This window comes from Roseomonas gilardii subsp. gilardii (assembly GCF_023078375.1).
Lineage (GTDB): Bacteria > Pseudomonadota > Alphaproteobacteria > Acetobacterales > Acetobacteraceae > Roseomonas > Roseomonas gilardii.
Map to the genome: position 1 here is coordinate 1719859 of NZ_CP095554.1, position 54812 is coordinate 1774670.

General features: G+C 69.4%; 49 protein-coding genes and 3 pseudogenes (2 of these 52 only partly in view). 26 read left to right on the forward strand and 26 right to left on the reverse strand.

Annotated features, from left to right (window positions below; translation table 11 throughout):
• A protein-coding gene (locus tag MVG78_RS07710) for a MurR/RpiR family transcriptional regulator (RefSeq protein WP_247559663.1) crosses the window boundary here: on the reverse strand, positions 1-400 show its beginning. The gene continues 485 nt to the left of window position 1, outside the view; 400 of the gene's 885 nt are visible here — the first part of the coding sequence; its start codon is at positions 398-400; the stop codon falls past the left edge of the window.
• Positions 401-540: 140 nt separating this feature from the next.
• On the opposite strand from MVG78_RS07710, the gene MVG78_RS07715 reads away from it, so the two are divergent.
• The gene (locus MVG78_RS07715; RefSeq protein WP_247559665.1) at positions 541-1134 is read left to right on the forward strand and encodes an aspartate/glutamate racemase family protein; all 594 of its coding nucleotides are present in this window, start codon (positions 541-543) and stop codon (positions 1132-1134) included.
• 113 nt (positions 1135-1247) lie between these two features.
• On the opposite strand, the gene MVG78_RS07720 is transcribed toward MVG78_RS07715, so the two are convergent.
• From MVG78_RS07720 to cydD, 4 genes are all read right to left on the reverse strand, one after another.
• Positions 1248-3410: a TonB-dependent siderophore receptor gene (locus MVG78_RS07720; protein WP_247559667.1), complete on the reverse strand. Its 2163-nt coding sequence runs from the start codon at positions 3408-3410 to the stop codon at positions 1248-1250.
• 351 nt (positions 3411-3761) lie between these two features.
• Positions 3762-4646, reverse strand: coding sequence for an ATP-binding cassette domain-containing protein (locus MVG78_RS07725; RefSeq protein WP_247559669.1), 885 nt, complete (start codon positions 4644-4646; stop codon positions 3762-3764).
• Between the two features lie 149 nt (positions 4647-4795).
• The gene (locus MVG78_RS07730; RefSeq protein ID WP_247559671.1) at positions 4796-5494 is read right to left on the reverse strand and encodes a 6TM ABC transporter family protein; all 699 of its coding nucleotides are present in this window, start codon (positions 5492-5494) and stop codon (positions 4796-4798) included.
• Positions 5495-5501: 7 nt separating this feature from the next.
• Positions 5502-7196 (reverse strand): thiol reductant ABC exporter subunit CydD, encoded by a 1695-nt coding sequence (cydD, locus tag MVG78_RS07735; protein WP_247559673.1) that lies wholly within the window; start codon positions 7194-7196, stop codon positions 5502-5504.
• 162 nt (positions 7197-7358) lie between these two features.
• On the opposite strand from cydD, the gene MVG78_RS07740 reads away from it, so the two are divergent.
• From MVG78_RS07740 to MVG78_RS07755, 4 genes are all read left to right on the forward strand, one after another.
• Entirely contained in the window at positions 7359-8927 is a 1569-nt protein-coding gene (locus MVG78_RS07740) for a cytochrome ubiquinol oxidase subunit I (protein ID WP_247559675.1), read from the forward strand.
• 13 nt (positions 8928-8940) lie between these two features.
• Positions 8941-10089, forward strand: a complete 1149-nt coding sequence (gene cydB, locus MVG78_RS07745) for a cytochrome d ubiquinol oxidase subunit II (RefSeq protein WP_247559677.1) — start codon at positions 8941-8943, stop codon at positions 10087-10089.
• Positions 10090-10101: 12 nt separating this feature from the next.
• On the forward strand, positions 10102-10221 hold the full coding sequence (gene cydX, locus MVG78_RS07750) for a cytochrome bd-I oxidase subunit CydX (RefSeq protein ID WP_247559679.1): 120 nt from the start codon (positions 10102-10104) through the stop codon (positions 10219-10221).
• A 337-nt stretch (positions 10222-10558) separates the two neighbouring features.
• Positions 10559-11122 carry a Crp/Fnr family transcriptional regulator gene (locus MVG78_RS07755; RefSeq protein WP_247559681.1) on the forward strand — a complete coding sequence of 188 codons (564 nt, stop codon included), beginning with the start codon at positions 10559-10561 and terminating at the stop codon, positions 11120-11122.
• A gap of 91 nt (positions 11123-11213) precedes the next feature.
• Here the strand turns inward: MVG78_RS07755 and MVG78_RS07760 are convergent, their stop codons facing one another.
• Positions 11214-11684 carry a hypothetical protein gene (locus tag MVG78_RS07760; RefSeq protein WP_247559683.1) on the reverse strand — a complete coding sequence of 157 codons (471 nt, stop codon included), beginning with the start codon at positions 11682-11684 and terminating at the stop codon, positions 11214-11216.
• Positions 11685-11856: 172 nt separating this feature from the next.
• On the opposite strand from MVG78_RS07760, the gene hemN reads away from it, so the two are divergent.
• The 4 genes and pseudogenes from hemN to MVG78_RS21510 all read left to right on the forward strand — a co-directional run bounded on the left by hemN (position 11857) and on the right by MVG78_RS21510 (position 15913).
• Entirely contained in the window at positions 11857-13233 is a 1377-nt protein-coding gene (hemN, locus tag MVG78_RS07765) for an oxygen-independent coproporphyrinogen III oxidase (RefSeq protein WP_247559685.1), read from the forward strand.
• An 81-nt stretch (positions 13234-13314) separates the two neighbouring features.
• Positions 13315-13971 (forward strand): OmpW/AlkL family protein, encoded by a 657-nt coding sequence (locus MVG78_RS07770; protein WP_247559687.1) that lies wholly within the window; start codon positions 13315-13317, stop codon positions 13969-13971.
• A gap of 519 nt (positions 13972-14490) precedes the next feature.
• Positions 14491-15246: pseudogene (locus tag MVG78_RS21505) on the forward strand (ABC transporter substrate-binding protein); the annotation flags it as partial.
• A 73-nt stretch (positions 15247-15319) separates the two neighbouring features.
• Positions 15320-15913 (forward strand): ABC transporter substrate-binding protein, encoded by a 594-nt coding sequence (locus MVG78_RS21510; RefSeq protein ID WP_282615068.1) that lies wholly within the window; start codon positions 15320-15322, stop codon positions 15911-15913.
• Between the two features lie 84 nt (positions 15914-15997).
• Here MVG78_RS21510 and MVG78_RS07780 read toward each other — a convergent pair whose 3' ends face one another.
• Together MVG78_RS07780 and MVG78_RS07785 are read right to left on the reverse strand one after the other, a co-directional pair.
• A complete protein-coding gene (locus tag MVG78_RS07780) occupies positions 15998-16939 on the reverse strand; it encodes a lactate/malate family dehydrogenase (protein WP_247559689.1) in 942 nt (313 codons plus the stop codon).
• A gap of 1 nt (position 16940) precedes the next feature.
• On the reverse strand, positions 16941-18422 hold the full coding sequence (locus MVG78_RS07785; protein WP_247559691.1) for an SLC13 family permease: 1482 nt from the start codon (positions 18420-18422) through the stop codon (positions 16941-16943).
• Between the two features lie 353 nt (positions 18423-18775).
• Here MVG78_RS07785 and MVG78_RS07790 point away from each other — a divergent pair, with 353 nt between their 5' ends.
• Together MVG78_RS07790 and MVG78_RS07795 are read left to right on the forward strand one after the other, a co-directional pair.
• Positions 18776-20200: a M20 family metallopeptidase gene (locus MVG78_RS07790; RefSeq protein ID WP_247560346.1), complete on the forward strand. Its 1425-nt coding sequence runs from the start codon at positions 18776-18778 to the stop codon at positions 20198-20200.
• 116 nt (positions 20201-20316) lie between these two features.
• Positions 20317-21045, forward strand: a complete 729-nt coding sequence (locus MVG78_RS07795; RefSeq protein WP_247559693.1) for a 3-keto-5-aminohexanoate cleavage protein — start codon at positions 20317-20319, stop codon at positions 21043-21045.
• Between the two features lie 34 nt (positions 21046-21079).
• Here MVG78_RS07795 and MVG78_RS07800 read toward each other — a convergent pair whose 3' ends face one another.
• Positions 21080-21499, reverse strand: coding sequence for a secondary thiamine-phosphate synthase enzyme YjbQ (locus MVG78_RS07800; protein WP_247559695.1), 420 nt, complete (start codon positions 21497-21499; stop codon positions 21080-21082).
• Between the two features lie 19 nt (positions 21500-21518).
• Positions 21519-21968 (reverse strand): PACE efflux transporter, encoded by a 450-nt coding sequence (locus MVG78_RS07805; RefSeq protein ID WP_247559697.1) that lies wholly within the window; start codon positions 21966-21968, stop codon positions 21519-21521.
• Positions 21969-22068: 100 nt separating this feature from the next.
• Between MVG78_RS07805 and MVG78_RS07810 the strand changes: the two genes are divergently transcribed.
• Entirely contained in the window at positions 22069-22977 is a 909-nt protein-coding gene (locus tag MVG78_RS07810) for a LysR family transcriptional regulator (RefSeq protein ID WP_247559699.1), read from the forward strand.
• Between the two features lie 14 nt (positions 22978-22991).
• Here the strand turns inward: MVG78_RS07810 and MVG78_RS07815 are convergent, their stop codons facing one another.
• Complete coding sequence (locus MVG78_RS07815; RefSeq protein ID WP_247559701.1) at positions 22992-25028, reverse strand: FUSC family protein; 2037 nt, start codon at positions 25026-25028, stop codon at positions 22992-22994.
• Between the two features lie 126 nt (positions 25029-25154).
• Here MVG78_RS07815 and MVG78_RS07820 point away from each other — a divergent pair, with 126 nt between their 5' ends.
• Positions 25155-26084 (forward strand): LysR family transcriptional regulator, encoded by a 930-nt coding sequence (locus MVG78_RS07820; RefSeq protein WP_247559703.1) that lies wholly within the window; start codon positions 25155-25157, stop codon positions 26082-26084.
• 42 nt (positions 26085-26126) lie between these two features.
• Here MVG78_RS07820 and MVG78_RS07825 read toward each other — a convergent pair whose 3' ends face one another.
• A complete protein-coding gene (locus MVG78_RS07825; RefSeq protein ID WP_247559706.1) occupies positions 26127-27758 on the reverse strand; it encodes an ABC transporter substrate-binding protein in 1632 nt (543 codons plus the stop codon).
• A gap of 257 nt (positions 27759-28015) precedes the next feature.
• Here MVG78_RS07825 and MVG78_RS07830 point away from each other — a divergent pair, with 257 nt between their 5' ends.
• On the forward strand, positions 28016-28342 hold the full coding sequence (locus MVG78_RS07830; RefSeq protein WP_247559708.1) for a plasmid stabilization protein: 327 nt from the start codon (positions 28016-28018) through the stop codon (positions 28340-28342).
• A 46-nt stretch (positions 28343-28388) separates the two neighbouring features.
• Here MVG78_RS07830 and MVG78_RS07835 read toward each other — a convergent pair whose 3' ends face one another.
• Positions 28389-30092: an ATP-binding protein gene (locus MVG78_RS07835; protein WP_247559710.1), complete on the reverse strand. Its 1704-nt coding sequence runs from the start codon at positions 30090-30092 to the stop codon at positions 28389-28391.
• A gap of 80 nt (positions 30093-30172) precedes the next feature.
• On the reverse strand, positions 30173-31090 hold the full coding sequence (locus MVG78_RS07840) for a LysR family transcriptional regulator (RefSeq protein ID WP_247559712.1): 918 nt from the start codon (positions 31088-31090) through the stop codon (positions 30173-30175).
• Positions 31091-31253: 163 nt separating this feature from the next.
• Here MVG78_RS07840 and pcaH point away from each other — a divergent pair, with 163 nt between their 5' ends.
• Both pcaH and pcaG read left to right on the forward strand, forming a co-directional pair.
• Positions 31254-32024: a protocatechuate 3,4-dioxygenase subunit beta gene (gene pcaH / locus MVG78_RS07845; RefSeq protein WP_247559714.1), complete on the forward strand. Its 771-nt coding sequence runs from the start codon at positions 31254-31256 to the stop codon at positions 32022-32024.
• 5 nt (positions 32025-32029) lie between these two features.
• The gene (pcaG, locus tag MVG78_RS07850; protein ID WP_247559716.1) at positions 32030-32671 is read left to right on the forward strand and encodes a protocatechuate 3,4-dioxygenase subunit alpha; all 642 of its coding nucleotides are present in this window, start codon (positions 32030-32032) and stop codon (positions 32669-32671) included.
• Positions 32672-32709: 38 nt separating this feature from the next.
• Here the strand turns inward: pcaG and MVG78_RS07855 are convergent, their stop codons facing one another.
• The 3 genes from MVG78_RS07855 to MVG78_RS07865 form a co-directional block, all read right to left on the reverse strand.
• Entirely contained in the window at positions 32710-32922 is a 213-nt protein-coding gene (locus tag MVG78_RS07855; protein WP_247559718.1) for a hypothetical protein, read from the reverse strand.
• Between the two features lie 158 nt (positions 32923-33080).
• Positions 33081-34031 carry an aldo/keto reductase gene (locus tag MVG78_RS07860; protein ID WP_247559720.1) on the reverse strand — a complete coding sequence of 317 codons (951 nt, stop codon included), beginning with the start codon at positions 34029-34031 and terminating at the stop codon, positions 33081-33083.
• A gap of 260 nt (positions 34032-34291) precedes the next feature.
• Positions 34292-35281 (reverse strand): Bug family tripartite tricarboxylate transporter substrate binding protein, encoded by a 990-nt coding sequence (locus MVG78_RS07865; protein ID WP_247559723.1) that lies wholly within the window; start codon positions 35279-35281, stop codon positions 34292-34294.
• Positions 35282-35483: 202 nt separating this feature from the next.
• Between MVG78_RS07865 and panS the strand changes: the two genes are divergently transcribed.
• Positions 35484-36437, forward strand: coding sequence for a ketopantoate/pantoate/pantothenate transporter PanS (gene panS / locus MVG78_RS07870; RefSeq protein WP_247559725.1), 954 nt, complete (start codon positions 35484-35486; stop codon positions 36435-36437).
• Positions 36438-36493: 56 nt separating this feature from the next.
• Here panS and MVG78_RS07875 read toward each other — a convergent pair whose 3' ends face one another.
• Entirely contained in the window at positions 36494-36847 is a 354-nt protein-coding gene (locus tag MVG78_RS07875) for a hypothetical protein (protein WP_247559727.1), read from the reverse strand.
• A gap of 148 nt (positions 36848-36995) precedes the next feature.
• Here MVG78_RS07875 and MVG78_RS07880 point away from each other — a divergent pair, with 148 nt between their 5' ends.
• Positions 36996-37469, forward strand: coding sequence for an MmcB family DNA repair protein (locus tag MVG78_RS07880; RefSeq protein ID WP_247559730.1), 474 nt, complete (start codon positions 36996-36998; stop codon positions 37467-37469).
• Between the two features lie 85 nt (positions 37470-37554).
• Here MVG78_RS07880 and MVG78_RS07885 read toward each other — a convergent pair whose 3' ends face one another.
• The 3 genes and pseudogenes from MVG78_RS07885 to MVG78_RS07890 all read right to left on the reverse strand — a co-directional run bounded on the left by MVG78_RS07885 (position 37555) and on the right by MVG78_RS07890 (position 40777).
• Complete coding sequence (locus MVG78_RS07885) at positions 37555-39297, reverse strand: DUF2264 domain-containing protein (RefSeq protein WP_247559733.1); 1743 nt, start codon at positions 39295-39297, stop codon at positions 37555-37557.
• Positions 39294-39488, reverse strand: a pseudogene (locus MVG78_RS22000) (hypothetical protein); the annotation flags it as partial. The gene MVG78_RS07885 and the pseudogene MVG78_RS22000, both read right to left, overlap by 4 nt.
• Positions 39488-40777 carry an ABC transporter substrate-binding protein gene (locus tag MVG78_RS07890; RefSeq protein WP_247559736.1) on the reverse strand — a complete coding sequence of 430 codons (1290 nt, stop codon included), beginning with the start codon at positions 40775-40777 and terminating at the stop codon, positions 39488-39490. The pseudogene MVG78_RS22000 and the gene MVG78_RS07890, both read right to left, overlap by 1 nt.
• 275 nt (positions 40778-41052) lie before the next feature.
• On the opposite strand from MVG78_RS07890, the gene MVG78_RS07895 reads away from it, so the two are divergent.
• Entirely contained in the window at positions 41053-42063 is a 1011-nt protein-coding gene (locus MVG78_RS07895) for a hydroxyacid dehydrogenase (protein WP_247559739.1), read from the forward strand.
• A gap of 18 nt (positions 42064-42081) precedes the next feature.
• Here the strand turns inward: MVG78_RS07895 and MVG78_RS07900 are convergent.
• From MVG78_RS07900 to MVG78_RS07920, 5 genes and pseudogenes are all read right to left on the reverse strand, one after another.
• Positions 42082-43079: pseudogene (locus MVG78_RS07900) on the reverse strand (Bug family tripartite tricarboxylate transporter substrate binding protein).
• Between the two features lie 129 nt (positions 43080-43208).
• Positions 43209-44039: a sugar phosphate isomerase/epimerase family protein gene (locus tag MVG78_RS07905; RefSeq protein WP_247559741.1), complete on the reverse strand. Its 831-nt coding sequence runs from the start codon at positions 44037-44039 to the stop codon at positions 43209-43211.
• Positions 44036-45208, reverse strand: a complete 1173-nt coding sequence (locus tag MVG78_RS07910; RefSeq protein ID WP_247559743.1) for a dihydrodipicolinate synthase family protein — start codon at positions 45206-45208, stop codon at positions 44036-44038. The genes MVG78_RS07905 and MVG78_RS07910 overlap by 4 nt, the downstream gene beginning before the upstream one ends.
• Positions 45209-45213: 5 nt before the next feature.
• On the reverse strand, positions 45214-46368 hold the full coding sequence (locus tag MVG78_RS07915; protein ID WP_247559746.1) for a Gfo/Idh/MocA family protein: 1155 nt from the start codon (positions 46366-46368) through the stop codon (positions 45214-45216).
• A 62-nt stretch (positions 46369-46430) separates the two neighbouring features.
• Positions 46431-47069, reverse strand: a complete 639-nt coding sequence (locus MVG78_RS07920; RefSeq protein ID WP_247559748.1) for a TetR/AcrR family transcriptional regulator — start codon at positions 47067-47069, stop codon at positions 46431-46433.
• A gap of 218 nt (positions 47070-47287) precedes the next feature.
• On the opposite strand from MVG78_RS07920, the gene MVG78_RS07925 reads away from it, so the two are divergent.
• The 7 genes in view from MVG78_RS07925 to MVG78_RS07955 are tightly spaced (at most 52 nt apart) and all read left to right on the forward strand, a layout consistent with a single transcriptional unit that may run on beyond the window.
• Positions 47288-48223 (forward strand): carbohydrate ABC transporter permease, encoded by a 936-nt coding sequence (locus tag MVG78_RS07925; protein ID WP_247559751.1) that lies wholly within the window; start codon positions 47288-47290, stop codon positions 48221-48223.
• Positions 48216-49082, forward strand: a complete 867-nt coding sequence (locus MVG78_RS07930) for a carbohydrate ABC transporter permease (RefSeq protein WP_247559753.1) — start codon at positions 48216-48218, stop codon at positions 49080-49082. The genes MVG78_RS07925 and MVG78_RS07930 overlap by 8 nt, the downstream gene beginning before the upstream one ends.
• Complete coding sequence (locus MVG78_RS07935; protein WP_247559754.1) at positions 49079-50185, forward strand: ABC transporter ATP-binding protein; 1107 nt, start codon at positions 49079-49081, stop codon at positions 50183-50185. The genes MVG78_RS07930 and MVG78_RS07935 overlap by 4 nt, the downstream gene beginning before the upstream one ends.
• 52 nt (positions 50186-50237) lie before the next feature.
• Positions 50238-51407 (forward strand): Gfo/Idh/MocA family oxidoreductase, encoded by a 1170-nt coding sequence (locus MVG78_RS07940; protein ID WP_247559755.1) that lies wholly within the window; start codon positions 50238-50240, stop codon positions 51405-51407.
• A gap of 32 nt (positions 51408-51439) precedes the next feature.
• Positions 51440-52723: an ABC transporter substrate-binding protein gene (locus tag MVG78_RS07945; RefSeq protein ID WP_247559757.1), complete on the forward strand. Its 1284-nt coding sequence runs from the start codon at positions 51440-51442 to the stop codon at positions 52721-52723.
• Between the two features lie 3 nt (positions 52724-52726).
• Complete coding sequence (locus MVG78_RS07950) at positions 52727-53755, forward strand: Gfo/Idh/MocA family protein (RefSeq protein WP_247559760.1); 1029 nt, start codon at positions 52727-52729, stop codon at positions 53753-53755.
• Between the two features lie 11 nt (positions 53756-53766).
• Positions 53767-54812, forward strand: the 5' portion of a protein-coding gene (locus MVG78_RS07955) for a Gfo/Idh/MocA family protein (RefSeq protein ID WP_247559763.1). It continues 43 nt past the right edge of the window; the window shows 1046 of its 1089 coding nt (coding positions 1-1046); the start codon lies at positions 53767-53769; the stop codon falls past the right edge of the window.

Genomic DNA, 54812 nt, shown 5'->3' on the forward strand with positions numbered 1-54812 from the left:
GCAGGGCGCGGGCGGCGGCGGCGATGGGCGCGGGGTCGAGCAGGCGCAGCCCGGCGGCATCGGCGGCCAGCATCTCGGCCGGCAGGGCGAAGGCGTCGGGGCCGTCCGGCCGCTCGCGGCGCATGGAAGGGCGCACGCGCTTCGAGAAGGGGCTTTCCGCCTCGCCTCGCCGTGCCTCCACCATGGCTTCGCGCAACTGCTCCCAGCCGGGATAGCCGAGGGCGCGCGCCAGACGGGTGAAGGTGGCCGGGTTGGTGCCGGCGGCGGCGGCGAGGTCGCGCATCGAGCGGGTGACGGCATCGAAGTCATGCCGGGCGACGAAGCGCGCCGCATCCTGCAGCCGGGGCGGCAGGCCGGGCAGGGCACGTCGCAGGACGTCGATGGGGCCGGGCTTGGTCACGCAATGAATGTTGCATCCGGCCGAGGCCAATGCAACAATTGTTTTTAACCCACTGCCGGGCGCCGCCTGGCTGCAACAGATGTTTCAGCCGCGCCGACGGCGCCGGGCCGACAGGAAAATGGCCGGAGGAAGACAGGTCCATGCGCATCGCCCTGATCCACGCCCTGCGGCATTCGCCGCCACCGATCGAGGCCGCCTTCGCCCGGCTCTGGCCCGAGGCGCGGCTGATGAACCTGTTGGATGACAGCCTTTCCGCCGATCTCGCCGCCGAGGGCAGCCTGACGCCACGGATGACGGAACGCTTCCTGACCCTGGCACGCTATGCCGCCGGGACGGGGGCGGATGGCATCCTCTTTACCTGCTCGGCCTTCGGTCCCTGCATCGAGGCCTGTCAGGCCGCGCTGGCGCCGATGCCGGTGCTGAAGCCGAACGAGGCGATGATCGAGGAGGCCGTCGCCCATGGCGGGCGGATCGGGCTGCTGGCCAGCTTCGCTCCGACCCTGGATTCCATGCCGGCCGAATTCCCGCCGGGGACGGAACTCCGTACGGCACTGGCCCGGGGGGCACTGGCGGCGCTCGATGCCGGCGACCGGGACAGGCATGACGGCATCGTGGCCGAGGCGGCGCGCGAACTGGCGGATTGCGACGTGATCGCCCTGGCCCAGTTCAGCCTGGCCGGGGCGGCCCCCGCGTGGCTGCCGCGACCGGCAGGCCCGTGGGGCAGAGGTTGCTGACCACGCCGGACAGCGCGGTGCGGAAGCTGCGCCGGCTGCTGGAGGGATAGAGGACGCGGCGGCCATCTTCCCGTGCCAGGGAAGCGCGGCCGCCGCGGGAATGGCCGGCCGCCTTACCAGCGATAGGCGAGGGAGCCCAGGATCGTCCGGCTGTTGCCGTAGAAGCACGACGCCTCGCTGGTGCAACGGGCGACGTAACGCTTATCGGCCACATTGTTGACGTTCAGCATCGCCTGGAACCCCTTCAGGTTCTGGCTGAGAAAGCCGAGGTCATAGCGCGCCGCGAGGTCGAACAGCGTCACGGAGGGCACCACCGCCGAATTGGCGTTGTCCACGGCGGTGTTGCCGACAAAGCGCACACCGGCGCCCAGGCCCACGCCGCTCATCGCGCCCCGGCCCTCGCCGAAGCTGTAGTCGGCATAGAGGCCGGCCGTGAACTTCGAGACGCCGAGTGGCCGGTTGCCGACATTGCTCGCCACCGTGTCGCGGGTGATCTCCGGGTCCAGATAGGTGATCGAGCCGATCAGGTTCAGCCCGTTGCCCAGGCTGGCCACGCCCTCCGCCTCCACGCCGCGCACGCGGATGCGGCCGGTCTGCACCTGGTACAGCACGTTGTCCGGATCGGTGGTCAGGACCTTGCTCTGGGTGATGTGGAAGGCCGAGACCTGGATGAAGCTGTTCACCCCGTTCGGCTGGTACTTGATGCCCACCTCATACTGCTCGCCGGTCGTGGGGTCGAAGGTGCCGTTGCCACGTGCCGGGGAGAAGCTGCCCGCCTGCGGCAGGAAGGAAGTGCTGTAGGAGAAATAGGGCGCGAGGCCGTTCTCGGCGAGGTAGGTGATACCCGCCCGCCAGGTGGTGTCGGTGTCTTCCTTGCTCTCGCTGGTGAAGCCATAGGCGCGGTTCTTGGTGTTCGTGTCCACCCAGTCGTGCCGCAGCCCCAGCGTCGCCACGAAGCGCCCGTAGCGGATCTGGTCCTGGCCATAGACGCCGTACTGATCGATGCCCTGCAGGCGGTTCTGGTAGGGGCTGCCCAGGTTCGGGATGCCGCTGCCATAGACAGGCGCGTAGAGGTCGAGCGGGCTGGCGACGGCGAAGGCCGCCACGCTCTTGTAGCTGGTGTGCTGGTAGTCGAAGCCACCGAGCAGCGTGTGCTGCAGCGGGCCGGTGTCGAAGCGCGCCTGGCCGCGATTGTCCACCTGGAAGGTGTCGAAGCTGTACTGCTCGTCATAGGCATAGCGGTTCAGCAGCCGCTCACTGCCGGTGACGAGGCCGCCGCCATAGACCTGCTTCCAGTTCACGCCGACATGCGCGTAGCGGGCATTCTGGGTGAAAGAGAAGACGTCGTTGAAGCGGTGCTCGAACTCGTAGCCGATGCCGTATTGCGTGCGGTCGTACTTGTCGAAGCTGTCCTCGCCCAGGTTCAGGCTGCGCGAGATGCGGCCGAAGGCGCTGCGCTGCACGGTGCCGAGATAGGGCAGGAACTGCGCCCCGATGGTCCGGTCGCGCTGGTAATAGGGCAGCAGCGTGAAGCGCGTGTCCCCGGTGGGCTTCCAGGTCAGCGCCGGGGCAAGGAAGAGTCGGTCGTTGTCGCTGTTCTGCACGTCGAGGTCGGCGAGCCGCCCGACACCGGTCAGCGCGTAGCTCCACTGGCCGTCCGCCGTCAGCGGGCCGCTGGTGTTGAAGGCGAGCTGGCGGATGTTCTGCGTGCCGGCGGTCAGCCGCACCTCACCCTGTGCCGTGTCGGTCGGATGGCGCTGCACCATGTTGATCAGGCCGCCCGGCGCCATCTGCCCGTAGAGTACGGAGGAGGGGCCGCGCAGGATCTCGTAGCGCTCCAGCCCATAGGTCTCGAAGACACCGGCCGTGTAGCCCGGGTTGAAGCGCAGCCCGTTCAGGAACTGGCTGGTGTCCGTCGCCTCGAAGCCGCGGATCTGCAGCCAGTCGGCCTGGGAGTCGAAGCCGTACTGCTCCGGCCGGATGCCGGCGGAATAGCGCAGTGCTTCGCCCAGGTTCTGCGCCTGCCGCTGGTCGATCGCGTCGCGCGTCACCACTGAGACGGATTGCGGCACCTCGATCAGTGGCGTGTCCGTCTTGGCGCCGGCCAGGTTGCGCGTGGCGACATAGCCATCCACCGGGGCCAGCGGGTTCTGGCTGGCGCCCTGCACGCTGACGGTCGGCAGGACGGTGGTGCCGCTGCCATTGGCGGTGCCGGCAGCCTCGCCGGCCTGGGTGGACTGGGTTTGCGCCTGTGTGGTCTGGGCGATCGCACTCATCGCCCAGGGAGCTAGGGCTATGGGGACCAGGGCGGTCGTGCCGAGAAGGCGTAGCAGGGGCCGGAACGCATGTCGGGCGGGATGCGCCATGGAGGAGGTCTCTGCTTCTGGGGAATGGACGGAACTTTCCGCCCGAATTGCGAGCGCCTCTTAGTGGCGGGTCAAGCCAATGGGAAGTTTCCCGCTGCGGAAGATGAAGCCATCATCCGATTTCCGGCCAGGACATGATGGAAATGACACACCATCTGGGGGTTTGATGACGTCCGGGACAGGTGCGGGGCAATACCGACGCCGCCACGGACCCCTGCGCCCCCTTTCACCGATGGGCCCGCGCGGGTTGGCCGGGACCGCTCAGAGCGGCAGGGCCGATTGCTCCAGTGGAATGATGCCTTCCGGGGAGGCATCGAGCGGGATGACCCTCCGGCACAGGGCCAGCGGGGCCGGCCGGTGCGTGACGATCAGCGCGCCCTGGCCCTCCCGCGCGAGGCGTGCCGCCAACCGCCCCAGGACCAGCGCCTCGGTGGCCGCGTCCAGCCCCTCGGTGGGCTCGTCCAGCAGCAGCCAGGGTGCCGGCCGCAGTAGCGCGCGGGCAAGGCCCAGGCGGCGGCGCTCGCCGCCGGACAGCCGGGCCCCGTTCTCCCCGAGCCAGCCATCGAGACCGCCCGGCAGCCGCGCCACGCGCTCGTCCAGCCCGGCATCGTGCAGCGCCTGCCAGAGCCGCGCCTCACCCGCCTCCGGGTCGGCGAGCAGCAGGTTGTCACGCACGCTGCCGGCCAGCAGCGCCGCATCCTGCGGCAACAGCGAGAAGCAACGCCGCGCGGTCGCGGCATCCAGCTCCGCCAGATCGACGCCACCCAGGAAGATCCGCCCCGGTTCCGGTTCCCGCAGGCGCAGCAGGGTTTCCAGCAGCGTGGTCTTGCCGCAGCCGGAGGGGCCAGTGATCGCGGCCACGCAGCCCGGGGGCAGCAGCCCCGCCCGCCCGGCGAAGCGGATCGAAGGCGGATAGGCCAGGACGCGCCCGGCCGGGGCATCGGCCATGGCGGGGGCCAGCATCGTGTCGAGCCTCGCCTCCGCCTCGGCGACGCGCCCCTGGCGTTCCAGCCCGCGGACGAAGCCGGCGGCGCCATCCACCACCATGGCCGCGCCCAGTGCCGCCAGGGCCGTCATCGGCAGGTCGGCCGGTCCCGCCAGAGCCAGGGCGGCGACGGCGGCACCGCCGGTCGCCCCGGCCTGCAACAGCTCGAACCAGCCGGCCCCGGCGGCGGCACGCTGCTGCGCCGCGCCGAGGACCTCGCCGCGCCTGGCGATCCGCTCGGCGGCCCAGTCCTCCAGCCCATGCGCGCGCAGTTCCGTGGCGGCGGCCAGCAGGGTGGCCAGCTCCTCCTTCAGCTCAGCCTGCCGGCGGCACGCTGGGCCTCCCGCCCGCGTTCCGCCAGATGCATGGACAGGCGCCGCGCGACGGCGACGGTCAGACCCAGCGCCAGGGCCGCCGCCAGAGCAGGGCCGGTTCCAGCCAGGAGGAGCAGCGCCGTGCCCGAGAGCAGCGAGGCCCAGAGCCCCCAGCGCGCGGAACGGCGCACCAGATCGGCCTCCAGCGCATCCACATCGCCCACCACCCGCGCCGTGGCCTCGCCGGTGGACAGCGCCAGGGCGGTGGCGGGGGAGGCGGCCAGGGCGCGGAACAGGGCCGGGCGCAGGCGGGCCAGGGCACGCAGCGCGGCATCGTGCCCGACCAGCCTTTCGCCATAGCGCCCGCCGGTGCGCAGGATGGCGAGCAGGCGGATGGCGGCGCTGGGCAGCATGTAGTTGAAGCCCTGCGCCACCGCTGGCCCGCCCAGCCCCGCCAGGGCGGCGGCGGTGATGAACCAGCCGGACAGGCCCAGCAGCGTCACCGAGGCGGCCGCGACCAGGGCGGCGAGGAAGCCGGCCAGCAGCAGACGGGGCCGCTGCCGCCGGCATTCCGTGCCGAGGATCGCCCGGAGCGGGCTGCCCGCGATGGACGGGGCGGAAGCCGGCTCAGGGTGCGGCACCACGGAGGCCGTTGCGGCGGCTTCGCCGGGCGGCAGGGCATGGAGCTTGGTCATGGCGGGCTCAGCTCAGGCGCAGCACGCGGTCGGCGATGGCCGCCAGGCGCTCGGAATGGGTGGCGATCAGGGTGGTGCGGCCGCCCTTGGCGGTGACCCGCCGGATGGTTTCGATCAGCGCCGCCTCCGAGGCAGCGTCGAGATGCGCGGTCGGCTCGTCCAGCAGCAGGATCGGCGCCGGCTTCAGCAGGGCGCGGGCCAGGGCGATGCGCCGCCGCTCGCCGCCGGACAGGCCGCTGCCGCGTTCGTCCAGCCGCGCCTCCAGCCCGCCCTCGCGCCGGGACAGGAGTGTGCCGAGCCCGGCCTGTTCCGCCGCCATGGCGATGGCGGGCGCCAGTTCCGATGGCGCCGCGTCCGGACGCGACAACCCCAACCGGGAGAGGGCGATGTTCCCGGCCAGGCTGCCCGGCACGATCAGCGGCGCCTGTCCCATCCAGCCAACCGAGGGGGCGAAGGAGCCAGCCTCCGAGAGCGCGAGCCCGTCCACCAGCACCTCGCCCCCGCTCAGCGGCGCCAGGCCCAGCAGCAGGTTCAGCACCGTGCTCTTGCCCGCGCCGCTCGGGCCGAGCAGCGCCACCGTCTCACCCGGCGCGATGTCCAGGCTGAAGCCGGACAGGGCCGGGCGCTCCTCGCCGGGATAATGGACTGTGACATCCTGGAAGCGGATCGCAGGAGCCCGGCGCAAGGGTGCAGCCTGGCGCGCGGGGGCCTTCGCCAGGGCCTCCAGCGCGGAAAGCCGGTCGGCGGCGACTTCGGCGGCCTGCTTCTCGTGATAGGCGGCGGCCAGGCGGCGCATCGGGGCATAGAATTCCGGCGCCAGGGCCAGGACGAAGAAGGCTTCCGCCAGGGTCAGCGTCCCCGGCACCTTCACCGGCAGCAGGCCGAGCAGGTTGAAGCCCGCATAGACCGCGACCAGCGCCACCGAGAGGGCGGCGAAGAATTCCAGCGCGCCGGAGGAGAGGAAGGCGACCCGCAGCACGCCCACGGTGCGGCGGCGCAGCTCCTCGGCGGCGCTGGCGAGGCGCGTGGCCTCGCGCTCCTCCGCCCCGAAGGCCAGCAGCACCGGCAGCGCCCGCACCCGGTCGGCGAAGATTTCCGACAGGCGCGACAAGGCGGAGAACTGCCGCCGCTGCGCATCCGCCGCGGCCCCGCCGGCCAGCGCCAGGGCCAGGATGAAGGGCGGCAGGGTGAGCAGCAGGATGCCGGCGCTGACCGGGCTGGCCCAGGCGGCGGCGAGCAGGACCAGGAAGGGCACCAGCGCCGCCGCGTGCCGCGCGGGCAGGAAACGGGCGAGGTAGCCGTCCAGCGTCTCCACCTCGTCCACCGCCGCGTTCAGCAGGGCCCCGCTGGCCGGACGCTCCCCGGCGGGGATGGCGAGGCTCGCCACCACGACGCGCCGGCGCAGCGCCGCCTTGGCCCGCCGGGCCGCCCGGGCGCCCGCCACCAGCGAGAGCAGGGCGAGCAGACCGCGCCCGAGCGCGGCGCCGAGGCCCAGCAGCAGCCAGGGGGCCGCAGCGGCGAGGCCCCGTTCCAGCGACACCAGCCCGCCCGCCAGCGCGGCGGCGAAGCCGATGGCGGCGAGGCCGTCGAGGCAGAGCAGCAGGGCGGCGAGGGCGTTCCAGCGGCCGCCCTCGCGGCTGGCGGCGCGGAGCCAGGCGCGGCGGCGGGTGGCGCTCTGCCTGTCGGGGGCGGGGTGCGGCATGACGCGCAGTCTCGCACGCGGCAGTCCAAGGGGCCTTGATCAAGGTCAAGGCAGATGCCCCGCCCGCCGGCCTAGGGAGCCGCATGAGGCGCACCGCGCCGCCCTTCACGGCTCCTTCCCGGAGTCCGGGCCGGGCGCGGCGCCCAAACGGCGGAGCAAGCCATGGATCCGGGTGTCGTCGACCTATCGCGACTGCAATTCGCGCTGACCGCGCTGTACCACTTCCTGTTCGTGCCCCTGACGCTGGGCCTCTCCTTCATGCTGGTCATCATGGAGAGCGTCTATGTGATGACCGGGCGCCCCATCTGGCGCACCATCACCCAATTCTGGGGCCTGATCTTCGGCATCAACTTCGTGCTCGGCGTCGCCACCGGGCTGACGATGGAATTCCAGTTCGGCACGAACTGGTCCTACTTCTCGCACTATGTGGGCGACATCTTCGGTGCGCCGCTGGCCATTGAGGGGCTGATGGCCTTCTTCCTGGAGGCCACCTTCGTCGGGCTGATGTTCTTCGGTTGGGACCGGTTGAGCCGGCTGGGGCATCTCTTCGTCACCTTCATGGTGGCGCTGGGCACCAATCTTTCGGCGCTGTGGATCCTGATCGCCAACGGCTGGATGCAGAACCCGGTCGGCGCGGCCTTCAACCCCGAGACCATGCGCATGGAAGTCGTGGACTTCATGTCGGTGCTCTTCAACCCGATCGCACAGGCCAAGTTCGTCCACACCGTTTCCGCCGGCTACGTCATCGCCTCGGTGGTGGTGCTGGGCATCTCCGCCTTCTACCTGCTGCGCAATCGGCATGTCGGCTTCGCGCGGCGCTCCATGGCGGTGGCGGCGGCCTTCGGCCTCGCTTCCTCCCTCTCGGTCGTGGTGCTGGGCGACGAGTCCGGCTACGCGCTCACCGACAACCAGAAGATGAAGCTGGCCGCCATCGAGGCCGCCTGGCACACCGAGGAATCGCCGGCCGGCCTCACCCTCTTCGGCCTGCCGAACTTCTCCGAGCGCCGCACCGACTATGCCGTGCAGATCCCCTGGGTGCTGGGGCTGATCGCCACCCGCAGCCTGGACAAGCAGGTGACGGGCATGTCGGAGCTGGTGCTGCTGGCGCAGGAGCGCATCGCCTCGGGGCAGATCGCCTATGGCGCCGTGCAGGTGCTGAAGCAGGACCCGCAGGATGCCGCGGCGCGCGCGGCCTTCGCGCAGCATGGGCGTGACCTGGGCTATGGGCTGCTGCTGAAGCGCTATGTGGACGATCCGCGCCAGGCGACCCCGGCGCAGGTCGAGCAGGCGGCCTGGGACACCGTGCCGAGCGTGCCGCTGATGTTCTGGAGCTTCCGCATCATGGCCGGGATCGGCTTCGCCATGATCGCGCTCTTCGCCACGGCCTTCGTGCTCTGCTCGATGCGCCGTTTCGACCAGCGCTGGTTCCTCCGGCTCTGCGTGCTGGCCATCCCGCTGCCCTGGCTGGCGGCGGAGCTGGGCTGGGTGATCGCCGAGATGGGCCGCCAGCCCTGGGCCATCGAGGGCGTGCTGCCGACCGCGCTCGGCGCCTCCTCGCTCTCCCGCGCCGCGCTCTGGACCACGATCATCGGCTTCACCCTGCTCTACGGCGCCCTGGCGGTGATCGAGGTCGGGCTGATCCTGCGCACCGTCCGCCGCGGCCCCTATGCGGGGCATGAGGACCCACAGCCCCAACCCGGCGCGCTGCCCGCGACGCCGATGACCGCCTAAAGGAGGACGGGTCATGGAATTTCCCCTGGACTACGCGACCCTGCGGGTCATCTGGTGGGGGCTGATGGGCGTGTTGCTCATCGGCTTCGCCCTCACCGATGGCTGGGACATGGGTGTCGCCGCGCTGCTGCCCTTCGTCGCCCGCACGGATGTGGAGCGGCGGATGGTGATCAACAGCATCGGCCCGACCTGGGAGGGCAACCAGGTCTGGTTCATCCTGGGCGGCGGCGCGATCTTCGCGGCCTGGCCCTTCGTCTATGCCGTCAGCTTCTCCGGCTTCTACCTCGCCATGTTCCTGGTGCTGGCGGCGCTGATCCTGCGGCCCGTCGGCTTCAAGTACCGCTCCAAGCGGCCCGGTGCGGCCTGGCGGGCGCGCTGGGACTGGGCGCTGTTCATCGGCGGCTTCGTCCCGGCGCTGGTCTTCGGCGTGGCGGTGGGCAATGTGCTGCGCGGCGTGCCCTTCCGGCTGGATGGCGACCTGCGCGCCTTCTACGAAGGCAGCCTGCTCGGCCTCTTCACCCCCTTCACCCTGGTCTGCGGCCTGCTCTCGGTGGCCATGCTGGTGCTGCACGGCGCGGCCTTCCTGAGCATCAAGGTGGAGCACGGCCCGGTGCATGACCGCGCCCGCGCCTATGGCTCGGTGGCGGCGATCGCCTCGATCCTGCTCTTCGCCGCCGGCTGGGCCTTCATCGCCCATGGCGGCATGGGCTTCCGGCTGAGCGGCGTGGTGGATCCGGCCGGCTTCTCCAACCCGTTGCGCTCCGGCACCGTCGCCGCGGCCGGCGCCTGGCTGGACAATTACAGCACCTATCCCTGGATGAAGATCGCCCCCGTGCTGGGCTTCGGCGGGGCCGCCCTGGCGCTGCTGGGCATCCGCCTGGGCTGGGAGGTGCCGGCCTTCCTCGGCTCCTCCCTCTCGGCATTGGGGATCATCAGCACGGTGGGCCTGTCGATGTTCCCCTTCATCCTGCCAAGTTCGGTGGACGCGGCCTCCAGCCTGACGGTCTGGAACGCCTCCTCCTCCCACCGGACCCTGTTCATCATGCTGGTGGTGACCGTGATCTTCCTGCCGATCGTCCTCGTCTACACCGCCTGGGTGTACCGGGTGCTCTGGGGCCGGGTGACCAGCCGGGACATCGCCGCCAACCCGCATTTCTACTGAGGACGAAGATCCATGTGGTATTTCGCCTGGGTGCTGGGCCTCGGCCTGGCGGTCACCTTCGGGGTGCTGAACGGCATGTGGCTGGAGTTCCACCTGCCGCGCGACGAGAGCGACACTCATACGGCCCACTGAGGGCCCGAGGCGGCCGGCGAGGCCGCCTCCGCTCCTTCCGCCGGGCCTGTGCGCCGGTATGGGGTGACTGCTATGGGGTGACCGCTATGGGGTAACCGCCCGGGGGCCATGCGCCCCCGGCGGGCCTTTCCTTGCCACAAGCCTTCCCGGCCCCGCTATACTGCCGTGGTCCAGCCGGGGGGCCTGCACCATTCACCGTCCATGCGCCGATTGCCAGGTCCGTGACCAGTCGCTCTGCGGTTGCCTGAACGACGAGGAACTGAGCAGCCTCAATGCCATCGGCCGCCACCGGAAGCTGGAGCGGGGGCAGACCCTGCTCTGGGCGGGGGAGGAAGCGGTGCTCTGCGCCAACCTCCTGTCCGGCGTGCTCAAGCTCAGCGCCGCGACGGCGGATGGGCGGGAACAGATCGTCGGCCTGCTCTACCCGGCGGATTTCGTGGGCCGTCCCTTCGCCGAATCCGCCGAGCACAGCATCACCGCCCTGACCGATGCGGAGCTCTGCGTCTTCCCCCGCAAGCCCTTCGAGGAGACGCTGGAGGGGCATGCCCGGATGGAGCGCCTGCTCCTGCGCCGCACCCTGGCCGCGCTGGACGACGCCCGCAACCGGATGCTGCTGCTGGGCCGCAAGACGGCGGAGGAGAAGGTGGCGAGCTTCCTCCTCGACATGGCGGTGCACCTGGCTCCGGAGGGTGCCCCCAAAGATGCGCGGGGCGGGAGGGCCGTCACCTTCGACCTGCCGCTGACCCGGGCGCAGATCGCCGATGTGCTGGGCCTGACCATCGAGACTGTCAGCCGCCAGATGACTCGCCTGAAGCGCGCCGGGCTGATCGACCTGCCGGCCGGCCGCCTCGTCACCATCCGCGACCGCGAGGCGCTGGAGGAACGGGCCGAGGCCGCCTGAGCCTTTCCGGCCCGTCAGCCCTGCGGATCGGCCTCCAGGCTGGCCGAGAGGATGGCAGCCGTGGCCGATGAGAGGCGGGCACGGGCCAGGGTCAGGATGGCCAGCTCCTCGAAGGCCAGGGCGCGGCGGTATCCGTCGAAGAAACAGCGCAGCATATAGCCCAGCGCCTCGGCATCCTCGGCATGCCCTCCGGCGCGCGCGGCCTCCAGATGCCCGCACAGATCCCGCGCATGCAGCTCGTCCAGCGCATGCTGCCCCTGATCCGGCCGAGGACGCAGCGCCCCAGCGCCGTACCGCCCGCCCTGGGAAAGAGCATGGCCAGAAGCGCCTGTTCCTGCTGCTGGTGCCGCGGCACGAGGACGCGCAGCTCGCGGCTCACGGTCTGCTTCTCCTCCATCTCCGGAAGATGCGGCAGCCGGTCCGCGATCCCTTCCAGCCGGTCACAGAGCTGGCGCAGGGCGGCATGGTCCCCGGCCAGGGCGCGGACGCGCTGGTCCAGGTCGCCCTGCCAGCGCTCGCAGAGCCGGAAGAGCTGCGCCCCTGGCTGTCTCGTCTCCACCATCTTCAGCCCTCCTGCTGGCCGGGCTTAGGGGCGGCGACGGCAAACCGCATTGACCCCAATCAAGCCCACGACATGATCTGGGCCGTGATCTGGGCCGTGATCCGGGGCGCCACAGAGCGCCCATTGCGCTGGATCAAGGCATGCTGGCGCGCCGGGGCGCATGAGGCGCGCCATGGACGGCTTCATCGACATGGCCCAGCAACTGACCCAGGATCGCGCATTGCTCGCGCTCGCGGAGGCCCGGGTGCCCCGCTACACCAGCTATCCCACCGCCGCGCAGTTCGGGGCGCTGGAGGAAGGCCGCTACCGCGACTGGCTCCGCCAGGGCGTGCGGCCGGGCGACACACTGTCGCTCTATGTGCATGTGCCCTTCTGCCGGGAACTCTGCTGGTACTGCGCCTGCCACACGAAGCCGACCCGGTCGGCAGCGCGCATCCGCGCCTATACGGAGGCGCTGCTGGCCGAGGCCACACTGCTGGCGGAGGCCCTGCCGCCGCATGCCGGGGTATCGCACCTGCATCTGGGCGGCGGCACCCCCTCGATCCTGGGCGCGGAGGGGCTGGGCGCCCTGCTGGCGGCGCTGCGGGAACGCTTCCATCTCCGCGGCGATGCGGAACTGGCGATCGAGCTCGACCCGCGCCTGCTGGACGAGCCCCTGGCGGATGCCCTGGCCGGGATGGGCTTCAATCGGGCAAGCCTGGGCGTGCAGGACATCGCGCCGGAGATCCAGTCCAGGATCGGCCGGCCGCAACCCGCGGAACAGGTGGCGCGCGCGGTGGAATGGCTGCGCGCGGCGGGGATCGCCGGCATCAACCTGGACCTGATGTACGGTCTGCCAGGACAGACCATCGCGCATGTGGAGGTCAGCACCCGCTTCGCCGCCTGGCTCCGCGCCGACCGGATCGCGGTCTTCGGCTATGCGCATGTGCCCTGGATGCGCCCGCACCAGCAGGCGATCAACGCCTCGCTGCTGCCCGGCGTGGTCGCGCGGCTGGGACAGGCGGAACGCGCCGAGGCCGTGCTCCGGAGCATGGGCTACGAGGCGCTGGGCCTGGACCACTTCGCGCTGCCCGGAGACCCGCTGACGCAGGCGGCACGGGAGGGCAGCCTGCGCCGCAACTTCCAGGGCTACACCACCGATCGCGCACCGGTGCTGCTGGGTCTCGGCCCTTCCGCGATCGGCAGCCTGCCGGGTGGCCACGCGCAGAACGAGACGGATGAGCGCCGCTACCGCGATCAGGTCCTCGCCGGCCATCTGCCGGTCGCGCGCGGCGTGGCGGTGACGCGGGAGGACAGGCTGCGCGCCGCACTGATCGAGCGCCTGATGTGCGACTTCGGGCTCGACATCGATGCGCAGGAACCGGAGATGCGCGCCATCCTCGATGAAGGGCTGGAGCGGATGCTGCCGCTTTGCCGCAATGGGCTCGTGCGGCGCGAGGGCGCGTGGTTGGAGGTGCTGCCCGCCGGCCGGCGCTTCGTGCGGCAGGTCGCGGCCTGTTTCGATGCCTATCTCGCGCCCGATTCGAAGCGGCATTCCGCCGCGGTGTGATCCAGATCAAGGAACGCGGCGCCACGGGCGCCTATGAACAGGCCCATGCGGTGACTGCGCCGCTTCGACGCGAGAGAGACGATGAACAAGACCTTTCGGATGGTGTCGGCCGTGGCGATGGCGGCGGGTCTGCTGGCCACGCCGGCCCTGGCACAGCAGGAGCCGGTGCGTGGCAAGCAGGCGGGGGATCTCGTGCTGGGTTTCGGTGCCATCGGTGTGCTGCCGGAGAAGGGCGGGCGTGTGGATGCGATCGGCGGCAAGCCGGATGCGAGCAACAGCGCCTCGCCACAGCTCGACCTGACCTATTTCTTCACGCCCTATTTCTCGCTGAACGCGATCGCCGCCACCACCCGGCATGACCTGTCCGTTCGGGGTTCTGCCATCGGCGATGTGGATCTCGGCCATGCCTGGATTCTGCCGCCGACCGTGACGGCGCAGTTCCACCCGCTGCCGGCCTCGCGCTTCAGCCCCTATATCGGCGTCGGCGTGAACTACTCGGTCTTCTATGGCGAGGGTGGCAGCCTCACCGCGCCGGTGAACAAGGTGGTGGTGAAGAATTCCTGGGGCTGGGCGCTGAATGCCGGCATCGACTATGAGCTCAGCCCGCGCTGGGTGATCAATGTCGATGCGAAGAAGCTCTTCCTCGACCCCACGGTCTCGGTGAACAGCGGTGCCATCATGGCGCGCGCGGATCTCGACCCCTGGATCGTCGGCGCCGGCATCCGCTACCGCTTCTGACCGGCACACGCCGGCCCGGGGAGGGAGGTACCACCTCTCGCCCCGGACCTCTCCACGGCAGGTTTTCGCAGGACCCTGGAAAAGAGGAAGCGTCCTGCCCGGTCCCCGGAATGGCGGCGGATGAAGCAGCGAAGCCAGGCAAATGACGGCTTTGTGGGCAGGATTCATTTTCCACAATTGCAGCCCGCCATGGAATTCCTGCGGCAGCCGATGCTCCGCTCACGAATTCGTTGACCACCCACCCATTACCGTGCAGCAATGTAGCCTGCGACACCGCCGGTTCTGGCGGAGCGCGACGGCCCCGTCATGCCAACGAGGCAACATCGCACCACGGAGATTTACGTCTTGGACCGTAAAACCATCCGGCTGTCCCGCCGTGCCGTTCTTGCCATTCCGTCGGTTGCCCTGCTGAGCGGCGGTGCCTTCAAAGCCAGAGCCCAAGGCAACTCCCTGAGCCTCGCGGTCGCGGCGCCCCCCACCTCACTGGACCCGCATTACCATACCCTGTCGCCCAACAATATGGTGGCGGAACATTTCTTCGATAAGCTGGTCCACAAGGACGCGCAGTCGAAACTGATCCCGGGACTGGCGGAATCCTGGCACCTCGTTTCCGACGATACCTGGGAATTCAAGCTGCGCCGTGGCGTGAAGTTCAGCAATGGCGAGGACTTCACGGCCGAGGACGTGGCCGCCACCTTCACCCGCGTCCCGAAGGTCGTGAACAGCCCGGGACCCTTCTCCATCTACACGCGCGGCGCCAGGTCCTGGGAGATCGTCGATCCCTACACCATCCGCTTCAAGACGGATGGCGTGTATCCGCTCCTCGCGCAGGATTTCAGCCAAGTCTACATCATCAGCAGGAGCGTGGGGGAGAACGTCTCCACCGGCGACTTCAACAACGGCAAGGCCGTCATCGGCACCGGCCCGTACAAGCTGGTCTCCTTCGCCTCGGACGACCGCGTGGTGATGGTGCGCAACGACGGGTACTGGGGCGACAAGCCCGACTGGGCCAACGTCACCTACCGCTTCATCTCGAAGGACGGCGTCCGGGTGGCGGCGCTTCTCTCCAACGATGTCGAGGTGATCGATGTCGTGCCGCCGCCGGACATGCCGCGGCTGAAGGGCACCCCTGGTGTCAGCTTCTCCGAAATTCCGAGCCTGCGCTGCATCTATCTGAAGCTCGACATGGCGCATGATTCCTCGCCCTATATCACTGACCATTCCGGGCGGAAGCTCGACAAGAACCCCCTGCGGGATCTGCGCGTCCGCCAGGCGCTCTCCTTCGCCATCAACCGGCAGGCCATCGTCGAACGGGTGATGCAGGGCGCCGCTGGCCACCGGCCAGATGATGCCGCCGGGCGCCAATGGCTATGTGCCGGACCTGCCGCCGCCGCCCTTCGATCCGGACCGGGCGAAGAAGCTGCTGGCCGAGGCTGGCTATCCGAACGGATTCGCCATCGGGCTGATCGGCCCCAACAACCGCTATGTGAACGATGCGCAGATCATCCAGGCCATCGGACAGATGTGGCAGCGCGTGGGGATCAAGACGACCGTGGAGGCCCTGCCTTTCGCGGTGATCGCGCAGCGGCAGTCCCGCAACGACATGTCCACCCTGCTGATCGGCTGGGCCACCGGTGGTGAGCCCTCCACGGCGTTGCGCAGCAACCTGATGACGCGCAACAATGAGAAGGGTTACGGCAGCACCAATTTCAGCGGCTACTCCAATGCCGAGCTGGACCGCCTGACCGAAGAAGGCCTGCGCACGGCGGACGACGAGAAGCGCGAGGAGATCTTCAAGCAGGCGATGCGCGTCGGCATGGAGGATGTCGGGATTATCCCGCTGCACATGCAGAAGAACATCTGGGCACTCCGCGGGCCGCTGAACTACGAGGCACGGGCCGACGAGTACACCGTTGCCATGAATGTGGAGCGGAAGAAGTAGCCGGCGATTGATGCGGGCGGAGCCCCGGTGGGCACGGCATGCCGCCGCCCGCCGGGGATTCTGCCGGCCTGGAAGCCGACGGCGTCAGCCGGTGACCAGCCCGTGCCGGATGGCATCGTGCAGCACCTCGGCACTGTGGCGGAGGGCCTGGTTCTCCTCGGCGTCCAGCGGAGGAAGCAACGGCACCGAGGCCCCCTGCGTGCCCAGGACATGCGGCAGCGAGATGCAGGTCTCCGGCACGCCCAAAACCTCGTCCATGAAGGTCGAGACGCTGAACAGCACATGTTCGTCGTTCAGCAGCGCGCGGGTGAGCCGCGCGATGCAGCCGCCGATGCCGAAATTCGACACGCCCTTACCTTCCTTGATGCGGTAGGCGGAGGTGCGGACCTCCTGCGCGATGGTGGCCTGCACATCGGGTGGGATGGGATGGCCCAGCTTCTCGGCGAAGAGCGTCAGCGGCATGCTGGCGACATGCGCGCCGCTCCAGTGAAGGACCTCGGAATCGCCATGCTCGCCCAGGACATAGGCATGGACGGAACCGGGTGAGACGCCGAGATGCTGCGCCAGCCGGTCGCGGAAGCGCGCGGAATCCAGCGCGCAGCCCGTGCCGATGGCGCGGCCCCTCGGCACACCGAAGCGCCGCACCGCGATGGCGGGCATCACATCCACCGGGTTGGTGGCGAAGAGCAGCACCGCCTCCGGCGCCACCCTTAGCACCTGCTCCAGCACTGCCGAGACGACATGGACATTGGCGGAAAGCAGGTCCAGCCGCGTCTGCCCCGGCTTCAGGCTGGTGCCGGCGGTGATCACCACCACCTGCGCCCCGGCGAGGTCGGCATAGCCGCCCGCGCGGATCTCCGCCGTGCCGCCGAAGGCGGCGGCATGGGCGATGTCCTGCGCCTCGGATCGCGCGCGGGCCTGGTCCAGATCGACCAGCACGATCTCCCGCACCCCGGGCGTGATGGCGAGGAGATATCCCGCCGCGGCGCCGACCAGGCCGGCGCCGATGATCCCGACCTTGCGCATCTCACAGCACTCCCATCATGGGCCAGAGGGTGAGGGACAGCAGCCAGATCAGTGCGAGGCCCACCACGGTCATCACCACGCCGACCTTGGCGAACTGGATCGTGCTGAAGGCACCGGTGCCGTAGCAGAGCATGTTCTGCGGCGCGTTGGTCGGCAGGATGAAGCCGAAGGACACGACGAAGCTCTGGATCAGCACGATGCCGAAGGCGGCCTGCGGGCCGAAGGGCAAGGTCTGGGCGAAGGCGATCATGATCGGGATCAGCGTGCTGGCGAGGCCGGTCGCCGAGGCGAAGCCCAGATGCAGCACCACGTTGAAGATCGAGAGTGCCAGTACCACCGTGGCGACGGTCATCCCGCCCAGGCCGAGTTGCCCCAGAGTGACCCCCGCCAGCCAGGCGGCGGCCCCGGTGCGGGACAGCAGCAGGCCCAGCGAGATGCCGGCTGCGAAGAGCACGACCGTGCCCCAGGGCACCAGCTTCTCCGCCTGCGACCAGTTCATGACGCCGATACGCGGCATGAGGAGCAGCGCGATGCCGAGCTGCGTGGTGGTGGTGGTATCGAGCGGGTGCAGCCAGCCCTCGGTGGACCAGAGGACGAGCAGCAGGAAGGCGACCAGCATCAGCCGCTTCTCCGCCGGGCTGACGGGGCCGAGCTTGTCCAGTTCCATCCGCAGCAGGCGCTGTGCCTCGCCGGCTTCGGGCACCTGGGGCCGCAGCATCAGCAGCGCCACGAAGAACATCGCCACGCACATGCCGATGGTGAAGGGCAGGGCGGTGATGAACCAGTGTCCCCAGGAGATGTTGACGCCGAAGGCTTTCTGCATGAAGTCCAGGCTGATCAGGTTCTGCGCCGCACCGGTCTTGATGCCGATGTTGAAGACCGAGCAGATCATGGCGGTGACGATCATCAGCGTGGAGCCCAGGCTGCTCGCGACAGGCAGGCCGAGCGCGGTGACGATGCCCGCCATGATCGGGATCACCGCGCCGACGCGGGCGGTGGCGGAGGGGATGAAGAGCGCCAGCACGAAGCCCACCACCATCGCCCCGATGATCAGCCGCGCGGGCGAGATGCCGACCTTCGACATGACCAGCAGCGCCACGCGCCGGTCGAGACCGGTGAGCTTCAGCGCCACCGCCAGGAACAGCGCACCGGCGACCAGCAGCACGGCGGAGGAGGAATACCCCGTCAGCATCACCCCCAGGGCGCTGGAGGAGTTCATGGGCGCGCCGCCTTCGGTCAGCGGATGCCCCATCAGCCCCAGCACGGCCATGCCGGTCAGCACGATGGCGCTGGCGGCGGGGGAAACGCATTCGCTGATCCAGAGGATGATCACCAGTGCCAGCAGGCCCAGCGCCACCTGCCCGGAGGCGGTGAGGCCGGCTGGCGTCGGCAGCATCAGGATGGCCGCATAGACGGCCAGCGCGAGGGCCAGAAAGGCAAGTTTGCGGTTCGAGGTGGGCTCCGCCGGTGATGAGAGAAGCATGAAAGACTCCCGGTCCTGTTCGGCAGGGCAATGCTGGCCTTGTGGTGGGATTGGTCAACATGACTTCGGCAATTCTGCACGGCCGTGAGGCATATTTACCATGCGGCACGGGTATTACTGGTATTTTTCCTGTGAACGATTGGATTTTGCGGAGATTGCTTGATCCAACGCAAAGACGGGACGGCACGGGCCCCGCGAGGCTGTCCCTTTCCCCGCCTCGGGCCGCCTGCCACCCGAGTCTTCTCCCCCGGCTTCCCCTCTTCTCCCGGCGGCCCGAAGGGAGCAGATTGCGCCTTCTCCGAACGTAACTCCCGGGGCACTGCATCCCCGGATCATGGAATGGTGGCATGATCATGCAGAACGGCGAGGACATCTGGCGTCTGGTCGAGGCGAAGCGTGACGAATTCGCCGGGCTGAGCGACCGGGTCTGGGACACGCCCGAGCTGAACTATGCCGAGCACCGTTCCGCCGCTGCCCATGCGGAGATGCTGGAACGGCAGGGCTTCCGCCTCACGAAGGGTGTCGCGGGCATTCCGACGGCATTGATGGGGGAGGCGGGCGAGGACGGCCCGGTGATCGCCATCCTCGGCGAGTATGACGCGCTGCCCGGCCTGAGCCAGGAGGCCGGCATCGCCGAGCCGCGCCCGGTCGAGGGGCAGGAAGGCAAAGGCCATGGCTGCGGCCATAACCTGCTGGGCGCCGCCTCGCTGCTCGCCGCCACGGCGGTGAAGGACTGGCTGGCGGAGAACGGGATCAAGGGCCGCGTGCGCTACTACGGCTGCCCGGCCGAGGAGGGCGGTTCCGCCAAGGGCTTCATGGTGCGCGGCGGTGCCTTCGACGACGTGGACATCGCCATCTGCTGGCACCCGGCGCCCTTCTCCGGTGTGACCAAGCCCGTCTCGCTGGCCTGCATGGAGATCGACTTCACCTTCGTGGGCCGTTCCTCCCATGCCGCCGCCGCGCCGGAGCTGGGCCGCTCGGCGCTGGATGCGGTGGAGCTGATGAATGTCGGCGTGAACTACATGCGCGAGCACATGCCGGACGGCGCGCGTGTGCACTACGCGCTCCAGGATGCCGGGGGCATCGCGCCGAACGTGGTGCAGGGCAAGGCGCGCGTGCGCTACCTCGTGCGCGGCAAGACCCTGCCGGAGATGCAGACCCTGGTCGCCCGCGTCAAGAAGATCGCCGAGGGCGCCGCGCTGATGACCGAGACCACGGTCTCGCACCAGGTGCTGAGCGCCGACGCGAACCTCGTCGGCAACACGCCGCTGGAACAGGCGATGAACGCCAACTACGAGCGCCTCGGCCCGCCGCGCTTCGACGAGGCGGACAAGGCTTTCGCGCGCGAGATCCAGAAGACCCTGACCGCGGAGGAGATCGCCGCCACCTACCGCCGCGCCGGCATTCCGCCGATCCCCGGCGAGGCGCTGTGCGAGCGCATCGTGCCGCTCGATGCACCGGAGCCCAAGAGCTTCGGCTCCACCGATGTGGGCACGGTGAGCTGGGTGGTGCCGACGGTGCAGGCACGGGGCGCCACCTATGCCGTCGGCACGCCGGGCCATTCCTGGCAGCTCACGGCACAGGGCAAGACCGCGGCGGCGCATAAGGGCCTGGAGCACGTGGCCAAGGTCATGGCCGGCACCGCCCTGGACGCGCTGCGGGACCCCACGCTGATCGAGCGGGCCAAGGCCGATCATCGGGCCCGCTTGGCGGAAACGCCCTTCGTCAACCCGATCCCCGACGACGTGCAGCCGCCCCTGGCCATGGCTGGCCACTGAGCGGCCCTGTGCTGGCCCGGTGCGGCGAGGAAGGTGGAGGAGGGACTGGAGGGACGGATGAGCGATCGCCTCAAGGGCTGGAAGCGGTGGGCCCGGCGCCTGCTGGGACAGGGCTGATGCGGATTCAGGCCTGCCTGAACGGCGCCCGCCCGCCGGGATTCCATCCCGGCCTGCCGTTCAGCGAAGCGGAGGTGGCCCGGGACGCTGCCGCCTGTGCCGAGGCCGGGGCCGTGGCGCTGCACCTGCATCCCCGCAACCTGCGGCTGGCGGAGAGCCTGGCCCCCGAGGTCATCGGCGGCACGGTGCGGGCGGCGCGGCTGTCCGGCCTGCCGGTCTCGGTCTCCACCGGGGCCTGGATTACGGGCGACGATGCCCGCCGGCGCGCGATGATCGCCTCCTGGGCGCTGCTGGGCGAAGGGCGGCCCGAGGAGGCTTCCGTCAACCTGTCCGAAGCCGATGCTCCGGCGGTGATCGACGCCCTGCACGCCTCCGGCATCGGAGTGGAGGCGGGGCTGGCCTCCGTGCAGGACGCGGAGCGCTTCCTGGCGCTGGACCGGGGCTGCCGCCGGGTGCTGGTGGAGATCCCGGACCTGCCGCCGGATCAGGCCGTGGTGCTGGCGAAGGCCATCCTGGCCCGGCTGGATGCCGCGGGCCATGGTGCAGAGCGCCAGTTGCATGGGGAAGGGCGGTCCGTCTGGCCTTGCTTCGACCTCGCCGCCGAACTGGGGTTGATGGCCCGGCTGGGCCTGGAGGATGGGGCGGAACTGCCGGATGGGCGGCGGGCCGAGGGCAATGTGGCGCTGATCCGGGCCGGCCTGGCCCGCGCTGCCGCCCATCCGGGCTGATGGCGGCTTCGCGCCCGGCGGAGGATCTCCCCGATCATTCCCCGATCAGATGCAGCACCACCTCCCGCCGATGGGCCGCCGCGCGGTGCTCGAACAGGTAGATCCCCTGCCACATGCCCAGGACCGGCCGCCCCTCGGCCACCGGCACGGAAAGCTGGGTCTGCGTCAGCGCGGCGCGCAGATGCGCCGGCATGTCGTCGGGCCCCTCGTCGTCATGCCGGTAAAGGCCCCGCGCCTCGGGCGCGATCCGCCGGAAGAAGGCTTCCAGGTCGGCCCGCGCATCCGGCGAGGCATTCTCCTGCACCAGCAGCGATGCCGAGGTATGCCGGCACCAGATCGTGAGCAGCCCGGTCACGATCCCCTGGCTCGCCACCCAGCGGCGGATGGGGGTGGTCATCTCGACCAGCCCGGCACCCGGCGTCTCGACCGGGAGGGTATGGAGGGCCTGTCGCATGTCGCCTTCCTGGCGGGGGTCAGGCCCGGGCCGGCAGGCTGTCCGCCTGTGCCCGCCGCTCCGGGATCGGGAAGATCCGGTCATAGGCGAGATTGAAGACGAAGGCATAGGCCACGTAGAAGCCCGCGATCGCGATATCCATGACGAAGGCTTCCATCAGGCTGATGCCGAGATACCAGGCGATGGCCGGGAGCAGCATCACCAGCAGACCGGCCTCGAACAGGATGGCGTGCAGGACGCGCAGGGGCAACGTCTTCTCCACCCGGCCCCGCAGGGCCAGCATCGCCCGGTCGAAGCCCAGATTGTAGAGGTAGTTCCAGATCGCGGCGGCGAAGACGCTGCCGACGCCGATGACCCCCATCTTCTCCACCGACAGGCCGAAGAGCCAGGAGCCGAGCGGCAGGACCAGGGCGAGGCCGACGATCTCGAACAGGATGGTATGACGGATGCGATCCGCTGTGCTGCGCATGGATGGACCTTGTGTGCGGCTGGCGTTGTTGCGGGGTTTCTATCGCCTTTTAGCCGGTGGTAAAGTTGGATGCCATCGTTTTGGACGATAGATCGCCGCCATGAGCGTGTCCCTCGACCAACTCCAGGCCTTCGTGGCCGCCGCCGAGACCGGCTCCTTCTCCGCCGCCGCCCGCCGCCTGCGCCGGGCGCAGTCGGTGGTCAGCACCCATGTCGCCAATCTGGAAACCGATCTCGGGCTGGAGCTCTTCCGCCGCGAGGGCCGCAATCCCAGCCTGACCCGCGCCGGCCAGCGGCTGCTGCAGGAGGCGCGGGTGGTGCTGGAGCGGCGGGAGCATCTGATCGGCGTGGCGCGCAGCCTGGAGGAAGCGGTGGAGGACCGCCTGGTCCTCGCCATCGACGAGCTCTATCCGGAAAGCGCGCTCGGCAGCCTCTTCGCCGATTTCGCCCGGCACTTCCCCTTCGTGGAGCTGGAGATCCTCTTCTCCCTGATGGAGGATGTCAGCCAGCTCGTGCTGGAGGGGAAGGCCGATCTCGGCATCCAGTGGCGGCCGGAAGTGCTGCCGACCGAGCTGGGCTTCCACACGCTGGGCTGGGTGCCGCTGAAGCTGGTCTGCGGCCGCGACCATCCGCTGGCCAAGGAGCGGGTGGAATGGGAGGAGCTGAAGCGGCACCGCCAGATCATGCTCGCCACCCGCAGCGAGAGCCGCGAGAAGAGCCGGCTCCGCGTCGCGGCCGAGGTCTGGTGGGTGGAGAGCCACTGGGTGATCCTGGAATTCGTGAAGCACGGGATCGGCTGGGCCTTCGCCTCCGACCATGTGATCGCGGCCTCCCCGGCGGCGCCGGACCTCGTCACGCCGGAACTCCAGTTCGACCGGGGCGACTGGCCCGTGGCGCTGGAAATGGTCTGGCACAAGCAGCGCCCCTCCGGCCCCGCCGCCGCCTGGTTGCGGCAGAGGCTGGCGGCGGAACGGATCGGGGCAGGGGCCGGAGCAGGTGCCACGGCCTGATCCGGGAAGATGGGTCAGCCGCGCAGGAACGCCGCATGCGTGGTGGCGATCTCGGCCATCTCCCGCAGCAGCACCGCGCCGCGTTGCAGGGCATGCGCCTTCCCCATGCCGTCGCTGCCCTCCGCCGCGCGGGCCAGGCGCGAGAAGCGGCTGGCCGCCCCCCGCGCGGCACGGGCGAGCGAGACCGGATCGGCTTCCGCCAGACGCCTCAGCACGGCGGCCAGCGGCCGTTGCGCCGGCCCGATCCCCTTCGTCAGCCGCTGCAGCCGGATGGCGCCGTCACCGATGGCCAGCGCCGCCAGCACGCCGCGCAACTCGGCCTCCGCCTGTTCGGCCCGCACGATGGAGGCGGTGGCGAGGTGCCGGCCCAGCCGGTCGGCGGTGCGGCTGAGCCAGGCCTCGGGCGACCAGGCTCCGGGGCTGCGGCCGATCAGGGCGAGGTCACGCCGGATCGCCGCATGCAGGCGGCGCCGCGCGGCCAGCCGGTCCGGCGGAAAGAGCAGGGTGAAGATCGCGGTGGCGCAGGCCATCCCCAGCAGCAGGGCCACCACGCCGTTGAAGAAGCCGGATGCGGTGGCCCGCTCCGCATTCTGCGGGCCGACGAGGTCCCAGAAGAAGATGGCGAAGGCCGAGCCCTGCGCGGCGGTGCGCGGATGGCGCATGGCGATGCCGCCGGGAACCAGGAAGAACGTCATCACCAGCGCCAGCATGGCGAAGCCGGAGACCGCGGGGAGCAGCACGAAGTTGCAGAAGCCGGCGGCGAGGGCCGACCACGCCGCGCCCTTCAGGAAGCCGAGGCCGCCCGCGACCGGATTGTCGCGGGTGGCGAAGATCGCGCAGACCACGCCGACGATGGTGACGAAGCCGCTGCCCGAGGACCAGGCCGTCACGATCCAGATGCAGGCTGCCGCCAGCACGGCCAGCGTGGCGCGGATGCCGTTCTGCGCGGCGGCGACGCGGTCGATATGGAAGGCGAAGCGCAGGCGGGAGGGCGGCGGGTTCGGCCGGGCGAGGATTGCCTGCCGCGCCAGGGCCTGTTGCAAAGCCGCGAGCAGCGTCTCCAGCCGGTCGAGCAAGGGCAGGCCGGGGGCGGCAGGATCCTGCCGGACCTGGGATGCGAAGGCGGCGTCCACCCTGTCCCTCAACTCGCTGACCTCGGCCTGCCGCCCGCCGGGATCGGTGGTGACGCCTTCCAGCAGGGCGGCGGCCTGGGCGATCAGGCCGGCCGTATCGGCGCCGGAGGCGCGCGGCAGGTTCTCGCGGAGCGTCTGGGCGGCGGCGAGCTGCGCCAGGGTCGCGGCGGTGGCGGCGCGGACATGGCCCAGCCGGCGCCGGATCGTCGCGGAGGCCGCGGCCGCGTATTCCGCCGCCGTGTCCAGCGCCACCGCGCCGGCGAAGAGCCGGTGCAGCGCGGCGCCCGAGGCGGCTTCGCCCCGCAGCGCGCGGCCGCAGATCCCCGCCGCCTGGCGGAGATAGGAATCGAGCTTCTGCCGCGTTTCGGCCTGCGCCGCGCCGGGGGCGAAGAGCAGGCTGAACAAGGCTTCGACCAGGATGCCGAGCAGGACATAGGTGACGCGGGCCGTGGCGATGTCGAAGACCTGTTCCGGTGCCGCGACCGAATCCATGGCGATGATGGCGGCGGTGTAGCCCGCCAGGACGGCGCCATAGGCCCGGAAGTTGCGCAGCGCCGAGGCGACCCCTGTGCAGAGGCCGATCCAGACCGCCAGGGCCGGTAGGAAAAGCTCCGGCGTCTGGGCGAAGCCCGCGATCAGCAGGATGGCGATGCAGGCCCCGGACAGGGTGCCCAGGGCGCGGTACCAGCTCTTGGACAGGGTCATGCCACGGCTGCCCTGCGCCACGATCCACACCGTCATCGCGGCCCATTTCGGGCTGTCCAGATCCAGCAGGAAGGCGATGTGGAGCGCGGTCAGCGAGGCCGCGGTGTTGCGCAGGGCGAAGCCGATCCCCGACCAGGACATGCCGGGAGGAGGAGCCAGAAGCCTTGCCCAGAGCCGGGCAGGCTGGGCGGGCTGGCCGAGGGAGGCGCTCATCGTGCTTCGACGGTCCTGGCCGGGGGTGACATTCCATGACAGCTAGAGCTTGGCCGCCGCCAGGATAACACTTCTCCTCCGGGAAGGATTTTTGCCTGCCTTGGCATAATCGGAGGAGTGTGGCCCATGCCCTCGACGCTGATGACCGATCTGGACCGGCTGCGCGTTTTCCTCCGCGTCGTGGAGCGTGGCAGCTTCACCGCCGCCGCGGCGCAGCTTGGCATGCCGGTCACCAGCGCCAGCCGCAGGGTCCGGGCCCTGGAAGAGGAGCTGGGGGTGCGGCTGCTGCACCGCACGACCCGGCGCGTTTCCGTCACCGAAGCGGGGCGCGACTTCTATGAGCGCTGCGCCCGGGCCGAGGAGATCCTGGAGGAGGCCGAGGCCTCGGTCCGCGCCCTGCGCGACGAGCCGGAAGGGACGCTGCGGGTCCTGGTCTCCTACGCGCTGGGCCTCAGCGTGCTGGAGCCGGCCCTGGCCGAATTCCGACACCGCTATCCCAGGGTGCGTCTGGAACTGACCTTCGACAACCACCCGCTCGACCTGATCAAGCATGGTTTCGACGTGGCGCTGCGGGCCGGGCCGCTGGCGGATTCCGGCTATGTCATGCGCCGCCTCGGCCGCTCCCGCGCCCGGCTGGTGGCCAGCCCCGCCTATCTCGACAGGGCCGGGCGGCCGTCAGGGCCCCAGGAACTGACCCGGCACGCGCTGCTGGCCATCGGCACCGGGGCACAGCTCACCACCTGGCGGCTGCGCGATGCCATGGGCAATCTGGCGGAGATCACCATCCGCCCCATCCTGGCCTCGAACGAATCCCTGACCATCCTGAGCCAGGCCGGAAGCGGGGCCGGCATCACCCTGGCCGGGGCTCAGCTGATCGCCGGGCGGCTGGCGGCGGGAGAGCTCGAGACCGTCCTGCCGCAATGGCACCGGGCCGAGGATGCAGAGGTGGTGGCGCTGTTCCCGTCCCGCGCGACGCTGGACCGGAAGGTCCGCGCCTTCATCGAGTTCGCCACCGAGATCTTCGCGCCCTGGGCCGGGGAGGAACCATCCCCCTGACGATCAGGCGGGAAGCCCGGTGGCGGGGAGCCGTCCGCCCCGTCAGCCAGCGCCCTTGCTGACGTTCCAGAAGACCGGCACCGGGCTGGTCTGCAGCCCTTCCAGGGTCTTGCGGAAGGCGGCGCGGGAGCGGAACTGGCCCGCCGGTATATACGGCACCACCTCATAGGCGCGGCGCTGGATCTCCTCGATCAGGGCCTGGCGGCGGGTGGGGTCGCTCTCCTCCCACCAGGCGCGGCGCAGCTCCTCCAGCTTCGCGTCGCAGGGCCAGCCGGCGAGGCCGCCCTGGCAGGGGGAGGCGAGGTAGAGGCTGGACAGCGGGTCGCCGCCATCGAGCACATTGCCCACGGTGATGAACAGGTTCCAGCCCCCCTGCTCCACCGGCTCCCGCTTGTTGCGGCGGGCGGTCAGGGTGGCGAAGTCGCTGGCCACCTGATCCACCTTCAGGCCGATCTTGCGGAAGGCTTCCGCCATCACCGTGGTCGCGGCATGGTTGGCGGAAAGATCCGTGGCATCGAGGAAGACCACCGGCCGCCCGTCATAGCCGGACTCCTTCAGCAGCGCCCGCGCCTTGTCGGGATCGGGCTTCTCCAGCCCCTCGGCGCCTGCCTTCGTTTCCAGGGAGGTGCCGCAATAGAAGAAGGCCGGGCACCATTCCACGCGGTCCTCCTCGGCCACGCCGATGGCATCCAGCACGTCGCGCTGGCTGATCGCATGCAGCAGGGCCTGCCGGGCGCGGGCGTCGTTGAAGGGCGGCTGCTGGTGGTTCGGCCGCAGCCAGATCTGCGAGCCGATCGGGTCGATCGCCTTCAGCCGGATCTTCGGATCGGCTTCCAGCAGCGGATAGAGGTCGGAGGGCGGCAGCTCCCAGTAGTCGATCTCGCCCGAGGTCAGGGCGGCGGCGGCGGTGGCGGCATCGGGGATGGAGCGCCATTCGATGCGGTCCACCTTCGCGACCTTGCCCCCGGCCAGCCCGTCCGCGGGTTCCGGGCGCGGCCTGTAGGCCGGGTTCCGGCGATAGATGGCGCGGTCGCCGACCCGCCACTGGTTCCGCTCGAAGATGAAGGGGCCGGAGCCGGTGGCATCGGTGATCTGGGTGGTGGCCGGCGTCTGGGCGATGCGCTCCGGCATCACGAAGAGCGCGCTGGCGGTGGGGCGGGCCAGGGCCTGCTCGATCAGCGCGAAGGGGCGGGACAGGGTGATGGTGAAGCTGCGTTCGTCCTCCACGGCGATCGCGGAGGTGGCGGCGGCCAGCGCCCGGCCCACCACGTCGCGCTGGCTCCATCGCTGGATGGAGGCCACCGCATCCGCCGCCCGCACCGGCTGCCCGTCATGGAAGCTCAGCCCCTCGCGCAGGGTGAAGCGGTGGCGCAGCCCGTCCGGAGAGGTCTCGTGGCTCTCCACCATCTGGGGACGGGGCTCGCCCCTGGAGTTCAGCGCATAGAGCTGGTCATAGACCAGGAAGCCATGGTTGCGCGCGAAGGTCGCGGTGGAAGCGACCGGATCGATGCTCGCGAGGTCGTTGCGCAGGACGATGCGCAGCGTGCTCTCCTCGGCATGCAGGGCGGGGGAGAGGAGCATCCCGGCCAGGGCAAGCAGCGCGCCGCCGAGCAGGCCGGCGGCGCTGCGCCGGCGCAAGGCGGGGTTGTCCTTCGGAAGCGGTGTCCGGGGCATGAATCGGTCCTCCCTGTGTCCGGCCTGCGCCTGGCGGCTTCTGGCTCTGGTGGGGCGGCCACTGCGCCGCCTCGTCGCCCCCGCATATGCGGCAGGCGGTTCCCCGGGGGCAAACCGCTTGCCGCATGGCTGTCATCCCCGGGGGCATGGCTTCCGCCGTCCCGGGCTTCCGGGGCTGGCGACGAAGCCATCCGGCCACCGGCACGTTTCCCTGCCAGGCGCGGCTTCTTGGGGCCGCCGTATCAGGGAGAGGCAGGATGGCGACGGGACGCGGCGGCAAGGACGCTTACACCGACAAGCAGAAGCGCCAGGCCGAGCATATCGAGGAAAGCTACGAGCACCGTGGCGTGCCGGAGAAGGAGGCCGAGGCGCGCGCCTGGGCCACGGTGAACAAGCAGGATGGCGGCGGCAAGAAGAGCGGCTCCGGCCGCGGGCACGCTGTCTCGCATGAGCCCTCGCGGAAGGGTGGCCATCTCGGCGGAGAAGCCTCGGCATCCCGGCCCGCGAGCGAACGCTCCGCCTCCGCGAGGAAGGCGGCGGAAACCCGCCGCCGTAATGCCAGCCACGGGGCGCATCACCACTGAAGGCACCATGCCGGAGCCGCGGGAGCGGCCCCGGCATGACAGTCAGCTACTCCACCAGGGCGGTGGCGAGCACGCTCTGGCGGAAGTTTTCCTGCGCTTCGGCGAGCCCGGCATGCACGTCGTCGGCGGCCAGGGTCAGGCTCTCCGACGAGAGCAGCACCCGCAACTGGCTGTCATTCCATTCGCGCGGGCGCCCACGCTTGGCCAGTCCATGGACCAGGGCGCGTGCCACCCGCATGACCATGCTGCGCTCGGCGATCTCGGTCGCGGCGGCCTGCACCGCCGGGGCGACATCCTCGCTGTCCTGCCCGCCATCCTGAACGCCGGTCAGCATGGCGGCCATCACCGCCACGGCCGGATAGGTCAGGTTGATGTGGAGCTGGTGGCTCTCTGGATAGTAGCAGGCGGCGCGGAAGGTCAGCCCGGCATCGGCCACCTCGGCGGCCTCGCGCAGCAGGAACAGGGCCGGCGCGGTCTCGATCACCACCGGGCGCGGGGCCGGCGGCGCCACCGGCGGGGCGGGGGGTGGCATGTCCTCCGTGCGCGGGCGGGGCGGGCGCCGGCGCGTGACGCCCAGGTTCCGCAGCAGCTCTCCCATCTCCTGCTGCGCCTCGGCCACCAGGGCGGCGGAGGGTGAACTGCCGGCCAGGATCTCCTTCAGCCAGCCCGGCTGGTGCTCGGCGATGAGGGGGGCGAAGTCGGCCAGCCGCACCTGCACCTGCGCGCCTCCACGGTAGCGCAGGAACTCCCGGTATCCCTCCGCCTGCACCGGATGGTCCCTGGGCAGTTCCACCAGGATGGAGACATGCCGCGCCCCCACCGGCACGCCGAAGCTCGGCGCCTCGCGCCGCCACTGCGCGCCGCGCATCGCCGCATAGATCTCGTCGCGGAAGACGATGCCGGCCATGCCCTCCGCATTCTCCAGACCGGAGGACTGGCTGAGATTGGTCCCCGGCTTGTCCGGGTTCGGGGCGTCATAGGCGTAGTGGATCGCGACGCCATCCGGCAGCGCGACGCGCTCGTAATGCGGCAGGGCCGAGAGGCGCCGCTCCAGGCTTCGCAGCGCGTAGCGGGCGGTGACCGGATGGATGCCGGGCTGCAGCATCACCGCGCCACCGGGCAGGAAGCGGAAATAGCGGCCGCCGATGGTCTCGATGAGCCAGTTGGCCGGGCTGCGCGGATGGCCGTCGAAGGGATCGGCCACCGTGTCCTGCTCCGCCCGGTTGCCGAGCAGCACCACCTCGGTCCAGTCGCTTCCGGTGTCACGGCCCTCGGCCCGGGCCTGGGCGGTGACCTCGACGATCTCGGTCAGCCGCCCGTCGGGGCCAGGCTGGTGCAGGCGCCCATAGGTGCCGCCCCGCTTGCCCAGCACCACCTCGTGCACCACCCCGTCGCGGCAGGAGCGGTAGCGCATCCCATGCTGGTTGGAGGGCAGGGAGGCCACCTTGGCGCCCATGCCGAAATTGGCATCGAGCCCGTTCACCTTGTTGATCGAGGCGGCGATGTCGCACATCCGGTAGAGTTCCGCCGCGGTCAGCCCCCGCCCGGCATTCCAAAGGGCCAGCTTGCGGGCCCCGTCGATGGTCAGGGCGGAGAATTCCACGCGCCGCTCCCCGTCCGGCGCGCTCTGGGCGGCCTCCAGCGCGTTCTGCAGCAGCTCCCGGATCATCATCGATTTCGGGCACCGCTCGATCATGGCCGCGACCAGGAAGTCTTCGTTGCCGACCCGCAGCCTCGTGATGGTGCTCATCTCAGCCATACCCACCTATGGTTGCTGCGACGCATCATACACGGAAGGGTTGTGGGTATCGAGGGTTGATTCAATCCTTGTTAACCAATGTCCCTTGGTTGCAGAAAAACATCCCCGTCCGGTGGCAACTGGGCCAGGAAGCGCAGCTTCAGGGGCGAGGTATCGGCCGGGCGGTGCACGATGGCGAGGTCGGTATGGGCCTCGGCCTCCTTCAGCTCCAGAAGGGCCACCCCCGCCATCCCGACCCGGCGCAGGACCGCCGGCACCAGGCTGACCCCGAAGCCGGCGGCCACCAGCCCCAGGATGCTGGTGGCGTTGTTCACCCGCAACTCGATCCGGGGCGTGAACCCGGCCTCCCGGCAGAGCTGCCAGAGCCGGTGGCCCAGCCCCATGCCATGCGGGTCGCGCAGGGCAACGAAGGTCTGTTCGGCCAGTTCCGCCAAGGGCAGCGGGTGTGGCAGGCGCTCCGCCAGGGAAAGCGGCACGGCGGCCAGCAGCGCATCCCGGCTGAAATGCCGGGCGCGGTAGTCCGGGGGCAGGCTCCCCACCGGCTCCCGCACCACGGCCAGGTCGAGACGGCGCTGTTCCAGGGCCGGCAACTGGTCCTGCACCGAGATTTCCTGCAGGTCGATCCGCGCATCGGGCACGGAGCGGCGGAAGGCGGAAAGCAGGGTCGGCAGTTCCGGCCCCAGCATGGCGGTGTTCACATAGCCGATGCTGATCTCGCCGAGTTCGCCCCGGGCGGCCCGGCGAGCGACATGCACCGCCCGCGCCTCCTGCTCCAGCGCCGCCACGGCTTCGGGCAGGAAGGCTGCCCCCGCCTCGGTCAGTGCGATGCCGCGCCCGACGCGGCGCAGCAACCGCGCCCCCACCGATTGTTCCAGGGCCCGGATCTGCTGGCTGAGGGCGGGCTGGGCGATGCCGAGGCGCTCGGCGGCGCGCCCGATATGCAGATCCCGGGCGGCGGTGACGAAGCATTCGAAACGGCGGTTGGTCATCCCGGGGGCATTCATAACTTATAACTTATGGATTCCGTGAGTCTGTCTCGTTGATCCTGGCGCGGCATGGGTGCAAGCCTGCGCCTCGAACCGGCGTCCGCCGACGACGGCCGGCGGGGCCCGCCAGTGCCCCGGAACAGAAGCAACCAGCAGGGAGGCGTCGATGTCCGACGGCCACAAGCAGCTGCTCAACCGTGACAGTCTGCGCCGGAGCACGGCTCCGGAATTCATGATGCGCAACCGCGCCATCCATCCGCCGGCCTATACGCCCACCTACAAGACCAGCGTCGCGCGCTCCCCGCGCCTGCCCCTCATCTCGCTGCAGAACTCGCTGTCCGAGGTGACGGGGCCGGTCTTCGGCCATGGCGATATCGGCGAGCTGGATAACGATCTGATCCTGAACTACGCCAAGACCGGCGAGCCGATCGGCGAGCGCACCATCGTCCATGGCCGCGTGGTGGACGAGAACGGCCGGGGCGTCGGCGGCACGCTGGTGGAGTTCTGGCAGGCCAATGCCGGCGGCCGCTACCGCCACAAGAACGACACCTACCTCGCCCCCATCGACCCGAATTTCGGCGGCTGCGGACGCACCGTGACGGATGCGGACGGCTACTACGTCTTCCGGACGGTCAAGCCCGGGGCCTATCCCTTCCGCAACTACGTCAACAGCTGGCGCCCGGCGCATATCCACTTCTCGCTCTTCGGCAGCGGCTTCGCGCAGCGCCTGATCACCCAGATGTATTTCGAGGGCGACCCGCTGATCCCGCACGACCAGATCCTGGGCACGGTCCCGGACCTGGCGGCCCGCGACCGCCTGATCGCGCGCCTGGACATGAATGCCGGCGTGCCGCTGGACTCCCTGGCCTACCGCTTCGACATCGTCCTGCGCGGCCAGCGTTCCACGCTGTTCGAGAACAAGCTGCAGGGGAACTGAGCGCCATGTTCAACGTCAACGCCCCGGCCTCCTTCCTCCAGGAAACGCCGTCCCAGACCGCCGGCCCCTATGTGCATATCGGGCTGATCCCGCACCAGGCGGGCTTCGACATCTTCGAGAAGGACTTCAGCAACACGCTGGTGACGCCCGAGACCCAGGGCGAGCGCATCACCATCGAGGGGCGCGTCATCGACGGCACCGGCTCGATCTGCAAGGACATCCTGCTGGAGATCTGGCAGGCCAATGCCGCCGGCAAGTATGCCCATGAGGCCGACCAGCAGGACAAGCCGGTGGACCCGGCCTTCCGCGGCTGGGGCCGCACCGGCACCGCCTTCGACACCGGCGTCTATACCTTCGAGACGATCAAGCCCGGCAAGGTCGCCGGCCGCTCGGGCCGGGGCGATATGGCGCCGCACATCAACTTCTGGATCGCGGCGCGCGGCATCAATATCGGCCTGAGTACCCGCATGTACTTCTCCGACGAGGAGGAGGCGAACAAGAAGGACCCGGTGCTCAACATCATCGAGCAGGCCGAGCGCCGGAAGACCCTGATCGCCCAGCGTTCCGAGCGTGACGGCAAGGTGGTCTATACCTTCAACATCCGCCTGCAGGGCGGCGAGGACGAGACCGTCTTCTTCGACGTCTGAGGTTCCGGGCGGCAGGGCTCCACCGGCCCTGCCGCCCCTCAGTCCTGCCGCTCCGGTCGCGTCACCGAGAGGTTCACTGCCAGGAGGCGGCCCTGCAGGTGGCGGATCGCCAGCATCGCGGCTTCCGCGACATCGTGGAACGCCATCCGAACGTGCACGATCTGGGCGGCTCCAGCCTGCTGCAAGGCTTCGTCATGAATCCTCTGCTGTGTCAGGATCGCCTGATTGAGGGTTCGGATGACCAGACGCATCGTGTCTCTTCAGTATTTCGCTGTAGCGAATGATCGCGATTTCCAGGCTCAAATCAATATAAATATGTGGGAATCGTCTCTTAAAAAGAGACCATCTCCCAACGAGACCGGATGGGGAAGGCCCTTGGGGAAGGCGGCGTGCCTCCCCCGGCCTATCCTCAGGGTGCGCTGGCCTTGTCGAGAAGCGCCACATCCTCGGCCGAGAGCTTGAGGGTGGCGGCCCTGAGCAGGTCCTCCAGCTGTTCCAGCTTCGTGGCGCTGGCGATCGGGGCGGTGACGCCGCCACGATTGGCCAGCCAGGCGATGGCGACCTGGGCCTGGGTGACGCCATGACGGGCGGAGACCTCATCCAGGGCGCGCAGCACGGCGAGGCCACGGGGGGTCAGGTACTTCTTCACGCCACCGCCGCGCGGGCTCTGCCCCAGATCCTCCTCGCTGCGGTACTTGCCGGTGAGGAAGCCGGCCGCCAGCGAGAAATAGGTGATCACGCCGATCCCCTCCTCGTAGCAGAGGGGCTGCAATTCCTTTTCGAAGCCCTCGCGCTCCATCAGGTTGTAGTGCGGCTGCAGGCTCTCGTAGCGTGGCACGCCCAGCTCGGCGGCGGCCGTCAGGGCCTCCCGCAGCCGCGCGGCGGAGTAGTTGGAGGCGCCGACGGCGCGCACCTTGCCCTCGGCGATCAGCTCGGCATAGGCGCCCATGGTCTCGGCGAGCGGCGTGTCGGGATCGTCGAAATGCGACTGGTAGAGGTCGATGTAGTCGGTGCGCAGGCGCTTGAGCGAATGCTCCACCTCCTTCCTGATCCAGGCGCGGCCGAGTCCCTTGCCCTGGCCCGGCATCTCCCCGCCGACCTTGGTCAGGATCAGCACGTCGTCGCGCCGGCCGCGCCGCTTCAGCCACTGGCCGATGACATTCTCGGACTCGCCACCGCTATGGCCCGGCGCCCAGTGCGAATAGATGTCGGCCGTGTCGATGGCGTTGAAGCCGGCCTCCACCAGCCGGTCGAGCAGGCGGAAGGAGGTGGTCTCATCCGCCGTCCAGCCGAAGACATTGCCGCCGAAGACCAGAGGCGGGAGCGTGAGGCCGGATCGGCCGAGCGGGCGTCGTTCCATGGTCCTGTCCTTTCGTCTGCCAGCACTTCCCCACAGCGCCCGCCACCGGCATGGCGCCGTGGCGGATGCCCTGGCCTGCTGCCCCGCCCGACGGGCGCGGGGCGATCGGGGATGGCGCGGCCCGTTCCGCGCGGGCAGGGTGCCCAGGCCGGAAGGGCCTTGCGCGCAGCATCTCCCCTGTGGGCCGGCTTGGCCAGAGCGGTTCCGGTCACATGGGCGGGCGCCCGGGCAGGCGCCGCGCTTCCTGGGAGCGGCCGGGATCAGCCTTCCAGCTTCACCCCGGTCAGCCGCACCATCTCCTGCCAGCGGGCGACCTCCTGCTTCTGGAAGGCGGCGAATTCCGCCGGTTCCTGCGGGGCGAGGGTGAAGCCGGCATTCTGCAGCTTCTCGCCCATCGACGGGTCCTGCACCACGCCGAGCATGGCCCCGGCGATCCGCTCCACCACCGGCGCGGGGGTCTGCGCCGGGGCGAAGAGGCCGAACCAGGCATCCACGAAGGGCTCGGGCTGCCCGGTCTCCGCGGCGGTGGGGATGTCGGGGAAGTCCGGCAGGCGGGCCGGGGCGCCGATGGCCAGGGCGCGCAGCTTGCCGTCGCGCACCAGCGGCGCGACCGATGGGAAGGTGGCGGTGTAGAAATCCACCACCCCGGTCATCGTGTCGGTCGCCGCCGGGGCGGCCCCGCGATAGGGCACGTGCACCGCCCGCATTCCCGTGCGCCGCACCAGCGTTTCGCTGATCACATGCGAGGCGGAACCGGCCTGGGAGGAGGCGTAGCTCAGCTCCTCGCGCCGCCCGCGCTCGATCAGCTCCGCCAGGCTGCGCGAGGGGGAATCCGCCCCGACGACCAGCGCGTGATGGACCGTGCCCAGCCGCGCGACGGGGGTGAAGCTCGTGATGACGTCGTAGGGCAGGTTCGGCATCATCCACTGGTTGGAGGCATGGGTCTGGTTGTGGCCCAGCACGATGGTGTTGCCGTCGGGCGCGGCGCGGGCCACGGCCTCGCTGCCGATCACGCCGCCGGCGCCGGGCTTGTTGTCCACCACCACGACCCGGCCCAGGGCTGGATGCGCGCCCTCGGCCAGGACCCGGGCCAGGATGTCGGTCGGGCCGCCCGGTGGGGCGGGCACCACGAGATGCAACGGTGCGCCCTGGATCTTGGCCTGACCCTGGGCGCGGGCGGGGCGGGACAGGCTGGCGGCCATGGGGCCGAGGCCGGCCAGGGCCTGCAAGGTGGTGCGGCGATGGATCATGGGACGTGTCTCCTCCGCTCCGCAACAGGCCCCCGGCCTCCGCCCGGGTCAAGCCCGGCAGGTGCCTGCCCCGGGGCGCGCCCGGGGCCGGACGGCAGGCACGGGGCTGCCTTGCGGCGGGACGGGTTACCGGCGCCGGGGGCAGTCTCTACAGGAAACGGTCCCGCATCCGTTACAACCGCCTTTCCGACGAGTTGCCGCCATGTCCTCCGTCACCCGGCTCTTCCCGCTCTGGGCGGTGATCGCCGCCGCCCTGGCCTATCTGTCCCCCTCCGTGTTCCAGCCGGTCGCGCCCTGGGTCACGCTGCTGCTGTCGCTGATCATGTTCGCCATGGGCGTCACCCTGAAGCTGGAGGATTTCCGCCGGGTGATCACCCGCCCAGCGCCGGTGCTGGCCGGGGTCGGGCTGCACTACCTGATCATGCCGCTGGCCGCCTGGGGCATCGCCCGGCTGCTGCACATGCCGCCCGACCTGTCCGCCGGCATGGTGCTGGTGGGCAGCGTGGCGAGCGGCACGGCCTCCACCGTCATGGTCTATCTTTCCCGCGGCGACGTGGCGCTGGCGGTGACGATCAGCGCGCTCTCCACCGTGGTGGGCGTGGTGGCGACGCCGCTGCTGACCCGGCTCTACGTCTCGGCCGAGATCGCGGTGGACACGCTGGGCCTGCTGACCAGCATTCTGCAGATCGTCGCCCTGCCCATCGCCGCCGGGCTGGTGGCCAGCCATCTCGTGCCGCGCGTGGTACAGGGGGTGAAGCCGGTGCTGCCGCTGGTGTCCATGATCGCGATCCTGCTGATCATCGGCGCCGTCGTGGCGGGCACCCGCGACAGCATCGCGGCGGTGGGGCCGGTGGTGATGCTGGGCGTGGTGCTGCACAACGGCATCGGCCTGCTCGGCGGCTACTGGGGCGGGCGGCTGCTCGGCTTCGAGGAAAGCATCTGCCGCACCCTGGCGCTGGAGGTGGGGATGCAGAATTCCGGCCTCGCCGCCGCCCTGGGCAAGATCTACTTCTCGCCGCTGGCGGCGCTGCCGGGGGCGCTCTTCTCCGTGTGGCACAACCTGTCCGGCTCGCTGATCGCGGGCTTCTGGGCCGGGCGCCCGACCGGTGAGCGGGAAGACGGGCCGGACAGGCGCGCCGCCTATACCGGGCACTGATGCTGGGACACTGACTCCGGAGGATCGGGGCCGGGCGGGTCTTTCCCGCCCGGCGTTCAGCCCATCCGCCAGACCTGCCAGAGCGAGCCCAGCGCGCCGGCCAGGATCAGGATGAAGCCGCAGTTCCGGTAGAAGCGGAGCATGGTGATCTGTTCCGCCGAGGCCTGCCGCTCCGACAGGCCGGGCCGGCTGTGCCAGCGGGCGGCGAAGATGTCCCGCCCCCAGCCGGGCACATCCTGCGACAATTCGGCCCGCACGCAGATCAGGCTGGTGATCAGGCCGAGCATCAGCACGGCCGGGAAGCCCAGTCGGCGGACCAGCAGCAGGCTGGCCCCGATCAGGGCGAGGATACCGATCCAGCCCAGCCCCTGGACGAGCCCGTAAGCCAGCCTGCGCAGGGTCGGCCTCATGACACGCTCCGTACTCCCATCCTCCGCCCGGCGAGGTTAAGGCGGTTCGCCGGAGGGAAGCCAGGAAAGGGCAGGTTTCCTGGCGCGTCCGTGAAGGCGTGCCACCGGGCGCTTGACTCCACCGGCGTTCTGTCCCCGATTCGTTCTCATGCCGCTCGACCTGTCCGTTCCCGACCGCACTGCCCTGGTCTGCCGTTCCGCCATGCGCCATTGCGCCCGGCTGGGCTGGGCGCCTGTGCTGGAAGTGCCGATCCCCTGCGGGCGCAGGCTCGACATCATGGCCCTGACGCCGGAGGGGCAATTGAACGCCATCGAGGTGAAGAGCGGGCCACGCGATTTCCTCTCCGACGCGAAATGGCCGGAATACCTGGAATGGTGCGACCGGTTGTTCTTCGCCGTGGATTGCGACTTTCCGCATGAGCTCATCCCGGAGGAAGTCGGCCTCTGGTGCACCGACGGCTACGAGACGGCGGTGCTGCGCGAGGCGCCGCACCGTCCCCTGGCCCCGGCGCGGCGCAAGTCGCTGCTGCACCGCTATGCCGTGATCGCCGCCGGGCGCCTGGCAGCGGTCTGCGACCCGCTGGGGGCGCAGGAGATGCGGGCGGCCCTCCGCTGCGAATGATGGGACGGGCGGCCTCCGCTGGCCGCCCCATCGGGGCGCTCCCGGCCTGCCCCTGAAACGCGCCGGGTGAGCCGGGAGCCGTCCGTCACATCGCCAGGACCGGGTCCGCGGCATGGCTGACGATCCGCAGCGGCACGGATGGGAGGGTGAGCCCCCCGGCCCGCTGGGCATCCCAGCCGGCCCCGGTGGCCAGGGCCGCGATCCGGTCCCAGCCGGGCGGTGCAAACGCCGCCGCCCCCCGTTCGGCCCCTCTTTCGGCCCGGACGGCGGTGGCCAGCAGGTGCCGGCCGGGCGGGAGGCGGCCGCCCAGCACGGGCACGGCGGCCTGGGGGAACATCAGGCTGGTATTGGCCATGACATCCATCGCGCCGCTCCGCCGCTGGCCGCGGGGGTCGAGGATCGCGCTCCCCACCGCGTTCCCGGCCCGCAGCAGGATGCCGCCATCCGACAGGAGGTCCAGCACGGAACCGCCCGGCCGCTTGCGGGACCGGACGCGGCAGGGGACGGCATGGCCCGATTCCAGGGTCACGACGGGATGGTCGGACCGGAGGTCGTGCAGGCGGATCTCCCACCCCTCGCTGAAGAACTGGAGCGTGGTGACCTCCACGCCCGCCAGCGGCGACCAGCCGGTCTCGATCCAAGCCCGGCCGAGGCGGCGGGTGGGGATGTCGCGGCGGATGTGCCAGTCCCGCTCATCCGTGCTGACGGCGAGGATGTTGTCGCCGCAGGCGCCGTTATGGATCCAGCGCCCCGCTTCCAGGCAGGGGCCGAGATGCGTGGAATAGGCGAATTTCGCGTATTTCTCCGTGCCGCCGCGCATGTTGTCGTGGCTGGGCCCGGCGGGCAGGGCGGTGACGTCGCCGCCCTGCCGCTGCACCAGCATGGAGGCGCCGGGGATGAGGGTCACGCCATCCCGGTCCGGGTGCGGTGCCTCCTCGGCCCGCCAGAAGGGATGCGTGTCCGGCAGGGCGAGCGGCAGGAAGGCCTTGAAAGCCCAGTAGGGCGAGCCCTGGGAGTTGTAGTTCTCGCTCATCAGCAGGTTCGGCCAGCGGTAGCCGACGCGCATCCGCCCGGCCTCGTCCAGCATCGGCTGTTGCAGCCACCAGCGGATCTGCCGCGCCCAGAGCCCGCGGATCACGCCCCAGGGCAGCGCCTCCACCCCGGCATAGGCCAGGGCGCCCCAGAAGGCGGCGGTGGCGAAGCGGTAGGTCAGCGAGCGGCCGATCGCCAGCGTGGCGCCATCATCGCCGAACCAGTGCCGGAAGCCCTGGGCGAAAGCGGCGCCGCGGTCGCGGTAACGGGCGGCGCGCTCCGGGTCGTGCCCGCCGGCCAGGGCGGCATAGGCGAGGCCGTAGAATTGCAGCGCGAAGCCGTTGTAGTGGTCGATATGGCCGCCGGCTCCGTCGCCGTACCAGCCGTCGCGCAGGTAGAATTCCTCGATCCGCGCCAGGTGGCGGTCGCGGGAGGCCTCGTCGATCGGCAGGCCGACGCGCTGCATGCCCAGCCCGGCCATGACCGGAAAGAAGTGCCAGTTGTTGTCGGCCATGGCGACGCGCTGGATGCCGCCGAGCCAGGTGGCGAGGTTGCGCCTCGCGGTGTCCGGCAGAGGCTCCCAGAGCTGTTCCGGCACCAGGGCCAGGGCGAAGCCCAGCGCCGCCATCTCCACCGAGCGCTGGTCGTGATCGGTGACGGCCTCCCAGTACTCCGGATGGGCGGGGTCGCTGCCGCTCTCCAGCCCTTCGCGGAACAGGACCCAGCCGTCGAAATCGCCACCCCCGCCGCGAGGGGGGCGAGGCCCCAGAGCGGGCGGGCATAGCCCTCGAACCATTCGGCCTTGCGGTCGAAATGCGCGCTGTCCAGCCCCAGCCGCACCTGCGCGCGGCCAGGGCTGAAGCAGGGGCGCAGCGGCGCGTTCAGGTCGAGCAGCAGGCGGGCGGCATCGGCGCGGCTGGCCAGCGGGTTGCCGCGGATGGCCGCATGCGGGTCCTCGTGCATCCCAGGGGGCATTCCAGGGGGCATCACAGGATGGCGTTCGTGTCGTTGACCAGCTTCGCGGCGGCCTGTTTCGCATCCAGCCGGCCGAAGGCGAATTCGTCGGCGGCGTTGCGCAGGAACTGGCCGAACTGCTGCGCGTTCACCGGCATGGCGGGCGGGTAGGGGCCCACCTTGTCCGCCAGGAAATTGACGTATTCCACCGTGCGGCGCTCCATCTCGTTCAGCGTCGGCAGCACCAGGTCGCGCGACGCTCTGGCCATGGGCACGCCGCGCTCGACGCCCAGGATCTTCACCGCCTCCGGATCGTTGAGGAAGAAGTTCACGAACTCCGCCGCGAGCTGCGTGTTGCGGCCCCGGCCATAGAGGCACCAGATCAGCGCAGGCCGGTAGAAATGCCCCGGCTTTGCGCCCGGGCCGCCATGCGGGAAGGTGGTCATGCCCAGTTTGAAGGGCACGACCTCCTGCGTCGCGACGAGCTGATTGGAGAACATCAGCGCCATGCCGGCATTCTTGGTGACCAGCGGCAGGGACTGTATGGAGTTCACGTCCTGCGAGGCGATGTCGGGCGTGACACAGCCGCCCGCCTTGCGCTGTTTGTCCCAGAAGGCGAACCATTCCGCCGCCAGTTCCGGGGTGAGGCCGAGCTTCCCATCCGCCGTGAAGAGGTCGATCCCGTGCTGGCGCAGCCAGACGGTCAGCGCCTGCTGGTTGCGGCTGATATCCGCGGAGCCCCACCAGTTCTCCTGCTTCGCCGCCTTGGTCAGCTCCACCGAAAGGCGGACATAATCGTCCCAGCTCGTCTTCTCGTCCGGCGGCGTCAGGCCGGTGCGCGCGAAGACCTCGGAATCGTAGAGCATGGCGAAGGAGTTCAGGCCGAGGCCCATGCCATAGATCTTGCCGTCCACGCGGCAGAGATCGAGCATCGAGGGATCGATGCCCGACACGTCGATGGCCTTGCCCAGCATCGGCTCCAGCGGCAGGAGGGCGCCGCGCCGCGCATAATCGGACAGGCTGTTCGGTTCGAGCTGGAAGACATCCGGCCCGTTGCGGCCGGCGATCTGCGTGTTGATCTTCTGGAAGTAGTCGGTGGAGTTGCCGTACTGGCCGTTGATCTTGAGGCCGGGATGGCGCTTTTCGAAGAGCTCGATCACCGCGAAGGTGCGGCGGGCACGGTCGCTGGCACCGAACCATTGCACCGCCATCTTCGTTTCAGCCGCCCTGGCGGACCGGCCGCCGGTGAGCGGGGTGCCCAGCAGGGCTAGGCTGCCGCCCAGGGCCAGGCGACCCAGGTCGCGCCGCTTGAGATCCGCCATTGCGTTGTCCTCCCTTGACCGGCGCCATCTCGTGCGTTTCCGGGGCGCCGTGGCCGTGCTGCGGGGGCCGCTTCCGGGCCATTCTGGCACCCGGCCTCCGTGTCGGCCGGCTTTTATCTCCTGGTAACCGGAGGGTTATTCCTGTGCCATGAACTGTCAAGCAACAACGGATGAAGGCTTGCGGATAGCTGACGGATACGGAAACCTTCATTGCCGGGCAATGTAAACATTTGGTTACTTTTGCTGCGATGCGGAAATGACGCTGGGGAGGAATCATGAGCGGACCCGCCGCCCTGCTGGCCTATGATCCGGGCCGCAATCCCGAAACCGTCTCCATGGCGCAGCATGCCGCGCTGCGGGAGATGCTGGATGTCCTGCGGCCCGATCCCCTGCAAGGCTTCGACGATCCGGCGCTGGCGCCACTCCTGCCGAGGGTCGAGGTGCTGGTCACCGGCTGGGGCGCGCCGCGGCTGGACCGGGCAGCGCTGGAGGCCATGCCGCGCCTGCGGCTGGTGGCGCATCTCGCCGGCACGGTGAAAGGGCATCTCGCGCCCGAGGTCTGGGAACGCGGCATCCGCGTGGTCAATGCCGCCGATGCCAATGCGCTGCCGGTGGCGGAATACACACTGGCAGCGATCCTCTTCGCCAACAAGCAGGTCTTCCGTCTCAACCGGCTGTACCGGGAGCGGCGCGACGCGCCGAAGCCCTGGAGCAACCTCGCGCCCGGCCTGGGCAATTACGGCCGGTCCGTCGGCATCGTCGGCGCCTCGCGGATCGGGCGCCGGGTGATCGAACTGCTGCGGCCCTTCGACCTGCAAGTACTGCTGCACGATCCCTTCGTGAGCGGGGAGGAGGCCGCGCGGCTCGGCGTCACCCTGCTGCCGCTGGAGGAGCTGCTTTCCCGGGCCGATCTCGTCAGCCTGCACGCACCGCTGCTGCCCGCCACGCGCGGCATGATCGGCCGGCGGCAACTGGCGCTGATGCGGGACGGCGCGGCGCTGGTGAACACGGCGCGGGGCGGGCTGGTGGACCAGGATGCGCTGGTGGAGGAGCTGCGAAGCGGGCGGATCAGCGCGGTGATCGACGTGACGGAACCCGACCTGCTCCCACCGGAGCATCCGCTCTACGACCTGCCCAACGTCTTCCTGACGCCGCATATCGCCGGGGCGGAAGGGCCGGAGACGCAGCGCATGACGGCGCTGGTCATCGAGGAGATCCGGCGCTTCCTGTCCGGCGAGCCCCTGCGCCACGAAGTCCGGGCGCAGGACCTGCCCTCCCTGGCCTGAGCGGCAGGCGAGGGGCCGTCAGTTGACGGTGATCTTCGCCTCCTGCACCACGCGGCCCCATTTGTCGCTTTCCCGCCGGATGATGGCGGCGAGTTCCTCGGGCGTGGAGGAGACCGCGTCCGCCCCGGCGGCGGCGAGGCGCTCCTGCGCCCCGGGCTCGGCCAGGATCTCGCGGATCGCCTGATTGTAGCGGGCGATGGCGGCGGGCGGCGTCCCGGCGGGTGCGAGGACCGCCCCCAGGAGGTCGCCTCCGCCGCCGGAAGCCCGACCTCTGCCATGGTGGGCACGTCCGGCAACAGGGCGGAACGCTTCGGGCCGGTCGTCGCCAGGGCGCGCACCGTTCCAGCCTGGACCTGGCCGATCGCCGAGGGAAGCTGGTCCAGCATGAACTGCACCGTCCCGGCCACCGTGTCGTTCAGGGCCGGGGCGCTGCCGCGATAGGGCACATGCATCGGCTGGATGCCGGCGGCGAGCCGGAAGAGTTCCGCCACCATATGGGTGGAACTGCCGGACCCCGCCGAGCCATAGCTGATGGCGCTGCCCTTCTCCCGAACCAGCGCCACGAAGTCCTGCGCCGTCCGCGCCGGGACCTTGGGATTGACGATCAGCACATGGTCCGTGCCGAAGGCCATGGAGACCGGGGCGAAGCCCTTCACCGGATCGAAGCCGAGATTGCTGTACAGGTGCTGGTTGATACTCAGCGTCCCCATGGTCGCCATCACCAGCGTATGGCCATCGGCAGGGGAATGCGCGGCATTTTCCATGCCGAGATTGCCGCCGGAGCCGGTGCGGTTCTCCACCACCACCGGCTGGCCGAGGCGCTGCTGCAGACGCTCACCCAGCACGCGCGCCACCACATCGGTGGCGCCGCCGGCGGGGAAGGGAACCACGAAACGCACCGGATGCGTGGGCGCCCAGGCAGCGGCGTTGCTGCCCTGGGCAAGGGCCAGGGACGGAAGGGCCAGGGATGGAAAGGCCAGTCCGGCGGCCAGGAGGCCGCGTCTCGCGATGAACATTTCCGTTGTTTCTCCCGAACATGTTTTTTCTTGCTTGGATGGGCGCGGGCCCTGCGGTGGTCCGCACCGTGCTTCGCCGGAAAACCGGCCGCGCCCTCCGCGCCTTGCCGGCGTGAAGGGCAAAGGATGTCAGCAGGCGCTCTGGTGGCGCTCCTTCAGCAAAGGCAGCACCTCGTCCGGATCGCGTGCCCACCAGCGGCGGGACAGGATCTCCACCTCCGCCCCGCCGGGCCAGCCGGCCTCCTCCGCCATGGCGCGAAGGGCGGGGATGTCGATCACCCCATCGCCCGGCAGCCCGCGGTCGAAGACCGTGTCCGTGGTCGGCACCAGCCAGTCGCAGGTGTGGAAGGCGGCGATCCTTCCCTTCGCGCGCCGCATCTGCCGGGCGAGATCCGGATCCCACCAGACATGATAGACATCCAGCGCCACGCCGCTGCCGTGCCCCAGCTCCTCGCAGAGATCCAGCGCCTGCCCCAGCGTGGCCAGCACCGAGCGGTCGGCGCAGGTCATCGGGTGCAGCGGCTCCAGCGCGATGGTCACGCCGGCATCGCGGGCCTCGCCCATGATGGCGTGCAGGCCCTCCCGCACCATCTCCCGCGCACCCGGCAGGTCCCGCGAGCCGGGCGGCAGCCCGCCGCAGACCATCACGAGGCAGGCGGCGCCGATGGCATGGGCCTCGGCGATGGCGCGGCGGTTGTCCTCGATGGCGGCGGCGCGGCCCACCGCGTCGGGGGCCGTGAACATGCCGCCGCGGCACAGGCCGGTGACGCGCAGCCCGGCATCGCGGATCTGCCGCGCCGCCTGCTCCACCCCCATGGCCTGCAGCACGTCGCGCCAGGGGGAAATGCCGGGAATGCCGTGCCGGGCGCAGCCCTCGATGCATTCCGCCAGCCCCCAGCGCTCCTTCACCGTGACGGTGTTGAGGGAGAGGGGACCGGGATCGCTCTTCGCCATGCTCATGACACGCCATGCACCGCGAGGATCTGCCGCATGCGCGCGGCGGCGAGATCCGGATCGCGCAGCAGCCCGGCCTTGTCGGCGAGGCGGAAGAGCTCCACGAAATGGCCGATGGAGCGGGCTGATTGCTGGCCGCCGACCATGGTGAAGTGGTCCTGGTGCCCGTTCAGCCAGGCCATGAATACCACGCCCGTCTTGTAGAAGCGGGTAGGCGCCTTGAAGATGTGCCGGCTGAGCGGCACGGTCGGCGCCAGGATGTCGTGGAAGCCCTGAAGGTCGTCCCGCGACAGGCAGGCCAGCGCGCCGCCCACCGCCGGGGCGATCGGGTCGAAGATGCCGAGCAGCGCGTCGGAATGGCCCTCGGAATCCCCGGCGATCGTCTCGGCGTAGTTGAAGTCGTCGCCCGTGTACATCCGCACGCGGCCCTTCCCATGGGGCGGCAGGCGGCGGCGCATGGCGATCTCCTTCTCCTTGTCGAGCAGGGAGATCTTCACCCCGTCCACCTTGCCGGCATGGTCGCCGATGACCTCCAGCGCCACCTCCATGGCTTTCCAGTGGTCGGGATGGCCCCAGTAGCCCTCCAGCGCCGGATCGAACATCTCGCCCAGCCAGTGGATGATCACCGGCTCCCGCACCTGGCGCAGGATGCGGTCATAGACGCGGACATAGTCGTCCGGCCCGCGCGCCGCCCGGGCCAGGGCGCGGGAGGCCATGAGGATGATGCGGCCGCCCATGCCCTCGACGGTGGAACACTGTTCCTCATAGGCGCGGATCACGTCGTCCACCGTGACATCCGGCCCCGGCGCCAGATGATCGGTGCCGGCGCCGGAGGCCATCACCGCGCCCGGCACGTCCTTCATCGCGTCCAGGGAGCGCCGGATCAGCTCCTGCGCCCCTGCCCAGTCGAGGCCCATGCCGCGCTGCGCCGTGTCCATCGCCTCGGCCACGCCCAGGCCCAGCGACCAGAGATGGCGGCGGAAGGCGATGGTACGGTCCCAGTCGATCTTCACATCGAGCCAGGGGTCCTGCTCCGCCAGCGGATCGGCCACCAGATGCGCGGCGGCCAGGGCGATGCGCGGGAAGGGCGGCTTCGCCACGGGGAATTCCCGCGGCGTGCCGGTGGTGTAGGGCGCCAGGTGCCCGTCGGCGCCCGGCAGGGTCAGGGTCGGCACGGGGGTCAGACCTCCAGCTTCGGCAGGTCGATCCAGCGGCGCTCGGCCCAGGACTTCAGCCCGGCCTCGGCGAGCTGCACGCCCTTGGCGGCGGCCAGGAGGTTCCACCTGAACTCCGGCAGCTCCCCCGCGACATGGCGCAGGAACAGCTCCCATTGCGCCCGGAAGCCGTTGGGATAGGCCTGCGTGTCGGGGATCTCCTCCCAGCCCTCGAAGAAGTCGATGGGCTGCGGCGTGTCGGGGCTCCAGACGGGCTTGGGCGTGTTCACCCGGCTCTGCGTCCGGCACGTCATCAGCCCGGCCACGGCGGAGCCATGCGTGCCGTCCACATGGAAGGTCACGAGATCGTCCCGCCGCACCCGCGTGACCCAGGAGGAGTTGATCTGCGCGATCACCCCGCCCTCCAGCTCGAAGGTGGCATAGGCGGCGTCGTCCGCATCGGCCTCGTAGGTCTCGCCCTTCTCGTCGATGCGGCGCGGGATATGCGTGGCGCCGAGGCAGGAGACCGCCCTGGTCTCGCCGAACAGGTTGTCCAGCACGTAGCGCCAGTGGCAGAGCATATCGAGGATGATGCCGCCGCCCTCGTCCTTCTTGTAGTTCCAGGAGGGGCGCTGGGTGGGCTGCAGGTCGCCCTCGAAGACCCAGTAGCCGAACTCGCCGCGCACCGAGAGGATCTTGCCGAAGAAGCCGCTGTCGATGGCCATCTTCAGCTTCACCAGCCCGGGCAGGAAGAGCTTGTCCTGCACCGCGCCGTTCTTCACCCCGGCCTTGCGGGCGAGGCGGGCCACGTCCAGCGCGTCCTCCAGGTTATCGGCGGTCGGCTTCTCGGTGTAGATATGCTTGCCGGCGGCGATGGCCTTGCGGATCAGCGCGGCGCGCATCTGCGTCGTGCCGGCGTCGAAGAAGATCTCATCGTCCTTGTTGGCCAGGGCCTCGTCGAGATCGGTGCCTACGCGTTCCACCCCATGGGCCCGGGCCAGGGCCTCCAGCTTCTCGCGGTTGCGGCCGACCAGGATCGGGTCCGGCATCAGCCGGTCGCCGTTCTTCAGCGGCACCCCGCCATCCCTCCGGATGGCCGCGATCGAGCGGATCAGGTGCTGGTTCATGCCCATGCGCCCTGTCACGCCATGCATGATCAGGCCAATGCGACGCTCTGCCATGACGATTCCATCCCGTGTTTAGGTAACTACGTGGTTACCTAAGAACGGGAGGGGCTGGCCGGTCAAGCACGAAGATAGCCCAGGATCACATCCACGCAGTGATCCTCGCGGAGACCCAGAGCCACCTCGGTCGACAGGTCGGTCTTGAATATGGCGGACAGGGTGTGGAGGTTGGCCACGTAGAAATGCCCGACCGCGACGATGGTCACATAGGTCTGCAACGGATCGGCGTCGCGCCGGAAGACGCCGGCCTCGGCGCCGCGCAACAGAACGTCGCGCACGGATTCGAGCAGTGGCGAGTAGAGGGCGCGCACCTGCTCGCTACGGCCGAGGTAACTGGCCCGGTGCATGTTCTCCTGGTTCAGCAGGGTGACGAATTCCGGGTGCCGCGCCGTGTAGCGCAGGTTGAAGCGCACCAGCCGCGCCATGGCCTCCACTGGCGGCAGGTTGCCGACATCGAGTGCCCGCTCCTCCTCCCGCTTCGCGCTGTACACATGCTCCAGGACCTCGATCCAGAGCTCTTCCTTGCTGCCGAAATGCACATAGAGCATGCGCTTGTTCACGCCGGCCCGGGCTGCGATCTCGTCCACCCGGGCCCCGGCCAGGCCATTGGCGGTGAATTCGGCAACCGCGGCGTCCAGGATCTTCCGGCGGGTGGTCTCGGCGCGCTTGCTGCGCTGCGGGATGAGGATGTCCGACATGATTCCACAAAATTGCCGTGGGAGCTTCGCAAGGCCAGAAGAAAGATTGCTCGCATGCGATCACGAACGATCACATCCGTGCTTGACACGAAGGGAGGCGCCTCCCTAGCGTGGGAACCAACCGGTTACCTGCTTGTTGAGTAGGGGCTGACGGACATGGCCGCAAGAGCCATGGGGAGGACGACCGATGACGAAACCCGGAAACGGGGCGGGGGATCATGCAGATCGCCGCCGCTGAGACGGGCTGGACCGCCGCCCGGAAGCGTAAGGCCAGCCGGAAACGCTGGGCAAGCCTGCCCGGCTATCTTTTCCTGCTGCCCTGGCTGATCGGCTTTTTCGGCCTGACGCTGGGGCCGGCCCTGGCTTCCCTGGCCCTGTCCTTCACCCATTTCGACCTGATGACCGACCCGCGCTGGGCGGGGCTGGCCAATTACCGGCGCATCCTGTTCTCGGACGTGAAGTTCTGGGAATCGCTCCGCGTCACCTTCACCTATGTGGTGCTGACCGTACCGCTGAAGCTCGCCTTCGCCCTGGGCGTGGCGATGGTGCTCAACAAGGGCATCCGCGGGCTGTCCATTTACCGAGCCATCTTCTACCTGCCCTCCCTGCTGGGGGCGAGCGTGGCCATCGCGGTGCTGTGGAGGGAGATCTTCTCCGGCACCGGCCTGCTGAACCAGCTCCTCGCCCTGGTTGGCATCCAGGGGCCAAGCTGGATCGCCAACCCGGACACCGCGCTCTACACGCTGGTGGTGCTGGGCATCTGGCAGTTCGGTAGCCCGATGATCATCTTCCTGGCCGGGCTGCGGCAGATCCCGCAGGATCTGTATGAGGCCGCCAGCCTCGACGGCGCCTCGCCGCGCCGGCAGTTCTTCCGTATCACCCTGCCGCTGCTGACGCCGATCATCTTCTTCAATTCCATCGTGCAGGTGATCGACGCCTTCAAGGCCTTCACCCCGGCCTTCATCATCAGCGAGGGTACGGGTGGGCCGGTGAACTCGACCCTGTTCTATACCCTCTATCTGTTCCAGGAGGCCTTCAGCTTCTTCCGCATGGGCTATGCCTCTGCGCTCGCCTGGGTGCTGGTGCTGATCATCGCGGGCTTCACCGCGGTCTCCTTCCTGTCCGCGCGTTTCTGGGTGCATTACGATGAGTGAGGCCCTCCGCCATGGCGGCCCCCGTGCGTCGGGCGCCGGCCGGTCCGTCCTGAAGCATGCGGTGCTGATCGCCGTCGCCTTCTGCATGCTCTACCCGCTGCTTTGGATGCTCGCGAGCTCCTTCCGCAGCAGCCAGGACATCTTCTCCACCATCTCCATCATCCCGCAGAGCCTGAGCCTGGACGCCTATTTCCGGGGCTGGAACAGCCTTCAGGTCAGCTTCGGGCGGTTCTTCTGGAATTCGGCGGTGATCGCGGTGCTCTCCGTGATCGGCAACGTCGTGTCCTGCTCACTCGCGGCCTATGCCTTCGCCAGGCTGCGCTTCCGGGGCAAGAACCTCTGGTTCGCGCTGATGCTGGGCACGCTGATGATGCCCTATCACGTCACGCTGATCCCGCAATACATCCTGTTCCTGAACCTGGACTGGGTGAACACCATCCTGCCGCTGGTGGTGCCGAAATTCCTGGCCACGGATGCCTTCTTCATCTTCCTGATGGTCCAGTTCTTCCGGAACATCCCGCGCGAGCTGGACGAGGCCGCCATGATGGACGGGTGCAGCCCCTGGCGGATCTACTGGAAGATCATGCTGCCGCTCTCGCTGCCGGTGATGGCGACGGCCGCGATCTTCTCCTTCATCTGGACCTGGGACGACTTCTTCGGGCCGCTGATCTACCTGAACGACATGGACACCTACACGGCCCAGATCGGCCTGCGGTCCTTCGTGGATTCGGGCGGGGAATCCGACTGGCCCGCGCTCTTCGCCATGTCGGTCCTCGGCCTGGTTCCTGTCTTCCTGTTCTTCCTCTTCTTCCAGCGCCTGCTGATCGAAGGGATCGCCACCACGGGGATGAAACGATGACCGGCCTGAATCTCCAGCACGTCTTCAAGCGCTTCGAGCAGCATACCGTGCTGCATGACGTGAACATCGATATCACGCCCGGCGAGTTCGTGGTCTTCGTCGGGCCATCCGGCTGCGGAAAATCCACCCTGCTGCGCATGATCGCGGGCCTGGAAACGATCTCGGATGGCGATCTGGTGATCGGCGGCAACGTCATGAACGACGTGCCCGCGGCGCAGCGTGGCATCGCCATGGTCTTTCAGTCCTATGCGCTCTATCCGCATATGAACGTCTACAAGAACATGGCCTTCGCGCTGGAAACGGCCCGGATGCCGAAGCCGGAGATCGACCGGCGGGTGCGGCAGGCCGCGGAGGTGCTGCAACTGAGCCACCTGCTGGAGCGCAAGCCGAAGCAGCTCTCGGGTGGGCAGCGGCAGCGCGTGGCCATCGGCCGCGCCATCGTGAGGGAGCCGGGAATTTTCCTCTTCGACGAGCCACTGTCGAACCTGGATGCCGAACTGCGCGTGCAGATGCGGGTGGAGATCGCCAACCTCCACCGCAAACTCGGCAACACGATGATCTATGTGACCCATGATCAGGTCGAAGCCATGACCATGGCCGACAAGATCGTGGTGCTGCGGGCCGGGAAGGTGGAGCAGATCGGCTCGCCGCTGGATCTCTACAACAACCCGGCCAACCGCTTCGTGGCGGGTTTCATCGGCAGCCCGAAGATGAATTTCCTGTCGGTCGATGCGACACCGGATGGGGAAGGCGTGCTCCTGGGCGGCAAGGAGGTGCGCCTGCCCGGTCTCCGCCCGCCTGCCGAGGAAGGCTTGATTCTGGGAATCAGGCCGGAGCATCTGCGCGCCGGAAGCGATGGCGTCCAACTGGGCGGCCTGCGCGTGCAACTGGTGGAGCAACTCGGCAGCGCCTCGCTGGTCTATGGCCAGACGGCGGACGGGCAGGCCGTGACCCTGCAACTGGAAGGCCAGCGCCACATCCATCCCGGCGAAAGCATCCCGATCACCTGCGATGCCGGGGATTGCCACCTGTTCCGCGCCGATGGCTCCGTCTGCCCGCGCCTGACGCCGGTCCTGTCCATGGGGAGTGAGTATGTCGCTTGATCTCGCGCAGCATCGGATTGCGCTGGTCGGTACGGGCCATCGGGGCACCGGCATGTGGGGCAGGGAGCTGCTGTCCCGCCTCGGCCCCCAGGTGGAACTGGTCGGGCTCTGTGACATCAACGAGATGCGCGCGCATCGCTCCCAGCGGGCGATCGGCACCAACGCGCCGGTCTTCACCGACTTCGGGGAGATGCTGGCCACGCTTCGCCCCGCCACGGTGATGGTCTGCACGCGCGACGACACGCATGACGACCTGATCGTGCAGGCGCTGGAGGCAGGCTCCGACGTCATCACCGAGAAGCCCATGGCCACCACTGCGGCCAAGTGCCGCCGCATCCTGGAGGCGGAGGCGCGGACCGGGCGCAAGGTGAATGTCGCCTTCAACTACCGCTACGCGCCCTTCGGCGCGAAGATCAAGGAACTGCTGATGGAGGGCGCGATCGGGGAGATCACCTCGATCGACTTCCACTGGTATCTGGATACGCGGCACGGGGCCGACTACTTCCGTCGCTGGCATGCCTATCAGAAGAATTCCGGCAGCCTCTTCGTCCACAAGTCCACGCATCATTTCGACCTGCTGAACTGGTATGTGGCGGATGAGCCGAAGGAGATCTTCGCCCGTGGCAACCTGCGGCACTACGGGGCGAACGGCCCCTATCGCGGCGAACGCTGCCGCGACTGCCTCCACGCGGCGGATTGCGACTTCCACCTCGACATCGCCGCCGATCCCTGGCTGGAAATGCTCTACGAGGACCCGTCGCGAGAGGATGGCTATGTCCGCGACGCCTGTGTCTTCCGCGAGGATATCGACATCTACGACACGATGAGCGCCTCGCTGGTCTATGGGAATGGCGTGCAGGTCTCCTACTCGCTGAATGCCTGCATGCCGGTCGAGGGGCATCACCTGGCCTTCAACGGGCGCAAGGGGCGGATGGAGATCCGGCACAAGGAAAACGACCCCTTCGGCATCGGCGATCATGACGAGATCCTGCTGATGCGGAACTTCGGCCCTTCCGAGACCATCCGCATCAAGCGGGAGCATGGCGGCCATTTCGGCGGCGACAAGCGGCTCCAGGCCATGCTTTTCGATCCGGAGATGCCCGATCCGCTGCATCAGCGCGCCGGCGCACGGGCGGGGGCACTGTCCGTGCTCTGCGGCGTCGCCGCGGTGGAAAGCGTGAAGACCGGCCGGGCCGTGCCCGTGGCCGCGCAACTCGACTGAGCCTGAACAAGAAGAACGAAAGGGAGGGAAGCATGGCGACGAGGCGGAACCTCATGCTGGGCGGGATGGCTTCGCTGGGCCTTCTCGCGGGTGGCGGCCTGGCCAGGGCCCAGGCGGCGCCGGTGCGGCTGCGCATGACCTGGTGGGGCACCAAGGAGCGGGCGGACCGGACCACCAAGGTCAGCGCCCTCTACAGCCAGTTGCACCCGAACGTGTCGGTGGACAGCGAGAACATGGGCTGGGGCGACTACTGGCCCAAGCTCGCCACCCAGGTCGTCGGCCGCAACGCGCCCGACCTGATCCAGATGGACTACCGCTACCTGTTCGAGTACGCGCGGCGCGGCGTGCTGCTGCCGCTCGATCCCTATGTGCCCAAGACGCTGCAGATCAGCGACTGGGACCCGAAATTCGTCGATGTCGGCAAGGCGGCCGGCAAGCTCTACGGCATCAATTTCGGGGCCAATTCGCCCTCGATGATGTTCAACCGCACGCTGCTGGAACAGTTCGGCCTGCCCGTGCCGACGCCCGACCTGACCTGGGATGCCTATGCGAAGCTGGGCGAGGAAATCACCCGGAAGGCCAACAAGCCGGATTTCTACGGCCTCTCGGATGCGGGGCAGCAGGAGCCGATCCTGGAGATCTTCCTGCGCCAGAAGGGCAAGCTGCTCTATGCGCCGGACGACAAGCTGGGCTTCACCACCGCGGATATGGAGGAATGGTTCGGCTACTGGGACGGGCTGCGCAAGCGCAAGGCCTGCGTGCCGGCGGAGATCCAGGCCCTCTACCAGAACAGCCTGGAAACCAGCCCGCTGACCCTGGGCAAGGCGGCCATCGACTTCGCCCATTCCAACCAGCTCGTGGCGATGCAGAAACTGAACCGCGACCGCGTCGCCATGACCATGGTGCCCACTGTCGCCCCCGACGCCCCGCCCGGCCAGTACCTGAAGCCGTCGCAGCTTCTGAGCGTCTATGGCCGCTCCCCCCGGGCCGAGGAGGCGGTGAAGCTGCTGAACTTCTACGTCACCGATGCGCGGGCGGGCGAGATCCTGGGTGTCGAGCGCGGCGTGCCCATCGCCGCGGCGCAGCGCGAGGTCATCAAGAAGGGCATGGATGATTCTAGCAAGGAGCTGGTCGCCTATATCGACATGGTCAGCACGCGGGTCGGTCCCGTGCCGCCGCCGCCGCCGAAGGGCGCAGGCGAGATCGCCAACATCCTGAAGCGGACCAACGAGGAGATCGGCTTCGGCCGCCTCTCGCCGAAGGACGGCGCGAAGCGCTTCGTGAACGAGGCCCATGACGTGCTGGAGCGCGGCTGAGCCATGGCGGCGTTCCGTTTCGCGGTCATCGGCATCAACCATGACCATATCCACGGCATGATGCGCGCGATGCGGGAAGCCGGCGGCGACTGCGCCGGCTTCCACGCGCCGGAGGACGATCTCGCCGCCGCCTTCCAGGACCGCTACCCGGAAATCCCCCGCATCGCGGATCGCCGGCGCATCCTGGAGGCGCCGGAGATCGGCCTGATCCTCAGCGCCGCCATCCCATCCGACCGCGCCGGCATCGGCATCGAGGCGATGCGCCACGGCAAGGACGTGCTGGTGGACAAGCCCGGCATGCTCACGCTGGAGGATCTGGCGGCGGTCCGCGCGGTGCGGGCGGAAACGGGCCGCTTCTACAGCATCTTCTTCTCGGAGCATCTGGACCAGCGTTCGACGGTCCGGGCCGGGGAGCTGGTGCGCCAGGGCGCGATCGGGGAGGTCGTGAACACCGTCGGCCTCGGCCCGCACCGGCTCAGCGCCCCGAAGCGCCCGGACTGGTTCTTCGACCCGTCCCGCAACGGCGGCATCCTGGCCGACATCGCCAGCCATCAGGCGGAGCAGTTCCTCTTCTTCGCCGATGCGATAGGCCGGGGCGTGGAGGGCGAGGTCCTTTCCGCCACGGTCGGCAACCGCGCCCTGCCGGAATATCCCCGCTTCCGCGACTTCGGCGACATGCACCTGCGTGCCGGCCCCGTCACCGGCTATGTCCGGGTGGACTGGTACACGCCCGATGCGATGCCGGTCTGGGGCGATGGAAGGCTGGTGATCCTCGGCACCGGGGGCACGATCGAGCTGCGGAAGTATTTCGACCCGGAGGGGCGCCCCGGCGGCGATCACCTCTTCCTCTCGAACCGGGACGGTGTCCGCTATATCGACTGCAACGACACGGTGCGGCCTTTCGGGCGCCTCTTTGCCAACGACCTGCGCGACCGCACGGAAACCGCCATGCCGCAGGAACTCGGTTTCAAGGCCATGGAACTCGCCCTGACCGCCCAGGCCATGGCCGATCGCGCGTATGGCGGGAAGTGAGGAGCCGGAGCATGCCCACGAGACGCAAAGTCGCGATCATCGGCGCCGGGATCGGCCGCCGGCACATGGAGGAAGGTTACCTCCCTTATCCGGAACTCTTCGAGGTGGTCGCGATCTGCGACATCGATCCGCAGCGCCTCGCCGGCTTCGCCGCGGATTACGGCATCCCCCGCGCCACGCCCAGCTTCGCCGAGGTGCTGGCCATGCCGGATGTGGAGATCGTGGACATCTGCACGCCACCCGGCCTGCATGGTGAGCAGATCCTCGCCACGCTGGCCGCCGGCAAGCACGCGGTCTGCGAGAAACCCCTGGTCGGCTCCCTGCGCGAGGTCGATACGGTGATCGCCGCCGAGGCCCGCTCGCCGAGCCGGGTGATGCCGATCTTCCAGTACCGCTACGGCGACGGCTTCCAGAAGGCGAAGCACCTCGTCGAAAGCGGCATCGCCGGCAAGCCCTATCTGGCGACGGTGGAGACGGCCTGGCAGCGCCTGCCGGAATACTACGCCGTGCCCTGGCGTGGCCGCTGGAGCACGGAGCTGGGTGGCACGCTGATCACCCATGCGATCCATCCGCACGACATGCTCTGCGAACTGCTGGGGCCGATCCGCGACGTCTACGCCCGGACGGCCACGCGCGTTCACCCCCATATCGAGGTGGAGGACTGCGCCGTGGCCAGCCTGACCATGGAAAGCGGCGCGCTGGTCTCGCTCGCCGCCACGGTGGGGTGCCAGGAACAGATCACGCGCCTGTATTTCTGCTTCGAGAACCTGACCTTCGAGAGCAGCCCGGGCCCCTACAACCCCGGCGAGGACCCCTGGCGCATCATCCCGCGCGACGCCACCACGGCAGCCCGGGTGGAGGAGGCGCTGCGCGGCTGGGTGCCCGTCCCGCCGCGCTTCACCGGGCAGATGCGGGATTTCCACGCCGCGCTGGAAAGCGGCGGGGAACTGCCGGTGACGCTGGCCGATGCCCGCCGTTCGCTGGAGCTGCTGACGGCGATGTACCATTCCGCGGAAACCGGCGAGGCTGTCCTCCTTCCCATCGGCCCGCAGCATCC

What these genes read in the sequence shown, in the direction of transcription:
- MVG78_RS07715 (WP_247559665.1), top strand. Translation starts at nt 541, where the DNA reads ATGCGCATCGCCCTGATCCACGCCCTGCGGCATTCGCCGCCACCGATC.
- MVG78_RS07720 (WP_247559667.1), bottom strand. Translation starts at nt 3,410, where the DNA reads ATGAGTGCGATCGCCCAGACCACACAGGCGCAAACCCAGTCCACCCAG.
- MVG78_RS07730 (WP_247559671.1), bottom strand. Translation starts at nt 5,494, where the DNA reads ATGACCAAGCTCCATGCCCTGCCGCCCGGCGAAGCCGCCGCAACGGCC.
- cydD (WP_247559673.1), bottom strand. Translation starts at nt 7,196, where the DNA reads ATGCCGCACCCCGCCCCCGACAGGCAGAGCGCCACCCGCCGCCGCGCC.
- MVG78_RS07740 (WP_247559675.1), top strand. Translation starts at nt 7,359, where the DNA reads ATGGATCCGGGTGTCGTCGACCTATCGCGACTGCAATTCGCGCTGACC.
- cydB (WP_247559677.1), top strand. Translation starts at nt 8,941, where the DNA reads ATGGAATTTCCCCTGGACTACGCGACCCTGCGGGTCATCTGGTGGGGG.
- cydX (WP_247559679.1), top strand. Translation starts at nt 10,102, where the DNA reads ATGTGGTATTTCGCCTGGGTGCTGGGCCTCGGCCTGGCGGTCACCTTC.
- MVG78_RS07760 (WP_247559683.1), bottom strand. Translation starts at nt 11,684, where the DNA reads ATGGTGGAGACGAGACAGCCAGGGGCGCAGCTCTTCCGGCTCTGCGAG.
- hemN (WP_247559685.1), top strand. Translation starts at nt 11,857, where the DNA reads ATGGACGGCTTCATCGACATGGCCCAGCAACTGACCCAGGATCGCGCA.
- MVG78_RS07770 (WP_247559687.1), top strand. Translation starts at nt 13,315, where the DNA reads ATGAACAAGACCTTTCGGATGGTGTCGGCCGTGGCGATGGCGGCGGGT.
- MVG78_RS21510 (WP_282615068.1), top strand. Translation starts at nt 15,320, where the DNA reads ATGCCGCCGGGCGCCAATGGCTATGTGCCGGACCTGCCGCCGCCGCCC.
- MVG78_RS07780 (WP_247559689.1), bottom strand. Translation starts at nt 16,939, where the DNA reads ATGCGCAAGGTCGGGATCATCGGCGCCGGCCTGGTCGGCGCCGCGGCG.
- MVG78_RS07785 (WP_247559691.1), bottom strand. Translation starts at nt 18,422, where the DNA reads ATGCTTCTCTCATCACCGGCGGAGCCCACCTCGAACCGCAAACTTGCC.
- MVG78_RS07790 (WP_247560346.1), top strand. Translation starts at nt 18,776, where the DNA reads ATGCAGAACGGCGAGGACATCTGGCGTCTGGTCGAGGCGAAGCGTGAC.
- MVG78_RS07795 (WP_247559693.1), top strand. Translation starts at nt 20,317, where the DNA reads ATGCGGATTCAGGCCTGCCTGAACGGCGCCCGCCCGCCGGGATTCCAT.
- MVG78_RS07800 (WP_247559695.1), bottom strand. Translation starts at nt 21,499, where the DNA reads ATGCGACAGGCCCTCCATACCCTCCCGGTCGAGACGCCGGGTGCCGGG.
- MVG78_RS07805 (WP_247559697.1), bottom strand. Translation starts at nt 21,968, where the DNA reads ATGCGCAGCACAGCGGATCGCATCCGTCATACCATCCTGTTCGAGATC.
- MVG78_RS07810 (WP_247559699.1), top strand. Translation starts at nt 22,069, where the DNA reads ATGAGCGTGTCCCTCGACCAACTCCAGGCCTTCGTGGCCGCCGCCGAG.
- MVG78_RS07815 (WP_247559701.1), bottom strand. Translation starts at nt 25,028, where the DNA reads ATGAGCGCCTCCCTCGGCCAGCCCGCCCAGCCTGCCCGGCTCTGGGCA.
- MVG78_RS07820 (WP_247559703.1), top strand. Translation starts at nt 25,155, where the DNA reads ATGCCCTCGACGCTGATGACCGATCTGGACCGGCTGCGCGTTTTCCTC.
- MVG78_RS07825 (WP_247559706.1), bottom strand. Translation starts at nt 27,758, where the DNA reads ATGCCCCGGACACCGCTTCCGAAGGACAACCCCGCCTTGCGCCGGCGC.
- MVG78_RS07830 (WP_247559708.1), top strand. Translation starts at nt 28,016, where the DNA reads ATGGCGACGGGACGCGGCGGCAAGGACGCTTACACCGACAAGCAGAAG.
- MVG78_RS07835 (WP_247559710.1), bottom strand. Translation starts at nt 30,092, where the DNA reads ATGAGCACCATCACGAGGCTGCGGGTCGGCAACGAAGACTTCCTGGTC.
- MVG78_RS07840 (WP_247559712.1), bottom strand. Translation starts at nt 31,090, where the DNA reads ATGACCAACCGCCGTTTCGAATGCTTCGTCACCGCCGCCCGGGATCTG.
- pcaH (WP_247559714.1), top strand. Translation starts at nt 31,254, where the DNA reads ATGTCCGACGGCCACAAGCAGCTGCTCAACCGTGACAGTCTGCGCCGG.
- pcaG (WP_247559716.1), top strand. Translation starts at nt 32,030, where the DNA reads ATGTTCAACGTCAACGCCCCGGCCTCCTTCCTCCAGGAAACGCCGTCC.
- MVG78_RS07855 (WP_247559718.1), bottom strand. Translation starts at nt 32,922, where the DNA reads ATGCGTCTGGTCATCCGAACCCTCAATCAGGCGATCCTGACACAGCAG.
- MVG78_RS07860 (WP_247559720.1), bottom strand. Translation starts at nt 34,031, where the DNA reads ATGGAACGACGCCCGCTCGGCCGATCCGGCCTCACGCTCCCGCCTCTG.
- MVG78_RS07865 (WP_247559723.1), bottom strand. Translation starts at nt 35,281, where the DNA reads ATGATCCATCGCCGCACCACCTTGCAGGCCCTGGCCGGCCTCGGCCCC.
- panS (WP_247559725.1), top strand. Translation starts at nt 35,484, where the DNA reads ATGTCCTCCGTCACCCGGCTCTTCCCGCTCTGGGCGGTGATCGCCGCC.
- MVG78_RS07875 (WP_247559727.1), bottom strand. Translation starts at nt 36,847, where the DNA reads ATGAGGCCGACCCTGCGCAGGCTGGCTTACGGGCTCGTCCAGGGGCTG.
- MVG78_RS07880 (WP_247559730.1), top strand. Translation starts at nt 36,996, where the DNA reads ATGCCGCTCGACCTGTCCGTTCCCGACCGCACTGCCCTGGTCTGCCGT.
- MVG78_RS07885 (WP_247559733.1), bottom strand. Translation starts at nt 39,297, where the DNA reads ATGGTTCGAGGGCTATGCCCGCCCGCTCTGGGGCCTCGCCCCCCTCGC.
- MVG78_RS07890 (WP_247559736.1), bottom strand. Translation starts at nt 40,777, where the DNA reads ATGGCGGATCTCAAGCGGCGCGACCTGGGTCGCCTGGCCCTGGGCGGC.
- MVG78_RS07895 (WP_247559739.1), top strand. Translation starts at nt 41,053, where the DNA reads ATGAGCGGACCCGCCGCCCTGCTGGCCTATGATCCGGGCCGCAATCCC.
- MVG78_RS07905 (WP_247559741.1), bottom strand. Translation starts at nt 44,039, where the DNA reads ATGAGCATGGCGAAGAGCGATCCCGGTCCCCTCTCCCTCAACACCGTC.
- MVG78_RS07915 (WP_247559746.1), bottom strand. Translation starts at nt 46,368, where the DNA reads ATGGCAGAGCGTCGCATTGGCCTGATCATGCATGGCGTGACAGGGCGC.
- MVG78_RS07920 (WP_247559748.1), bottom strand. Translation starts at nt 47,069, where the DNA reads ATGTCGGACATCCTCATCCCGCAGCGCAGCAAGCGCGCCGAGACCACC.
- MVG78_RS07925 (WP_247559751.1), top strand. Translation starts at nt 47,288, where the DNA reads ATGCAGATCGCCGCCGCTGAGACGGGCTGGACCGCCGCCCGGAAGCGT.
- MVG78_RS07930 (WP_247559753.1), top strand. Translation starts at nt 48,216, where the DNA reads ATGAGTGAGGCCCTCCGCCATGGCGGCCCCCGTGCGTCGGGCGCCGGC.
- MVG78_RS07935 (WP_247559754.1), top strand. Translation starts at nt 49,079, where the DNA reads ATGACCGGCCTGAATCTCCAGCACGTCTTCAAGCGCTTCGAGCAGCAT.
- MVG78_RS07940 (WP_247559755.1), top strand. Translation starts at nt 50,238, where the DNA reads ATGTGGGGCAGGGAGCTGCTGTCCCGCCTCGGCCCCCAGGTGGAACTG.
- MVG78_RS07945 (WP_247559757.1), top strand. Translation starts at nt 51,440, where the DNA reads ATGGCGACGAGGCGGAACCTCATGCTGGGCGGGATGGCTTCGCTGGGC.
- MVG78_RS07950 (WP_247559760.1), top strand. Translation starts at nt 52,727, where the DNA reads ATGGCGGCGTTCCGTTTCGCGGTCATCGGCATCAACCATGACCATATC.